Below are 57,671 nucleotides of genomic sequence, written 5' to 3'. Positions count from 1 at the left end.
GCATAGGCAACATTACCGTTACTGAGCCTTAGGGCTATGTAATAGACGAGAATGAGCATCAGCACTGATAGGACCATGCTTGGGACCCTCCAGCTGACTGGCTTATCACCCAGGAGCAGCATTGAAAGCACCATGAAGTACTTGCCAAACCACGGGTGCTCAATGTTTAGGTAGGTCACTATGCTCTGCTTATCCGGGTAATAGTACCCAAACCTAACTATGCAGGATGGGTTATCAAGTAGGTTCCTTAACTGGGTGTAGGTTACGTTGCTGTACCATGCCATTAAGTAGTCCTTGTAGTAAATGGATGGTGATGCGCTGGTTACGTTGCATGGTGGTGATGGGGCCACTGTCACGCCGTACCCAGCAATGTACCTGCCTAACCCAACCTCATTAATGAAGTTCCTTGCCGCCGATACGTACCAAATCTCATCACTGGTGTAGGAGTTGAGGTGGGGTTGTATTGCAACTAGGTAAAGCGTGAAGACCACCAACACAACAACCAGGGGCAGCCATCTCCATAGTGAGTTAAGCTTAGCCATGATGATGGGCTTAACCTGAGCCTTAATAATTATTTTTCCAATACCGCCAAGGTCCCATTGTTAACTGGGCTTAGGTTGTAGCTTAAAAACCTACCCAAGACCCTTAACCATGCCCAACGGTGAGAGAGTCCTCAGGTTTAGGCCATGGATAACTGAGGACGATGCTAAGGTTGTGGTTGATGCGCTGATGAGTGGTAACTTAGTTTCACCCTACGGCAAGTATGGTAAGTTGCTTGAGGGTGAATTAGCCAAGTACCTGAATGTTAAGTATGCGTTAGCAGTTTCGAGCGGAACTACCGCCCTTCACCTAGCCCTCAAGGCAATTGGTGTTGGACCTGGTGACGAGGTCATTGTACCAGCCTTCACGTTCCTGGCCACGGCATCCTCAGTACTCCATTCAAATGCAGTACCGGTGTTCGCAGACATCTCGCTGGAAACCCTTGGGCTCGATCCGGCCAGTGTTGAGGGTAAGATTACTGATAGGACCAAGGCAATAATAGTGGTTCACCTAGCCGGTATGCCTGCTGAAATGGATGGGTTAATTAAGGTTGCCAGGGAGCACAACCTATACCTAATCGAGGACACTGCGCAGGCCCTTGGCGCAATCTATAGGGGTGTTAAGGTTGGTGCCCTGGGTGACCTGGGTACATTCAGCTTCTACCCGACTAAGACCATAACGAGTAGTGAGGGTGGGGCAGTATCGACAAACTCGGATGAATTAGCCAGTAGGGTTAGGCTGCTTAGGAGTCATGGTGAAACCGGTAAGTACTATTATGAGGAGCTTGGCTACAATTACAGGATGGGTGAGTTGCAGGCTGCACTTGGCTACTCCCAACTCCTCAGGATTGAGGAGATTATTAGGAGGAAGGAGGCCTTCGCAAGGGTCCTCACGGAGGAGCTGAGTAGCCTTGATAATGACTTGTTAATTTTACCCAAGCCCAAGCCCTATGTTAGGCATGCATGGCACATATACCAAATCCTACTAACAGACAGGGTTGGGAAGCCTAGGGATAGGGTTGCTGAGGAGCTTAGGGCTAGGGGGCTTGAGGCAGTCACCGTGGCTTACCCGATACCACTTTATGAGACGCCTCTCTTCACTAAAATGATTGGGCATGGTAAGGGTTGCCCATGGTCATGCCCATTCTATGGTAGGAAAATTGAATACAAGCCATTACCCAACACTGAGGAGGCCACAAGGAGGGTTTTGGGCATATTGGTTTCACCCCACTTCACTGAGGATGATGCCTCATACGCCGCTAAGATAATTAAGGAAACCCTAACTAAGCAATGACCATTACACTGGCGCACGGCTGCATTGCAAGGGCCTAATGCTTAAATCCCTCAACCCCACTGGCCCCTATGAGCATTAGGTTTGAGGTTGTGGATGTTAAGTACCCACCCAACTCAAACGTGATAATAGGGTACTCCCACTTCATAATGACGGTTGAGGATCTTTACGAAGCCCTAGTCACATCAGTACCGGGGATTAAGTTTGGGTTAGCGTTCTGTGAGGCCAGTGGGAAGAGGCTTATTAGGCATGAGGGCAATGATGAGGAGCTCAGGAACGCTGCAATAGACCTATGCTCAAAAATAGCTGCAGGCCACGTCTTCGTCATATTCATAAGGAACGCCTACCCCATAAACGTCCTAAACGCCATTAAGAACGTAAGGGAGGTCACCAGGATACTGGCCGCCACCGGTAACCCACTCTCCATAATAGTGGCTGAGATAGCCCCAGAACGTAGGGGTGTGATTGGGGTCGTTGACGGGCACTCACCCCTAGGCGTCGAGGGGCCTGAGGACGCTAAGGAGCGTAAGGAGATTGTGAGGAAGTTCGGCTACAAGGTATCGCTTTAAGTAAACATGTCAACCTGCGATGAGGTTTACTGGGACTTGAGGAGCATCATTGAGGTGGTTTGCGGTCCATTATCAATGCTGAGGAGGGTTAAGGGAATTACGGCAATCGATGACGTGGCTGTTCACGTGGACGACGTGGATAAGGTACCTGAAGATATCGGTGTCTTTAAGGTGGGGGTTGTTGGGTTCTCGAATAGGGCAATCTACGTGGGTGGACTCCCACACATAAGCCTAGAGGACTACGTAGCCTCAATACCCCTGAATAGGGAGGAGTACACCAGGCTACTGAGTAACTTTAACCTAGGGAACCTAAACATACCACTAACCCTTAGGCTGGCGGAGGAGGCGGGGACACTGAAGGAGGTGGACAGGTTGCTTAGAGCGTATGGGATAAACCTACAACCGGAGTAGTTACCCACCTCCCCTATTGCGGAGAGTTAGCTGTTTCAGCGTGTTCGTAGAGATTATCATAGGGCAGCTAAGGTTTAACTAATGGACCAACCCTTAAAGGGTTCATACCAGCCCAAGGAACAAGGTTTAAACCAACTTAAGTTGTTCATGTAGTTTGTGAGGGAAGCCTTATAAGCCCTCAAAGTAATATGCCCACTCAAGCGGGGGTGCCCGAGCTTGGTCAAAGGGGGCGGGTTGAGGTCCCGTTGGCGTAGGCCTGCGTGGGTTCAAATCCCACCCCCCGCACCATGTACTTTTGTGCTCCAAATTGTTACCTACGTAGTGAGTTTATGGTGAGAATTACGTTGAATCATTAAGCTGACTTTTATACTATGGAGGATCTCCTAGGATTTCCATTAATTAAATCAGATGAGCGGCAGGTTCAATCTAGTTCCTGTCTTAACTTCACAATACTTATCGGGGTATCTTGATGCTACATATTGCCTAGCTTCCCTTCCTGAACAATGAGCTGGACAAACATACCTTGAGTAATTTGCGGTGATATCAAGTTGATGCTTTGATGGATTATGAAAACCACCAATGACTAGGTAAACCTCACCGTACAGCTCATGAACTCTCCTCGCAATGTTATCAATACCGGGATGTGAACACCCAACAATCAAAACCATACCATGGTTATTAAGCCTAATGGCAAGGGCATGCTCATTAACACCCATACCTCTCATAACGCCTGTTGTGCCTGCATCCCTTAGTATTTCCGTGGGCTTTACCGTTGTAATGGGTGTTAGACCCCAGCCCCTCAACACCTCGTCATCCTCAGGTACATAAACCATTAACCCCCTCTTAACCTCGCCCACATACTTAAAGCCACCGTAATGGTCTGCATGGTAGTGGCTGAGGAAAGCCACATTGACTTTACTCAAGTCGATACCTAAAGATGCTGCATTATTCTCAATAACCCTAGGCTCTGTATCTGCATCATAGAGTATTGACCACCTCTCAGTCTCTACGTAAACACTCCATCCCCAATCGCTTAATAGTGGTGGGTTGGGTTCATTATCATTGATGACTACTAACCTCACCCACTTAACCACAGCATCTAGGTGCCTATTAATGCTTTATAAGCATATACATACCGGTGATGCTGAGTTAGGATCGCATTGATTACGCATTGGCACCTAGTACTCAAATTTTAATGGTGGTATTGGATCACCATATAGTCTCCCTGCCTCAATTAGCCTTTGTCTCTGCTCCTCAAGTACCTCAAATAATTTTCTCGGCGTTGTTGACACCTCTGAGTATATCTTCCATACCCTCTCTATCTTATTAAGGAGCCTCCCAACCCTTATCGCGAATTGCCTATTGTAATCCTCAAGCCCATAATCCCTACCGAGAACATTATGGAATAGCCTCCTCAAGTCCTCGTACCTCGGCACATAACCTATCGGCGTTTTTACGGCACCAACCTCATTATGTATCCTCCTCTCCATCCACTGGAGCCAAACCCTCTTATCCTCCTTACTATTTAAGAATCTGCCCTGCTCATCCCTAAGGAAGTAATTAACACCAAATATCCTCGGCGGATTCTTCAAGTTTTCGCCAAACTTTAGGTAATTAGTTATATAAATGCCTAGGTCAACTGAAAGGAAGTCTAGGTTAGCCATTGGGTTAAACTCCCTTTCCCCAGTCTTACCTATTACTGCAGCTGTCCTCTCCGACTCTATGGATGCCGCTATGGTCACTACACCATGGTCCCAATTAAAGGATTCAAAGACAGGCACCCAAGTATCTGGATCCCTACCGCCAAATATTAAACCACCAACTACTACTCCATTGGGATCGTCATACCTAGGATCCAGGTTCCTGAAGGCCTTCAGTGATACCGTGAACCTGGCATTGGGGTGAGATGGCGGTATTGGATTACCCTTATCGTCAGTCTTACCTTTCCACCACTTACCCGTGTAGTTGATACCCCTCTCAGGCACGGGTTCCCCCTTACCATTCCAGTAAACGTCACCGTCCTCGGTAATTAGGACATTCGAGAATATGACCTCGCCGGGTTTCGTAAGGACCTCATAGATTAATGGGTCATCAATTAGGTTGATACCTTCGATTATGCCGAAAACCCCAGCCTCAGGATTCACGGCCCTGACCTCACCATTGATATTCCTTAAGAATGCCAAGTCATCACCTATTAATCTACCAAGCATTGCTGTGGAGGTCTTACCAGACATGGATGGGAATGCGCCTGTGAAGTACGTAGCTCTGCCTCCAGGGCCCTCAACACCTATTATGAACATGTGCTCGCTAAGCCAACCCTCCTCCATAGCCCTCTTAATCGTTAGCCTAAGCGCTAACTTCTTCAAACCTATGCTGTTGCCGCCATACTGCGTATTCACAGAGTATACTGTTTCACCAGGTAGGTCTATGTATATCCTCCTCTGCTTAATGTTCCTACTTTGCCCCATCTCATTTAATTCCCCCTGGGAGTGAATAAACCTTAGAAATCTAACCCTCTCACCTTGCCTAACAAACTCATCATAGGCAGGTCTATACAGAATGTTCTCGCTATGCATTACATAATAAGAGTCCGTTACTTGAACTGCCAATATACTGAAGGGTGAACCCTTTGGGCCAAGTGAGTAAAAGCCAACCAACATCTCCTTACCCTTCATTACACCGCTGAGTAATGAAAACATTTCCCTGAGACCTTCATCACGATCCTTTGTCCTTATGAACGGCAACCTTTGACTACCCGGTAGTAGTATTGCTGTGTCTTCACGGGCCCTTGCCTGATCAAAAGGGCTATCAAAATGGACAGTATGCCCAGGAGTTTTGAGAGGTATTTCCTCGCCTGTTTCTATAGCTCTCCTCCTAATGTACTCTAGATCCTCAGGACTACCTGTGGATATAAATACGGAGGAAGGCTTACAGAGATCTGTAACCCAGGCTATGAATTTATGGAGATCGTGGTTTCTTATCCTCATTAACCTTTGGTACATTTCATAGCTCATACTACTGTGGAGCACATAGTCAACATCGTCTATCTCATGATTCATTAGTTTATCACCCACTTTCACCATGGTTAATTACCCTACTTCGTTACCATTATCAATTATACTCATAAATAAATTCAGCAATCGTCGATTAAGTTAAAATAAGATGAATGTGATATATCAACATCCGCATGATGGATGCGACAATAATGTTTAACTCAGTATATCACTCATCTGCTTCAAGTTCTCATAATAAGTCATATTCATATACAGTTACTTTCATCATAATGTATGTTGAGTTCATTTTGCAAAGTCAGCATATTTTAATCATACGCCGACCATAGGGTCATTATCTCTCACGTAGTAGTGACGTATATACTCCCAGGAAGCTTAGGGCTGCGGCAACCATTAACGTTACCCTGAGTCCATCAATGAACGCTTGGTAAACAGTTACCTTAACCATCGGAACCCCTGTGAATAGGTATAGCACCGCGTACTTACCTAGGTACTTAGTTAATATGGAGCCTGCTATAGCGATGCTAAGTAACTGCCCAGTGAACCTCATGGTTCCTAAAACACCTGACGCAACACCATACTTATCCCTGCTCACCGAGCTCATCACTGAATTCGTGTTTGGTGCCGAGAATAAGCCGAAGCCTATACCCAGTGTGGATAGGGCAATTAATATGTTAGTTATACTTCTTATGTTGAGTGTGAGGAGTAGTATGAAGGATAAGCCAATTAGGCCCATGCCCAGTGCCGCTATTTCCCTTGAACCATACACATCAGATAACCTACCGCTCACCGGCGATAGGATAACCATGAAAATCGGTTCCAATACTAATATTAAACCGGCCTCGAAGGGGTTATAACCTAGGATCACTTGCAGGTAGAGTGAGAAGATGAATGGTACAAAGTAGGTACTTATGTAGTTCAACAGAGCAGTCACGTTACCGGCCATGAAGGAGACGTTACCAGTGAATAACCTTAAGTCAAGCATCGGGTACTTAACCCTACCCTCCAGCAGTATAAAGACTATTAACGAGACTACGCCTACCATGAGTAGGTAGGCGTAATTTAACCATCCATTTAATGAGGACAATATGAGGTACATTACTATTGAAATTAAGGCTAGGGAGAACGTGAGGGCGCCAATGGTATCCAGGGATTCACCACGCCTGGCAACCTCGATGCTCCTCATGGATGCGTAGGACACGGCTAAACCAATCAACGAGAGCATGGTGCTAATCAGCAGTATGTACCTCCAACCCAGGAATTGGGTGATAATGCCACCTAGGAATGGCGCCGATGTTAAACCAATGTAAACCGCCATGGCATTAATACCCAGTGCAAACCCCCTCTCACCCTCAGGGAAGACTTGGCTCACTATGGCGGTTGAACTTGGGGATAAGATGGCTGAGCCAAGGCCCATTATAAACGATGCAGCGATTAAAAGGTATATACTAGTTGATAGGGCACCCATTAATGAACCAATGGTGAATACCACAAGGCCAACCCTGAAGATACCCACCCTACCGTATATGTCGGCAATCCTACCCAGCAGAATCATTAGGGTCGGTAATGGTATTAGGTAAACCACTGGCATGTAGATTAAGGTGTACAGTGAGGCATGGAAAAACCTACCAAGCACAGGAATGATAAATGATAGAACAGTTGAGTTGTACGGGGTTTGAAAGGCTGCTAGGGAGGTTGTGAGCAGTATTAGGCGCTTAATACCCTTACTTAACGCCATAAACCCGGAACCAGCTTAACCCAAATAAGCATTAAGCTAAGGTTCCTTCTTCCGGTGATAGGTAATACCGGAAGGCTTAAAAATGAGGAATGGCGACATGAGCTAATGAATGATGGTTACGCACTTAAGGTTGAGAGGCTTACCGTTAGGTATGGTGATAAGGTTGCCGTTAAGGGTCTAAGCTTCATGGTTAATAATGGTGAGGTTTACTGCCTCTTAGGCCCCAATGGGGCTGGTAAGACGTCGACCATAAAGGCGATACTGGGCTTAGTTAAGTATGAGGGTTTAATAGACATACTAGGCCTAGGGCAACCCTCCCCAAGTGTCATGAATAACATTGGTGTGGTCATGGAGACACCGGTGGTTTTAGAGGCGTTAACACCCAGGGAGTTCCTGGAATTTCTAGGTTCTGTTAGGGGTATTTTCAATGCCAGGAGGGCTGAGGCGCTCATCGACGCCTTTGAATTGAGGGAATACCTAGACACGCCCATAGCCGCCCTCTCAGCTGGTAATAGGCAGAAGGTGGCTATAGTGGCGGCGCTGCTTCATGAACCAAGGCTACTACTTCTCGATGAACCATTCAACTTCCTTGACGTTAAGTCCGTTAGGGTGTTTAAGGAGATTATGCAGAGGCATATTGAGTCAGGGGGCTCTATATTATTCTCGACTCATATAATGGAGGTTGCCGAGAGAGTGTGCAATAGGATAGGCATACTGAATGAGGGTGATTTAATAACCGAAGGGACGCTGAGTGAGATTAAGGAGAGGGCTAAGGCCGGTACTCTTGAGGATGCATTCCTTAAGGCCATTCACGCCGATGAGGAGATTAAGGCGATACTCGAGGGTTTATGAACATGGTTAGTGCCCATAAATTAGCCTCCGTACTTTACAGAGAGTTGTCCTACCAGGGGTATACTGCATCTAGGATAAGTGGTTTAAGGCCGATGGACGTTAGGAGGGCTATTAGGGCTGCTAGGTACAATAAACTTGTCATAAGTGTGTTAATGGGTTTCTACATAGGTCTAATGGGGACTGTACCCTACGTGCTTAAGAAGCCAGGCCTAAGCCTAATTGAGACCTTAGTGACCTCATTCTTCATGGTGTTTGCATCATCAATAAACGTAGTTTTCTCACTGCAGAGCACAGACCATATTAAAGGACTACTGGCCACATTACCCCTGGAGCTTAGGTTGACTAGAAGGGCCTTAACACTATCCCTATACATGACCATGGACTTACCCATTTACGTCTCAATCACCGCATCCATGGCCCTATCCATAGTAATGGGTGGTGTACCCTATCCACTTATAGGTACACTTGAGGGAATACCCTTAGGCATCATTGCATCAATGGGCTTCATATTAATCGCTGAGAGGACCCTTAGGAATCCAATTAGTGGTAATGTTGTTAAGGCTTTAGCCCTAGCCCCAATAATACTCGCATCAATGGCGATGGGGTATGTTGTTAACGTGAACCCAAGTGAACTCAACCCAGCCTTATCACTTGCACCTGTGGTTGGTGGATTATTCATAACTGGGTTAGGTGCTCCACTTTATGTGACGATAATGTACATTACCCTTTTCTCAGCGCTGGCCTATGTAATGCTTCAAAGGGCTAGTAATAGGCTATTTGAGTCAACCGTACAGGTTCAAGCCATTAGGGTTAAGGCACCTGGAGTCTTTAGGATTAGGAATCCGTTAATGGCGCTGATCAGGGTTGATTTAACTCAGTCCTTCAGGTCGAGGATGGCTGCGCTATGGGCCCTTCCAATAGGTTACTGGTTAATCACAGTGTTAACAACAATTATAAGTGGTACTAAGTTAAACCCCATGTTAATGTTAACTTACACCATGGAGTTAAGCCTGCTAACCGCCTTCATACCCTACGCCTTATACATGAGCGAGTTGAGGGGTGCCGTGGTATTTAGGCTACTGCCAATATCACCAATCAGAAACCTGATTAGTAAACTAACTATGACCTTAATAGCATACTACATAGCCACCGCACCAATGATGATTATAGCGCTGTTTTACAAGCTGCCGCTAAGCCTTCAAGTACCCATATTACTGGCCTTTGGCCCACCAATAGCCGCCACGGCAGTCATGGCCATTTTATTTGAGGAATCCATAAGTGAAGGTGCTGTACCATCAACACTCACCATGTTTGTTTATGCCCTAATAGTAATGCTTGTTGAGGGTCTACCCACTGCCTCACTATTTGTGGCTCAGATGCTCATAGGTGGCTATGTAATACCAGCCCTCGTAATGCTCATAATATCAATGATCGAATTCGCAGTGGCGCTGGTAATACTAGCCAGGTTAAGTAGGCATTAAACCCTACGGCTAGTGTAACCCACCATCCAAGATGAGGTAACCAGTGAGCATTAAGCCGGCTTCAACGTTCAGAATACCCTGCTAATCCAACCTAGCCTGTACCCTAACTCTGATCATCTTGCCCAGCTGGTTTACCCTAATGAAGTAATTATTACCTTTAAAGGTATCTAATGCAGCATCCACTAACCATGTTAGGGTATCTGACCTCCTCCCCGCCCTTAAGGGTGGGGGTTCCCTGAGGTCTCAGGGGTTACACCCCTTTTTACGGGTGCTACTTTGTTGTGGTCTACGATGAAGGAGAGTGGCTTCTTTATGACTAAGGGTGTTTTGCCTGTTGCCTTCTTCATTATGTTTAAGGCTCCGTTTAGGTCTGAGTGGAGCTTGTGTCCTTTAGGGCAGTGGGCTACTCCTCTTGGTTGTCTCTTTACTTCGACGTTGTGGTAGGCGCAGTACCTTGAGGTGTTGTACTCGATGACTATAAACACCCTCATGCCGTACTCCTGTGCCTTCAACTCAATGGCCTCCATGAGTTTTCTGTAAGTCCACATGTTCACTGTGAACTTATTGCCCTTCTGCTGAGCGATATTGAATGGGTAACCCAGATATATTGTTGAGACTCCTAGTTCGTGGAGTTGCATCAATAAGTGAGAAGCAAAATTCCTGTATAGGTGCAACAACCTCCTCCTCAACTTCCCGTACAGTCTTCTCATTTCGTGGTTCAACTCATCGATTGCGTCACTCAGCAATTTACCCTTGAGTGCGTCCCTAAGGGATTGAATCCTCGAAATCAACCTCTGCATGTAGAAGTAATCCTCCTTTGCTCTTATGCCCTTGTAGAGTAACCAAGTGCCGTCATCAACAACCACGCTGGCTAGGTTGTTAATGCCTAAGTCGATGGATGCAGCCTTATTACCTTTAGGTGATTTAATTTGAATCAACCTCCTCTCACCCTTAACAATGTGCTTGCTTTTCCTTCCAGTCCTCGCCTCCTCAACACCAACCTCCACTGGTATGCATGCATACCATGCTCCTTTGGATTCATCGTAGTGTATCTCAAGCCTACCCTGCTTACCAAACCACCTAAGCCTACCTATGAACTTCACTTCAAGGTTAAAGTCCTTGAGGATAATAACACGTCTCTGCTCATCCACTACATACCTATCCTGCCTAACAACGAGTATTAACCTCCTCCTACCAGTTGCCTCATCCTTCCAGTAGCCGGGTGATGAAACACGCCTCATGAAGGGTGATAGTTTACCCTCCCTCTTCATGTTGAGGAGGGTGAAAAAAGAGTTCCAAGCCTCATTACTCTTCTGCATTACGGCTTAAGCATTAACACCAAGCAAACCCTTATACTTCCCATAGTACTTACCCCACGTTCCTCTGAAGTCCACACGCTGGTGATTAAAGAATTGTTGCCTCCTCTCATAATTAACCTCATTGTACAATCTAGCACAGGCGTCGGCAAGCCTCCTAAGCCTCCTCTCCTGGTAGCCATTCGGCAGAAGCCTAACAACGTTAGTCCTCACATTAGTGTACTTAACCTCGTAGACACCCTCCCCCGGCATTGCGGGGGAAGTCGGCCCCCGCTCCTCATCTTGGTGGTGTTCACCAGGGGGTGTCACCCACGAGGCACCAAACAAAGCACAAAACCAAGGCTAATAAACCTAACACCTGAGACCCACATAGTGGGGCAACCCCGCCATGAATGGCAAGGTTTGCCCACCCATTATCATGAACCTGTCATCCCCTATTAACCGTATGGCGAATCAGCCTACCTCATGTTAACTAAGTTCCGCATTCATTCAACGTGGTATTGGTTTTCAGCCAATACCCTTAACTCGGAGAGAAATTGATTTATTTAATTGGGTACCAAATAACGTTAAAAGCTAAACAACTCAGCCCTAACCCATGGATAATGACTATGTTATTCGAAGTTCACTTCAATGCGCCCAATACATAGCCCCAAATACATGGGCCTACATGGGTGTTAGGAGGGTTTTGGTTAATGAAAGGACCAGGTATCAGCATGTACTCATAGTTGAATTGGAGGACTTCGGTAAGGCGCTGTTCCTCGATGGCATACTCCAATCTGCGCAGCTGGATGAGTACATTTACCATGAATCCCTCGTACACCCAGCAATGGTAACCCACGGTAACCCAACCAGGGTGCTGATACTGGGTACAGGCGAGGGTGCAGCCTTAAGGGAGGTGGTTAAGTACAGTGGCGTTAATGAGGTGGTCACCGTTGATATAGACTACGAGTTGATTAAGTACGTTAAGGAGTACCTCAGGGAGTTCCACGCGGACTCCTTCAGGGATCCTAGGGTTAGGGAGGTTTACCAGGATGCCGTGGATTACGTCAAGGGGACTGTGTCAACTGGGGAGAGGTTCGACGTAGTCATCATGGATTTAACAGACCCCTATGGACCTGAGGTTGGGGCCAGGGTCTACTCCATGGATGTAATTAACGGTATCCACAGGCTACTTAGCGATAATGGCGTGTTTGTTGTGCAGGCTGGTTCAAGCTTCCTATTCCCGAAGGAGTACAACGCTGTCTACGACATGGTTAAGTTAACGTTCCCAATTGTAACCGAGTATCAGGTCTGGGTACCCTCATTCATGTACGCGGAGAGCTTCATAATGGCCTCAAAGAGGGTTAACCCGGCATCATTAACGAGCGATTACGTTGACGCGGTGCTTAGGGCTAATGGTGTTAAGACTAGGTTCTATAATGGTAAGGTTCACGTGGCCTTAATGACCCTAGGCTCATACAGGAGGTGACCATGTTTGCTTGAGGAAACGTTTTAAACATGGTTAACCTAATGAATACCAGTGATGAGAGCCCTCGTGACGGAGTGGTGAAGTATTCACGTACCGGCTGACTAAACGTCCATTCGAAATGATGCTTAACTAGGCGGTTGTCCTCTTTATGTAGCCCTGCTTAGGCATGTAGACTTCACCGTTACTCTTAAGTATGCTCAGTATCTTATCCACGGTAGCCCTATCCAAGCCCTCATTCTCAGCCTCCTTGTAAAGCTCCTCAACCTTAATGGGTTTGTTGTTGTTAATCTGCTCCAGTTTAGCTATTAGGCTCATTAATAGGGCAATCTTCTCCTGTTGACTCCTGGGTTTCCCAGTCATGATAACGTCAATGTCTATGTTACCGGTCTCCATGTCAATGCCGACACTCTGGAGGAACTTCATGAAGAGCCTGATGGCCCTTTCCGCATCCTCAGCGGTGGCTATGCTGCTCAGCCTCATCTTAGCCTCAGCCTCTGTTAACCTGATCAGGGCCTCAAGCTGTCTGGCGGTTATGGCTACTGGTGAACCAGCCTCCTGAACTGACCTAGCCCTCATCTGGGTGTAGAAGCCGACTATCCTATCCCTAGCCTCTGGGGTTAGCACGGGTTTAATGTACTTCCTGGCGTAGGCTATGTACTTCCTAAGTAGGTCAACCTTAATCATGTTTCTGAACCCCTGAGTAACCTCACCAGCGTGTAGCTTGGTCACATGCTCGGCCACTGCCTTATCCCTATCGGCATTGGGCTCATCCCTAATTATGAATATTAGGTCAAACCTTGAAAGTAACGTGACAGGTAAATCCACGTTCTCCGCGACAGTCCTGTTGGGTAGGTATCTGCCAAAAGCCGGGTTAGCTGCAGCCAAAACAGAGGCCCTGGCGTTCAAGGTGGCCAGTATGCCGGCCTTAGCTATTGAGACCGTCTGCTGCTCCATGGCCTCATGCATCGCCACCCTATCCTTGGCGTCCATCTTATCAATCTCATCAACCACGGCAACCCCCATATCAGCCAGCACCAGGGCACCTGCCTCAAGGTAAAACTCACCGGTTAAACCATCCCTAACCACTGCAGCCGTAAGCCCAGCGGCCGTTGAACCCTTACCCGTGGTGTAGACCGCCCTGGGGGCTATCCTAGCCACGTACTTGAGTAACTGCGATTTCGCAGTGCCTGGATCACCCACAAGCAGCACGTGGACATCCCCCCTTATCCTGGTTCCATCAGGCAGCTCCTTAGGTACACCACCGAAAAGTAGGCAGGCTATGGCTTCCTTAACATCGTCAAGTCCGTATATTGATGGGGCTATTGAGGCTATTATCCTATCCCTAACGTCAGGCTGCATGGCCAGCCTCCTGATCTCCTGCTCATCCTGGGGCGTGATCTCTATCTCAGCGAACTCCTTCTGTAGGCTCTCAACATAGTTGACGTTTATGAGCCTTGAGAATACTGGTAACTTACCCCTCCTGGGCTCGAATAGGTTTATTTCAAGCACGCCACTGAGCATAACCCTATCCCCAGGTTTAACCGTATCCACCAAGTCATCCGTTAAAACCGCCTCAATACTCCTGGGCAATTGCCCAGAGGGCGTCTCCTCAGGCTTCTCCTGGACAAGTATCTTCTGCCAGTCCGCTATGATGGACTCATCGGTTACGAACATCATTGAGTTTACTGCACCGCACTGGGGGCACTTCTTGGGTGGTTGTAGTGATGGGTACGTGTCCGTGGTTACCGTGACCTCGTAGCCGCATTGATTACACCTAAACTTAGCGACCCTAACGTAGTGCATTGGTGGTGTTTGCCTAAGCACAATACCCTCAATGGAGACGAACCTACCCAGGTGCTCACTCCTAAGCCTCCTTATGCTCATCCTGTCAATTGGGCTAAGCCTAAACCTGGCATAGAACTTAGCCACCTGACTGGCGTACTCAGGATCCTTCTCCCTAATCAACTCGCCGACAGCCTCGGAGGCACTGTCGATGACGATGCTTGGCTTTTCCATTAGGTAATCGGCAAGTTGCTTATCGTATAGGAGGAGGTCGTTGAAGTCTATTATAAGCGACCTCCTCCTATTTACTATGGCTAAGCTAAGTTCCTCATCGTACTTCTCAATCTGCTTCAAAAACCTAGTGAACCTATTAACCAGTTCATCCCTACCCAACTGGATTAATTCCTCACTGCCCACCCCCAATCACCCTACTGAACCATGGGTTAATGACCCTGGTCAACTCCTTGACGAGGATCTCCTCCTCAATGGTTAATTTATCCATGACCTCCTGAGGTAGGCCAGTTGGTGATACGCTAATCATGCTTAGTATCTTCCTTAGCCTAACGGAGACCAGGTCCCTTAAGGCAGTCATCAACTCCCTCGAATCCCCCTGTCCATTGCTTAATGCGCTTAACCTAGCCTTAACGTAGAAGAGCTTATCCAGCTTCGTTAACTCACTGGACTCCTTACCCTCAACCCAATGGGCCCTCTTAACATCATCCAGCGTCACCAGGTCCTGTTGAGTTAGGGATGCGTAGCCGCGTTTAATCAACGCCTCCGCCATTGGCACTGGGAGTGTCACCAAGTCCCCCGCTGCGTATCCGCCGAAGGTTGAGCCATTGACCTCTATCTTCGGTAAATCCCTGTTCACAATGACCTTAATTCCCTGGCCGGACACCATGGTTAAGACTAGCGACAACACTGATGACATGCTTAATTATACTCATGCCTGGAACCCTTATAAGTGAATTAGGTAAAATACTTCCTCATAGTTAACTTAAAGTATTCCCCCTCAGGTAATGGTGACCTCAACCTCGCTTTGAAGGCCACACTTCTGCAGATCCTTAAATTCGGCTATGCACATAACCTGCCTCATGGTTAAGTTACTGGACTTAATCAACTCGATTAATTCGCCACTAAGGTTATAGGCCCTGGCCACCTCCTTCAAATCCTCCTCCGTTACGTAGTCTGGTAGGTTGACAACACCCATGCTTAGTATTTCGAAGAGGGGTGGGTCATTTTTAGCTATGTAATCCACCACATCCGGGAGCATGGTTAATATTAACCTTAATCCACTTAACTTGGGCATAATATTCCTAAGCGCATGTATAGCCGTGGTGAAGGCCCCTATGTATTGGTCATCCTGGGATAAGGCACCCTCATCAATAACCAGGACCAGCCCCCTTAAACCCACCGCCAATGTTAGATTATGGAGCATGGTTAAGAAGTCTATTGGGTAATTGTAGGCGGCGGTTGTCAATTCGTTGGTGCCGAGTTTAATGAACCTTGACAAGGCGCTGTCAAGTTTCCTAGACTTACCCAGCTTCATCACACCCCTTATTGAGTCCTCATTATCCCTAACCGCGGTGCTGATTAATTGGCCAAGCCTCTTATCACCCAATTGAGCCGCATCCAGGTACATACAGAGCCAACTCGCCTTAAGCTCCTTACATAGGTTGAGGGCCATGTGGGTCTTCCCTGACCCAGCCCTACCCACCAGTGTTATCAACTGGTAGCCGTCAATCATCTCAAGCACCCTCCTCTTAACAGCCCTCCAGGAGGGGCCTAGGAGCGTACTGGCCCTCTCTGGGGTTGCGAGTAACCTACTCTGCATCATGAAACCACCTTGATCAGGCCATAGTACCCTGAACCAACCTTAATCCTATGCGAACCCCCATAGCTTAGCACGTACCTCCTTCCATTAGCCCTTAAGATCCTAATAAGCATTTGATCAAACTCAGTCTCACTAATCCCCAACTTACCACACACCTGCCTCGCCACGAGTCCAAGGTCTGCATAGCCTGTGGCTGGGTTAGCGTACTTGGTTATGGCATTGTTCAACTCCCTCACGAAATCATCAGTGGTAACCGTGGGGTTTATGATGAAGCTGTATATGCCCCTAACCTCAGGCGTATACTTGATAATAACCCTGTAGCCCCCTCCAACTCTCTCAAGTCTCAGTAAACCTTCCCCAGCAAGTTTAGTGATTACGGCATCTGGGTCGCTTATCCTCCTTGATAAGGCTTGCCTTAGCTCACTTAACCTAACCCCAATGCCATCTTCCAAATCCTCACCAAGCACTATGCCAGATGTTATCACAAGTCTCCTCTCATCAACATGCACGTTAATATAAGCCTTACCGCATTTTATTAATTTAACACTTAAACAGCGCCACACCTTAGGTAACTAGAGATGTTACGCCACTAGGCTGCCCTGCCTATTCTTCACTATTAAGTCCACTATGAAGGCCGCCGCCTCCTCAGCGTGTTGGAATGGCCTCTCCTGGACCCTATTGTGGAAGTCTAGGATGAAGACCGGGCACTCTGCCTCATTGGCAGCTGCGAAGGCGTAGTACCTATTTGCCATTTGATGTAGTTCAATTTCCTGAGGGGTCTCCTTCTCCCTAATCCTGAGCGCCTCATCCTTCATCCTCCTCTCTATTATGTCCATTGGGTTGAACTCCAAGACCACTATGGCGTCTGGCATCAGTCTCTCGATAATCCTACCGGGTAAGCCTGGATAGAAGCCGCCATGCATCCTAATGGCTGCATGGGTATCTATCAACACGTCACCCGGTATCTTGGCTATTTCCTCAGCGGCAATCTCCTGAACCCTCCTGTAGTCATTAAGTGGGAGCTTCCTCCTCATCTCATCCCTATGACTTATACCATACCGCCTCTTAGCCACATCAAGCATGTAGTCGCCGTAATTAACCACTGTTACATCGGGGAGCTTCTCCTTGACAATCCTAAGTATAGTTGTCTTACCCGCACCAGGAACCGCAACTACAATCAACCTCACGGGTAGGTCGCTCGATAAGGCTTTATAACTTTTAAGGGAATCGACACCATGGTAAAGCCACTGATTAACCGAGGGCAAAACCTTATAAACCCATTATTAATGATCAACGACAGGGCCCGTAGCTCAGCCTGGCCAGAGCGGCGGGCTCTTAACCCGTAGGTCGTGGGTTCGAATCCCACCGGGCCCGCCAGGTTTTTATTGGTGGTTGCTTACCGCATTGAGTAGTCTTAGTGAATTGAACATGTGTAATCGCCTAAAGGCGTCTTTCAACGCACTAAGAACAAAGCCGTATGCGTAATCAAACAATACGTGGACCTTGGATTCAACAAGCTTATTTACGGCTAGCCATTCACCCTTAGATACGCCACAGTGCACATTACTGAAGAGGACTACGTAAACCTCAACCCCACGTTAACTAAGTTAGCAAGTTGATTAACCAGGGTTGGTACGTTAACACATGGGTCTCCATGTAAACGCATCTACTCGCAGTGCCAAGTATCTTCAGAATATAGGTAGCATTCCCAGGTGCCACTACAAACCTCCACCTGGCTTAGGTTAACCCAAGGATGCTAACCTACGCATGGGCATTAACCACGGATGCCATTGCAGTGGCTAATAAGGTTAAGATGAGGATTCCCAGGGGGCTTGCTCATAAACCCTGGTTACTAATCTCACTTTTAAACCAACCTTAACTTAAGGTTGGTTTTAAGCAATAACCCTCCTTGTCTTTCCCGTGTGTGTTCCCTCCATGCCTTTGAATCTTTCCTCTAGGTGTACGTTGCCTCTTTCGTGGTATCCCATTGCCTCCCAGTACCCGTCCCTGTATTGTTTTGTGAATTCTATTGTGGTTAGCCACTTGGCGCTCTTCCAACCGTATAAATGCGGTATGAATGGTCTTGCCGGGTAGCCCGACTTCAAGTCCAGGGGCTTTCCATTCATCCTGAGGGCTACTATTGCATCCTCACTTAACGCATCCTCCGCAGGTACCACGCTCTCGTAGCCGTCTGCTGACCGGAAAATAACCCACTTGGCATCATTCCTCACACCGACCATGCTGGCTAGGTCCCTAATCCTAACACCCTCCCACTCCACATCCCTAACTGACCAACCGGTCACGCAGTGAAAGTCCCTAACATACTTAACGTTAATCATTGATATCAATTCACTATAAGTGAATTCAAGTGGCCTCTCCACCTCGCCAACAATACTCAACCTCCACCTCTCAATGTCGATCCTCGGTATGCCCAGGGCGGCGTAATATATGAACATACTTATGTAGCGTTGATTAGGCGCATCCATAATCTATGCTGCTTGGCTGGGGTTTTAAACCGGTTTAGCGTGTTAACGACAAACCATGTAACCCACCTTACTTACCTCCTTCATATGTTAATGGTGTTAAGCGATAAGTTTAAAATAATTGGCAAAAAATAATGTATTCATGTCGCTGTTTGGCGGTAAAAAGGAGCAGCAGAGTGCCATGCAGAGGATTGATCAGATTGCAGCAGGTATTGATAACCTTAACAGGCAGCAGCAGGCATTACTGGGTGAGTTAGGCAATATAAGGGGGATGGTGCAGGGCATTGGTGGTGAGGTTACAAGGCTCAGTAAGGCTATTCAAGACCTAGGTAACATAGTTAGGGACATAGTATCAGCCCAGGATAAGAGGATCAGTGATATTAATGAACTATACCAAAGGTTCTCCCAAACAACAGACAGCTACATCAACGCCATATCAGCGCTACTTGGTAGGGTTGAGCAGTTGAGTAAGGTTATGGAGGACACCGCGAATAGCCTAATCGCAAGGGTCAATGACCTTAGTAAGGGCCTTGAGGGCGGCCTAAACATGATGAGCGCCATCGATGGCAAGTTGAGTGATGTTTCCCAAAGGTCAAGCCAACTGCTTGATCAATTCTCCAAGATAGAGCAGGTGGCCACTAGGCTGCAGGCGGCCAGTGATGAGGCTATTAATAGGCAGAGGGAACTTGAGGCAAGGCTAATTGAACTTACTAACAAGGAGAGTGAACTTAAGGTTAGGGAGGAGAACCTTAAGAGGAGGGAGGAGGAGTTAAGTAAGGTTGAGGCGGCGTTAGAGGAGGAGAAGAGGAGGGTTGAGGCAGCCTCCAGGTTAATGAACGACCTATCAAACCTTTCAAGTGGAATGGGTAATGCGATGAATGAGTTAATCAGTAGGCTGGCTAACTACGAGAAGGCCCTTAAGGATATTCAGGAAAGGGAGGCCAAGCTTAGGGAACAGGAGATAAACCTGAAGAACCTTGAGGCAAGACTGCAGCTTGAGGCCGCTAGGATTGAGGCCAATGCAGAGAGACTTAAGGAGCTGGAGAGGAAGGAGGAGGAGATTAAGAATAGGCTACAGGAATTGGCTAATAGGGAGAGCCAGGTTAAGGCTAAGGAGGAGCAGGTCAATAAGCTGGCCGCTGAATGGGAGAGGAGAGCTAAGGAACTTAGTGAACTGGAGGCCAAGTTAAACAGCTATAGGGAGGAGTTGAGTAGGAAGGAGAAGGAACTGGAGATCGTTAAAAGTGAACTGGAGAACAGGAGAAAGGAACTGGAGGGTAAGTTAGAGCCACTTATTGTTAGGTTAACGGAGGAGGAGAGGAGGCTAGCTGAGTGGGAGAGGAGATTACTGGAGAGGGAGAGGGAGTTAATCAATTACCAGAGGACCCTGGTAGTTAGGGAGAGCATGCTAGTTGAACTTAAGGAGAAGCTTGATGAGGAGGCTGAACGCCTAAAGGCACAGAGGGCTGAGTTTGAGGAGATTAAGAGGAAGTATGAGGAGTTAGTTAGGCAGTGTCAAGGCCAGCAGAAATAGCAGTAGGGGGAATTGACCTATCGGTGGTTAGGAAGAGTGGGGTGGCTGTGGTTCGGAATGACCTATTGAGGGGTATGTTGGTCGCCACCGATGATGAAATAATCAGCACCTTGAGTGGTGTTGATGTGGTTGCCATCGATGCCCCATTGAGTGGACCCGGTAGGTATAGGGATTTGGATAGGGCTATGCTTAAACTGGGGCTTAGGGTTATGCCGGCCAACTGGTCCTGGATGATTAAGCTTAGTGAGAGGGCGGTTAGGATTAAGTCTAGGCTCGAGGACATGGGGGTTAAGGTTATTGAAACCCACCCGACGAGTGTGCTTAAGTGGATTGGGTTGAACCTAACCCAGTTATCGAGGGTAATGGGGATTAGGGTGCTTGACGTTGCTAACAATAGGGATGTTCATGATGCCGCTGTCTGCGCATTAGTTGCCTTAGCCTACACCATGGGTAAGGTTAGGAGGGTCACCGCCAGTGACGGTGAATTATATTTAATAGAGTTTTAGGGGTGTTCAAGCATTAACTCAACGTAACCTGTGCCAATAGGCACATACCTCCCTGATATTATACTCTCAACAACACCCCTGAACCTCTCACTCTCACCCTTATAGGCCGCCTCGATCAGGTTCTTAACCGTGACCTCGAAGGCCGCTCTAGCCAATGGGCTAACCTTCTGCCCAGCCACTCCATGCCTCCCAATTTGCCTAACCTTACCGTCCCACGTCATGACATCAGCCACCATCATAAGGTGCCTCACGTCAACATCAAGGCCTTGGGCATCTAGGACCTCCTTAAGCTCCCTTATTATCATCGACCTAGCGGCCTCAATGCCGAGGACCTCAGCAACCTCATGTATATCGTGGGATATTGTCCTCGTTGGGTCGACCTCATCCAGTAGTAGTACGGCCTCCAGGTTAGTGCCCTCAGTGTATATTACATACTCATCCGATTCCTTAACAACCAGAGCCTTCTTAATACCCCTTATCCCAGCCACCTTAGTCTGCAGGATCTTATCCCTAATCCTCTTCAATGCCGATATCTCCTGAACCTCAACGGTCACACTGATCGTGTTCCCCTCAACGGTGACCTTACCAGTCTTACCCTTAATCCTATCCAGGGCCTTCTTAACATCATTAATCGTTAACCCCCTGTAGTTTAATGCATCCTCATCCAGGGTTACCACTATCGTTGAGTTGAAGTAATCTATGTCAATACTCTTGGCCACGTTCTCAATGGTGATTGTCTGAATCCTCTTAGCAACCTCATGCGCCTTCTCCTCGTTATGCGCGTACTCAGGCTTTAGGTAAATGGTCATCCTCGGTACCTGGGGCTTCCTCCTGGCATCGATGATCTCAATTAGCCTAGGTAAACCGAGGGCCATGGAGAATTCCCTTAAGCCGGCGTAGTGGAATGTTCTTAGGATCATCTGCGTTGACGGCTCACCAACGCTTTGAGCGGTGACTATACCTATAGCCTCCCCTGGGTCAACCACGGACTTGTAGTACTCAGCCACCACAGCCTTCATGACCCTCTCAAGTTGCCTGCCCGAAACCCTGAGACTACTTAACCTGTTGAGTAGTTCATTAACCAGTTTAGCCGGTAAAACCCCCCTAAGGCTCTCGATCCTGGCCTTAACCTCCTCTTGACTTAGGAACTGCTCAGCCACTTGTCACCACCCTCCTAATTATGTCCTCTACGTTTAACTTGCCGTGGTCACTCTTGGAGACGTCTATGCCATCCTCACCATACTTGAATTGTATTATTGCGTCTTGAGAATCCCTAACAGTTCCATCGTAGGCGATGTAGATGTCTTGCATTGCATTAATGAGCCTCCTCTGGGCATAGCCACTCTGCGATGTCCTAACCGCCGTTTCAACTAACCCATCCCTACCACCCGCGGCATGGAAGAAGTACTCTATGGGTGATAAGCCATCCCTGAAGTTACCCTTAACAAACCCCCTAGCCTCAGGCCCCTTATCCCCAGGCGGGAAGTGCGAGAGCGTCCTATCCGTGAACCCACGCCTAAATCTCTCACCCCTTATTGTCTGCTGACCGAGGGCTGCTGTCATTTGAGCGGCGTTCAGTAGGCTACCCCTAGCACCCGACTTAGCCATTATGTAAACCTCAGACTCTTTACTCATGTAATCGTCAACTATCTTAGACGCCTCCTCCCTTATCTTAGACAGGGTCTCGGCCAGCTTATCCTCCAGGGTCTCCTCAACTGTCTTACCAGGCTCAGCCTCAAGGGCACCCTTATAGTATCTGTCCAGCAGTTCGTAGGCCTCCTTAATGTACATGTCCTTGATTTCATCAAGTCTCCTCATGGCTTCCTCAGGTAGGTTGAGTGAATCCAAGGCCATGGTGAACCCCCTCATGTCCATGAACCTCAGTATCAGCCTGAACATTGAGTCAATCCACCTCCTACCAAATTCGTTACCATACCTCTTAACTAGGACATGCAGCAGTGAATCAACCTGCTCTGCGCCAATAGACTTCTTATCCAGGACACCGGTGGCTAGGTACCCATTAACAACCACTATATATTCATCTGTATCGCACCTATATGGGTCCTTGCACGTTGACCTGAACGCCGTGGCCTGAGTGAAGTTGAAGTCCCTTGGTAGTAATGCCGATATGACTTGCTTCCCAGTCCAAAGCTCAATGGGGTGCATTATGGCTGGTTCATCGAGTTGAACATCATCTCTAACGGCGCCCATTAAGTATGAAACAGCATCCTTAGTGAGGACGTTACCTTTCCTGGCCAGTAGGTAACCACCGCTTATGTAGTCCTGCCTAGCTCCTATTATTGGTCCACCGTACCTAGGCGTTATTATGAAGTTTTGGACAAGCATGAGCATCTTAGCCTCAGCCCTAGCCTCTGGGGTTTGGGGTACGTGAAGGTTCATCTCATCGCCGTCGAAGTCTGCGTTATACGGCGGACACACGGCCAAGTGAAGCCTAAAGGTCCTTCCTGGAAGGACCTTAACCACGTGGCACATCATGGACATTTTATGTAGGCTGGGTTGCCTGTTAAACAATACGTAGTCTCCATCCATTAGGTGCCTCTCGACCTTCCAACCAGGCTGGATCTGCTGGGCAAGTTCACTCCTATCCCTCCTCACCTTAAGCTCAATCTTCTTACCATCAGGTGTAATAACCCTATTAGCCCCTGGCCAAGTCTCAGGCCCATTAATTATCAACTGCCTCATTAGGTCAATGTTCCACTCAGTGACCGGTTCAACGACCGTCAACTCCCTGGCTATGTCCATGGGTACGCCAACCTCGTTAATGCTTAGGTTAGGATCTGGGCTGATCACTGTCCTGGCCGAGAACTCAACCCTCTTGCCGGATAAACTACCCCTGAACCTGCCCTCCTTACCCTTAAGCCTCTGCGCAATCCCCTTAAGCGGCCTCTTACTCCTATGCCTAGCCTGGATTCCGCCTGGAAGCTCATTGTCGATGTAAGTGGCTACATTAGCCTGAAGTGAATCCCACAGGTCAAGTATTGAGGTTGTTGGTGAGCCGGATTCTATGGCGTTCCTAAGCTTCTCATTATACCTAAGTATAGTCGTTAAGGCATGGGTTAGGTCATCGGCGCTTGTTTGGCCGCTGGGCAACTGTATGGATGGCCTAACCTGAGGCGGTGGAACGGGTAAAACGGTTAGAACAGCCCACTCAGGCCTGGCTAATGATGGATTCCACCCAAGTAACTCAAGGTCATCGTCAGGTATCTTCTCAAGCCACTCCCTAACCCTGATGGGGTCAAGTCTAGTTAACTTACCGCCCTCTGACTCTATGTAGAACTTGAATGGTTTATCAAGTTTAATCTTAGGTTGCGGGGCACCGCAGTGTGGGCAGGTTGACCTGGCGGCAGCCCTCTTCTTAACCCTAGTTATCAATCTATCGGCAAGTACCCTCCAATGCCTCCTAAGTCTCTTAATCCTCTCTGAATACCTCTTATACTCCTCATCAGTTAGCTTCAATCTACCGCAGTTAGGGCATGTTGCCCTGAGTATGTCGTATATGGGCTTAACGAACTCAGGGTGGATAACGGGCCTTGTTAACTCAATCCTACCAAAATGCCCTGGGCACCTCCTCCAGTCATTACCGCAGGTCTCGCATCTGGCCTCTGGTTCATCAACCCCTAGCCTCCTATCCATTAACCCACCCTTAACCGGGTTACCTGCCTCATCGTAGGTTTCGGAGGTTGTCACCTCCATGACCGACATTTTTCGTATAACATCCGGTGAAAGGACACTAAACGTTATCTCCTTAATTACCTTAAGCGGAATATTATCCTCACCGCCAGTTTGGTTAGAATAAGACATTCTAAGATCCCTACGTCACCCGTCGGGTTTATAAAACTTTTCTGCTCAAACAGTGGTTTAGCCGTAAGGATTTAGGCTTATGTACGCCTCGCCTTGGTGCATCATGAAGCATATACACCGCATGCAGGGTCCTGAGCCGTATCCACGTCCCCAGAGCACCTGGGCATGGCACCGCTGTCTAGGCTTTAAGGCGGGTTAAGCCTGCTGACTGTTCAATATGGCCCTAGTTCTCGCTGCCTGCACCTTAATCCCCTTATCAACAGGCAGTGGCCTTACCGCCACCGACACCAATGCAACCTCCCTAGCCATCCTTACCACCCGTAGCATCTTAAGCTGCTTAATAGCCCTATATCGCTTATATTCCTGAATAGTACTAATTGACATACATCCACCAGTTAGGCCCCACCCTTATAAGCTTTTCTAATAGTCTCAATACAGCTTGAGTAATCCCCACCACATGATTTAACCATGTTGATCATCTTCACCGCTTGAAGTGTCTCAATGGCATCATGAGCCCTAATTAAGTCCACGTTGACGTAGGCTAGGTAGGCGTGGAGACTTAATGTACCCCATATGGACTCTTCCATGTTAACACCCAGTAGTTCCCTTATGAAGCCCTTCCTGGATACACCAACGCAAATTGGCCTACCTAGTTCCCTCCTTATCCTTAGTATGTTAGCCAGCACGTATATGTCCCTATAGGGCCAGTCATCATAGCGTTTCTTGGCTACCTGCCTATTGGGTTCAAGGTTCTGATCCCTGTCAAGGGGTGGGAAACCTATGCAGGGGTCGATTACCAAGTCGTAAACCCCCATTGACTCAGCTGTATTGATACTCCACCTAGCCTCGTTGATCACGGCATCCACGGGGTTAAGTGTGCTTTGTGTCCTTTCCCTTGCACAAAGTATCATCGTGAGGCCATGCTCCCTAGCCACCCCACCTAAACTTTTATCGTACCTTAACCCAGTTACATCGTTGATAATGTCTATGCCTAACCTAGCCACCTCCGAGGCCACCCTAGGCCTAAAGGTATCCACCGATATAATCACCTTATCCCCAAACTCCCTCCTTAGGATGCCCACAGCCCACTTAAGCCTACTGGTCTCAACATCCTCAGGCACCCAAGTCCTCTTAAAGGGTGCCGTGGACATACCGCCAACGTCAAATACCCTAACCCCAGCCTTAAGGGCCCTATTGACAAAGTTGACTAGTTCAGCTTCACTAGATTTAACACTACCCTGGTAAAATGACTCAGGGCTCACATTGATGACCGCCATCACCTCAGGTGGGTTTAGCCTAAGCCTCATTAAGACTAGGCCATGGCACTTCCTAAAAATACCTAATCCCAAGTTAACAGCGGTATTGAAGTGAGCGTGATATGGGCGGTTATGACCATCGGGAGGTTATGTATTGCATTCATTTAACCTAGAGTCACCTTAAAGTTAGGTTAAAAAACTACATGCAGATTGAAGACATGCCGGTGGTTGTCGCTGTTGGTTTGGGTTGGCATTGACGACACGGACACGTACGATAAGGGGTGTACAACCTACGTTATGTATAACATGCTTAAAGAGTTCATTAAGACGAGGAGTGAGGAGAGGGTTGTCGGCTACCCCAGGTTGATAAGGCTTAACCCCAATATACCATTTAAGACTAGGGGTAATGCAGCGGTCTCAGTGGGCCTTAACGTTGATGACATTAGGGAGGCGGTTGAATTAGCCGAGTGGGCTGTGAATGCCTACTCCAGTAGGGTTGGTAAGACTAGTCCGGGTATAGTGGTCTCCACCACTAATTCTGAGCACTGGATATACTGGAAGGCTATCAGTGACGTTATACCAATTGACGTGGCCCTTAGGTGGATGAGGAGGCTGGGCGTGGTTCATAGGGGTGGTAGGGGTGTCATAGGCGCCTTAGCCTCGGTAATGGCTGATCTATCAACAGACTCAACCTTTGAACTGTTGGCTTATGGGGAATCAACGCCCAAGCCCAACATACCCACTGGCATCGTTGAGACCCTTGATTCATCAACAGCCCCATTAACCTTCGAGAACATCGGGGATGGTTACACCTTAATACAACCCCACGGTAATGACCCAGTTGTGTTTGGGGTTAGGGGTGACTCACCCTACCACCTACTTCACTTCGCCACTGTATTAACCAGTGAGGTTGACGTTGAGCCAAGGTGGTTAATCTACCTGACTAACCAAGCCACGGAGCATCACATGAAGCACATAGCCAATAAGCCATATACACCAGGCTACATTGAAGGTAATGTGGGTAGTGTCACCGTCATCAGTGGTGGTAACCTTGAAATTAAGGCTTCGTCTGGGGTGGTGTTCTCGTATAGGCACTATGGCTTTAAGAGGCTTGATAAGGCCACGTACCTGCTGGCGTATGGTGGCTTAAGGCCTGGTCCCAAGGACCTTGACCTCTACATGGAGGGTGGGGTGGCCTTACTGGGTAAGGTTGATGTTAATAACCCTAAATGCCCCAGGTGCGGGGGCAATTTGGAATCAACGGGGAGAGTTGGGCTCCTTAGGTGCACTAGGTGCGGGTTAGTGACTGGGGTGCCTAGGCTGCTGGGCTATGTGGGTGAGGTTATTCTTGAGGAGCCCAGGGGTTCTGAGGTTAGGCATCTACATAAGCCCCTGGGTAGGGTTAGCCTTGAGGGGTTGGCCAACGTGTTCAATAGGCCATCATTATGGATAGTTTAAAAACCTGTTCATTGAGTGCTCACTGTGGCTGAAAGAACCAAGGTGATAACGTTCGACGTATACCAAACGGTGCTTGAGTATGGGGATGCGTTGATTAGGGAGATTGGCGAAGCCATAGGCAAGTACTACGGTGAAATAGGTTACACAGTGGACCCAAACGTGGTCACTGAGTACTACAGGATAATGGAGAGGGAGGTTAGGGCCAGCAGGATAATGAACCTACTCTACACCCCACCAATGGAGAATGTTAGGAGGCTGGCTAAGAGGATTAACCAAAGGTATGGTATACCCTTCTCCAGCAGGTTAGTCAACGATCTGCAGAACGTGATAGCGGACACGGTGATAAATTCCCAGAACATTAAGGTTATTGAGGGAGTTGAGGAGGCATTCAGCATACTTAAGGAGGAGGATTGGTTAGTGGGCATAGTGTCTAATGTAATCTTCTGGCCAGGTAGGGTTTCAAGGGCCCTATTAACCAGGTTTGGGCTATGGAGGTTCATAGACTACGGGGTATTCTCGGATGAGGTTGGTTACCCAAAGCCGCACCCAATAATATTCGAGACCCTGATCAACTCACTGGTTGGGGATAGGGTACCCGACGTCGCCGCGCATGTTGGTGATAATATCCAGGAGGATTTCGTGGGCGCATTAATGTACGGCATAGTGGGCGTCCTCTACGACCCAAATGGCTCCTACCTACCCACTAATTCAAGCCCATACGAAGCCATTAAGTGTAAAGCCTACATCATCAGGAGGACGAGGGACGTATTAACCCTAATCGACCTACTCGGTAAGTGCGGTTAAAAAAGTAGTCAAAGCTTAATAGCTAAGCTGAGTCAACCCACAAATGCTCATCTGGTTCGATGCATTAACGGCTAAGCAGGCTAGGATAGCCTCAATACTGGCATTGGAGGGTGCAGCCAGGGGGCATAGATTCCTCATAACATGTAGGAACTACGACTATGTGGTTAACGTGCTAAGCATGTATGGGCTAAGTGGGTATTGTGAGGGGGAACATGGTGGCGATGTTAGGAGTAAGTTGATTAATGGGCTTACTAGGAGCCTAAGGCTACTGGACTTAGTTAAGGACTTCGACGTACACGTATCGTTGACCTCACCGGAGGCCTTTAGGGTGGCCTTTGGGTTAGGTAAACCATCAATAGCGTTAACGGACACCGCGCACGCCTACCATGTCAATAAGTTAACGTTACCGCTCGCCAGTAGGGTCATTGCACCTATTGCCATACCTAGGAGGAAGATAATGGCCTACATACCCCATGGTGAGGGGAGCAAGGTTAAGTTCTTTAATGGGGTCTTTGAGGTTATGTGGGTCTACAGGTTTAAGCCTAATTGGGGTGAGGTTAGGCAACTTGGGTTGAGGGATGGTGAGGATTACGCCGTATTCAGGTTTGAGGAGAGTAAGGCAGCTTACTACACCTATGGCGAGCAGGCCAGCATTGCCATTAAGGCCATTAGCATGCTCCTCAGGGAGGGGTTGAAGGTGATTGTATTCCCCCGGTACCCTGATCAAAGGAGGCTGATTGAAGATAAATTCCAGGGTGAATTAAACAAGGGCCTTGTGATAATACCAAGTAAACCAGTTGATGGTTTACAATTAGCCCACTACTCAAGAATTGTGGTAACGGGGGGTTCAACATTCGCAGTGGAGGCAGCGCTACTCGGTGTCCCATCAGTGTCATACTTCCCAACAACTTACTACACGGATAGATTCATCATAAGGGCTGGTGCACCATTGGTTAGGGTTAAGCCGAGTAGGCTGCTGCAGGGCATACGCAAGGCATTAGGCATGAGAAAGGAAGGCGTTGTTAAGGGGCTTGAGGATCCCACTAGCCTAATACTTAATGAAGCTGAATCTTTAATCAATACCGGGGTTAATGGCTAATAGTTTTAAGTAATTACATTTATTATGAGTATTTAGATACCGATAATACCATAATCTATTACCCCTTAGTTTAAGCGTCTACAACGGCTTTACCATGAACCTATGAGGAAGGGTTTATTAACACTCAGTCCCTTGACCGCTTAAGAACCATTTATGGATTGCGCCTTTAAGGCGATCTCCGACTTAGATAAAGAGCTCAAGTTCAAAGACACGGAGGTATGTTTAACTAATGATGACAAAATAGTAATCAAGTATGATGGAAGGGAGGATCGCTTCGACCTAAGTGAGTTGAAGGGAGCCTACGTGGAAGATGGTGTGGGTATAGGTAAGTTAATCTTGGTTAAGAAGAGTGGTGAGGAGGTTGAGGCGGTTTACTTCACCAAGAGGCCTATTGATGACTTTAGGAAATTGGCCATTTTAATCAATGGCCGCCTAAGCGGTAATGGCCATTATGAGGGTTTATCGCTAGTTAGGGAGGAGAGGAGGAAGCCTAACGTTAGGAGTACTCTGCTTTGGTTACTTAACTTCATGAGACCGTATTGGCATAAGATGCTCATAGGTGTTATACTATCCATAAGCATCGCCATGCTTAACCTAGTCCCACCCTACCTACTTAAGATACTTATTGACAATGTGTTTTTAACGCAAACACACTCAATGAAGTTGTTCATTGACTTAACCTTAACATTAATAGGATCATACGTGGCTGTCACAGCTTTATCAATTGCACAGAACTACATACTCAACACGGTTGGCCAGAGGGTTGTAAATGACATAAGGTCTAAGGTCTTTAAGCATGCCATGAGACTCTCGGCCTCGTTCATAGATAGGATATCCACGGGTAGGATACTCTCAAGGCTAACAACGGATGCAGGTAATACGCAATGGTTAATGGTTTGGGGGCTACCTACGCTGATAGTTAACCTACTAACCCTGATCGGTATAGGCGTAATACTGTTCACCATGGATGTTAGACTGGCCTTATTCGTGCTACTACCCACACCAGTAATAGCCTATATGGTCTACAGGTACCGTAAGAAGTCGCATAGGATATACCACAGGAATTGGAGGAGGAGCGCAGATGTCACTAGTGCGTTATCGGATACAATACCCAACTACATGGTTATTAAATCCTTTGCCAAGGAGGATTACGAATCGGATAGGCTTGATGAACTGCTTAATAGGCTTTACGAATCCCAAGTCAAGGTTACTAAGATGAACATCAGTTATTGGCCATTCCTAGGTCTATTAACATCGCTGTCAACTGTCATGATGTGGTGGTTTGGGGGTGAGCAGGTTATTGCAGGTACAATACAGCTAGGTACATTAACGGCCTTCGTGGCCTACATGGCCCAGTTCTACGGGCCCATAAACAACCTAAGCAACATAATACCCTTCATACAGCAAGCCGTAACTTCAGGGGATAGGCTTAGGGAGATAATGGAGGCTGAACCCGATGTAAAGGAGCCTGAACACCCCAAGAAACCTGACCTGAAGGGTGATATACTGTTTAGTAATGTCTGGTTCAGTTACGACAAGTACACGCCCGTGTTGAAGAATATAAACCTCAGAATAAAGGTTGGCGAGAAGGTTGCCGTCGTGGGTAAGAGTGGTTCAGGCAAAACTACGTTATCTAAGCTGCTGCTCAGGATGTACGACGTGGACTCTGGGGAAATTAAAATTAATGGGGTTAATATTAAGGACATTGATCTACAGTACCTTAGGGAAAGGGTAGCATACGTCCCCCAGGAGGTGGCCTTATTTGACAACACCGTAGCCTACAACGTGGCCTACGGTAGCAGTAGGAGGATTGAACCCTGGGAGATCATCGCCGCCTGTAAGGCGGCTAGGATCCACGACGAGATCATGCAACTGCCACTAGCCTACGACACAAACCTAGGTGAGAGGGGTTCATCCCTTTCAGGTGGGCAGAGACAAAGGATATCCATAGCTAGGGCCATTATCAAGCAGCCAGACATCGTCATACTTGATGAGGCAACCTCAAACCTGGACGTGATTAATGAGGCCGAGGTCTACAGGGCAATAATGAACCTAGCCAAGGGTAGGACTACTATATTCGTAACCCACAGCTTCGTTGAGGTTATGAGCGCTGATAGGGTCATAGTCATGGCTAATGGTGAAATAATTGAGGAGGGGAAACCAACCGAGTTGATAGCTAGGAGGGGGGCGTTTTACCAAATGTTCAAGGATCAGTTGGAGTTATTCACAGGCGAGTTAAGGTTACTTAAAAGTGAGGATGATAAGGGTGCCTTAACGCTGGCCGATTACGTTAAGGACGCGGTGCTCGACCTCAGTAAGGCTAAGGTTAAGGTTAGGCCAGGTAGCAGGAGGAGCTTGGTGACGCTCATGGTTAATGGGGAAGTGTACAGTGACCTTAAACCCAAGTTACCGTTCCCAATATCCCAGCCCGAGTACGTCATACTCTACGATAGGGATGGTAGGGAGAGGTTCATGATAAGCAACTATAGGAAACTTGACCCAGAGTCCGTTAAGCTGCTTGAGGAGGCGATAAAGCTGAACAACTTTAAACCAATGACCTTAAGCATTAAGGGGATTGACGTCAAGGGTGATGAACTGGAGTGGCACCTGGTAACCAACTATGGTGAGGTTACGGTTAGGACAAGGGGTAGAAGAAACGTGATACTCATGGACAGCAGGCTAACGTTAATTGATGTGCATGATAACGTGTATGAGATTGACCTTAAGAAGCTGGATAAGGATAGCCTTAAGCTAGTGGCTGAAACCATCTAAGCCGCTGGCCATTCTCACCCTAGATTAACCCCAGTTCAGATTCTATGGAGACCAGTACTGAGTTAACGACATGGCTCGTCGTCAACGGTAACCCACCGGCTAGGCTAAAGACCTTGCTTGCAAGTGACCTGGCCTCACCACACACACTACCCCTAGGCATCCCACCCACCATCACCACAGCCCCGCCATGCTTAACTATTAGCTTGGCCAGTTCAGAAACCTTAATTGGTTCGCCATCCCTCTCGAGAAGTATGACCAACGGCTCACCCATCGACCTAACTAAGTCACCCAGTGGCGTATTAATGAGCCTAATTAACCATTTGCCACCTGGGGGTACTGAACCATATTTAAAGAGCTGCTCCATTAAACCGATGAAGTTAAGGTAATTTTGCGGTGGTCTCTCGCCCTGTGCAAACTCAATCACCTTCCCATCCACAGTATGCACGTAAATGTTCAACATACCCTTGATAGCCAGTATGCTATTTAATGAATCCAGGAGGAACTTGTGGACTATGTCAGGCCTACCCCTACCCTCCTTATTCTTAAGCCCACCCATGACCTTGAAGTGGAGTGACTTATCGAGGGGCATGTAGTTGGGGTCCCTACCAAGTCTCCTAGCAACCCTAACAACACTCTTATTTCCCCTCAGCTCTGGGGGTATTGGCTCCAATGCCGCGTTAATCAGTATGAGCCTTAGTGTTAGCATCACGGCGTAGCCTAACGGTGGCTGCCGTTAAGAGGTTTTAGCGTATTTAACCCATAACTTTCTATTCCCTTACAGGTGGGCGTGGGCGCATTTTTGCGATTTCACTGATGGCGTTGCTCTCCCTCAGTAAGTCCCTTATAGACACAACCCCCATAACCCTGCCTTCATCATCAACAACCACCACATGTCTAATGCGCCTCTCATTCATCAACTGGGCTATCTTAGTCACATCATCGTAGTACTTAACGGTGGCTATGTTGCCCATAGTCCCTACCTGCTCTACCATGGCCCTACTAATATCTACACCCTTAGCCATCGCCTTAATCACATCCCTCTCACTTATAACCCCCAGAACCCTCATGTCCTCGGGGGAGTTAACCACTACAACTAGCCCTACGTTATTTTCAGCCATTAGCCTAACCGCCTCTGAAACGGGGGAACCAACTTTAACTACTATCGGTTTTTTATTGGTTATTAACTCGGAGGCCTTCATATTAACCTAAATTATTTATGTGTTTATAAACTTAACTATTTACTGAAATCGGTAACCCTATTGGTTTACTATGTGATTTACTCAATTACCTGGCCAATATCCTTACCAATTATGTAGCCCCTAATGTTAAGGCCCCTTAGGCCCTTCAGTGAGTATATGAGCCCTTCTGCCTCATTCATGGAATCCCTCCTAACCACCACATCGAAGTCCTCCTTGGCCACTTCAATGAACTCTAGACCCCACTTATCTGCGTGATACTGCGTTATGAAGCCGTAGTCAGCCTCGCCGTTAAGTATGGCCTTGGCTACGTCATCGTGGGTCCAGGCAACTTTGCTGATTGCAGGTGGATTACTAACACCCATTTCCCTTAACCATGCCTCGCTTAGTATCCTGGTTCCTGAACCTGGGTTCCTCTTAATCATCACTAACCTACCCCTCTTAATTTTGCCAACAAGGTCCCTCAGGTTTAACTTACCTAGGCTATGCCTATACCCTATCCCAATCACCCTACCATAACCCCTCACCAAGGTGACCTCATCTAAGACGCCTAGGGATTTTAGAAAATTTAGGTTACTTCCATACGCTGAGGATAAGTGTATGCCGGCTACCTGAGCCCTATTAACCAGCAGCATTGATAAGCCATTCACTGAGCCAACCCAGGTGATGGATGCGTAATCACCTACTAAGTTAGAAAGTAGCTCATCATGGCTGCTGGCCACTATGAGCCTACCTTTAAATTCATCATCCTTAAAGGTTAGGAGAAGCTCCTCACCAAGTCTCGTTAACCTACTGTAGCCACCACGTGAACCACCCCTAACACCTTCAATTAACGCCTCTGATAAGGTGGCCTCGGTCTCCCTAATCAGCCTGAAGGCTGTTGAGTAGGGTATGTTCAATAGCTTGGCAGCCTTACTGAGTGAACCATACTTCTTAACTAGGCTAAGCAGTTCAATAACCTCAACCTTAATATCCACATCCCTAAACCTAACCGTTGCATTTGGCATTACTTAACTGCCTAGGTTACTGAATGGTAATAGGGTTTATAAAGCCAAGCCCATCCGGCTATTTATGATAATGTGCACCACCGTTAATGATGATTATAGGGTTGAGGTTTTCTCAAGGGCAACTAAGTTGGTGCTGGTGGATACCAGCAGGGGCGTGATTCACGTTGAGGATAACCCAGCCCTCCAAAGCGCTAACAAGAGACCCACGGTGGCTAGGAGGTGCGTGGAATTGGGGGCCGATGTTGTCATTGCACCGCATGGGTCGGTATGCTACCCATCCTACCGCATACTTAAGCAGCATAATGTTAAGATTTACGTAACTGAGCCTGGCCTAGACCTAAGCAGCATAAGTGCCATACCCTTGAGCCGCTGGGAGGTGTTCTACTCAAGTATAATTGCTGTGCTGGAGAGGCTGAGTGAGCGTTAACATGCCCACCGCCCTAATGATAATACCCCCCATCGCGGATGAGGGACTATTAAAAATTATAGTTAACCATGCTGAGCGTAACCTAGCCAAGGCTGGCTTCAACAATGTGGTTTTTTGTGGGCCGCTTAGGGGCATATACGGCTTCGGCTCGGCTGCATTAACTGTCTACATTGATCAATGGTATTCATCATCAAGGGGCATATTAACGAGGTGCGGTGAAACCTATCTAACGCCACCAATAATGTTAATTAGGGGTACTCAACCATACCTAAGCCCAGGAACCTACGTAAAGCTGCTTTGGGCGTTAAGGTCCTTTAATAGGCCCATAGTTGTGCCGGCTAGGGGTGGTAAGGGATTGAGCACACCTATACTAATGGCTAACGCTAAGTTGTTTAGGAGGCTAATTAAGTTAAATCGTAGGTTTAAGTTGGCCAGTGCCATGGTTAGGTTTCTCATTGAGAATAGGCGTGATGTACTAATGGTTGAGGTTAATGATGAATGCCTAGGCGTGAGGGTTACTCCATCTGCATGCCTGGGCGTGATAAAATGAATAACAAACCTAGCCCTTTAGGGTGGGGTTACCCCACGTAGTGGGTTCGTAGCAATAGATTATAAAATTATAAAACTCCGGCTTTCCCAATACCTCAGTAGCCCGCGTTAAAGGCGGGTAACCTCCAAGACCCCCCAGGGAACCCTTGCCCTCAAAGGGTGGGGAAGGGGTCAAACGGCAACAGCAGTAACCTTAGCTACGCGCCGAGAACTCCCTAATCATTTTAATCAACTCACCCTCATTAGGTGGTAACTTAATATCCGGTAGGTATTTGCTTATCTCATGCCAAATCATTGGGTTATCCTTAAATCTGTAATCCATGAAAACTATGAAGACTCTATCTTTATCCGACCTCAACCCTCTACCAATGGCCTGCTTAACCTTAACCAGGGCATTCCAAGTGTATACTGCATGCCATGCGTCATCGTAGTTAGCCCTAGACTTAACAACGTCAACGAGTCCATTCATGAAGTCGTTGGGCTCCGGGTAGGGTACACCAACTATGGCCACTACATCAATGTAATTAACATCATTAAGCCTGAATTCAATACCCTCCACAAGCTTGCCGCCGGCCACGGCTAGGATGAGCTTGTGGGGATTGACCTTCATTGATGCCAATACTTCATCAATGGTGGTTGTACCTATCTCCACCACAAGGTCCACGTCACGCCTAATGTACTTCCTAGTGGCCTTAAGCGTGTCGTAGGATGGGAAAACAGCCAGCACACTATGCCTAACAGCATCGTAAATGTCCATTAGGGTTTGGGCAATCCTACCGTACTGCTCCTCATCCCTCTCAGTGTACTTGGTGGTGACCTCCCCGTATATGGCTGCCTTAACGTTGGATGGCTTAATGTACTCCATTAGTCCTATTCTCAATTCGCTCACCTTGACGTTAACCCCAAGTAGGCTGGTGAATAACCTAGTGGGGGGCATGGTGCCGCTCATGGCTATGAAACCATGTGCATTGTTCATAACGACCGACGCCGCAACCGATGGATCCATCAACCTGCTCACCACTGCCCTACCTTCACTGCTCATTGATAGGAAGAGTGCCTTATCCTTCGGCATCTTTATTATTGACCTGTAGAAGTCTATTATGTCACTCAACGCTGAACCAGCAAGTAAAATGCCCCTACTCCTCTTAGCCATTAGCACCTCGTCGAGCGCCTCGTCTAGGTATTCAACGTCATTGAAGTACTCAAGCACCTTAGATGAATCAATCCTCTTTTCACTCTGCTCACCTAAATCTGCGAATAAATCTTTGAAGAGAGCCCTTAACGATGCTAAGGCCCTTAGGGCCCCGGCCTTAATGTTAATGTCCTCTACGAACTTCCTCACATCTGACGTAGCCGCCTTAACCATGGACTCGGTTAAGTACTGGGTGTTTAGGTCCAGTATGGCGTAGGGTAGGTTATGGGCCTCATCTATTATGAGGATTGACGACTTCAGGTCTAGGTTAACCACCTCTGGGGCGTTTAGGGAGAATAGGTAGTAGTACGACAACACAACAACCTTGGCGTTGCCTATAAGCATCCTAGACGCATCATAGGGGCATACGCCGAGTTTACACACGGACTTAACGTAATCCGCCGGTGACTCTAAGCCAGCCACCGTATCCATGAATAAGCTACCGTCAACCCCACTTTCCCTTAACTTAACGTGGTAGCTGCATTGCCCAGTCCTCTTTAGGTAGTTACACTCCATGAGGAAGTCCCTATACGGCAACCTGGAGGTTGAGGATATGCAACACATCCTCGCCCTATTCCTAATGAGGACGTACGGTATGAAAACCCCCTTAATCTTAAACAACCTGCTAATCTCCCTCATGGGGACTGCCGCCTGGTTATTAGTCCTAATCATGTAAACTATCTTCACGGGTTCACCCTCACTGTACGCTAAAGCCGCCGCCAGAGCGGCGGCAGTCTTACCAACCCCAGTGGGTGCCTCAACAATGATGCCCCTACCTTCACCTAGCTTATCGTATATGAAGTCCGCGATCCTAGCCTGCAGTGGCCTCCAATCCCCATACGGCAGATACCTACTCACCTTAGCGTTAACCATTAAGCTTGACGTTAACGGCAACCCAGATTTAAAAACCTATGGTGCATCATTAAAGCCCATTAACATGAAGTTAACCCACACCACCTCAACTTAATGCGCATTAGAGCCAAGCATCATTTAATCCACGTTCACTGCGCGAATGAAGATGAGCGGGGTTAGGCTGTTTAAGGGTGATGAATCATAAGCTTAATTAAGGTTGGGCCCAGGGCGCATGTAATGAGGGTAGTGGTTGTTGGTGGAGGCATCGCAGCAGTGTTCACGGCGCATTACCTAACCCTAATGGGCGTTGAGGCAGTTGTCATAGGTGACAGGCCCAAGTATCCATTAACCACTCTTGTCCTAACACAATCAATGCCTCATGTTGATGACGTACTCCTAGCCAAGGAGAGCCTTGAGGTTTATAGGCAGTTCACTAATCCCAGGGCCATAACATCAATAGACATAATGCCCAGGTGGGTTAGTCTAGATTCACTTAAGCTGGCTGGGGTCAGGTATAGGATTATTGAAGATGCCGAGTGGGTTAGGTTGAACAGTGATGAGTTCATAGTGGAGACCACGGACTACCTTATACCAGTTAGGCGTGTGGTGAATTACCTGAGGGGTAGGTTAAGGGTTATTGATGCTAGGGCACGGTTAAAGGTTGTAAATGGCTCACTGGTGGTTATTGCCAATGGCGTAAGGTACACGGGTGACGTTGTGGTGTTGGCTGCGGGGCCAGGTAACTCTGACCTAGCCTCACAGGTTGGTTTAAAACTACCCCTAAGGAGGTATCAATGCTATGCGTCGCTTATGACCGGGCCGGGTAGGATAATGAAACTGAGCATAGGTGACGACGTGCTTGGGTGGTATAGCAGGCCATTCATACCCGGGTTATTCATAGCCGGTGACGGATGTGGTAAACCTGGCGAGTGGGCGCCGTTGGACTATGGCTGGCGCATAGCCCGTTTAGTGTCGAGGAGGTTTGGCTGGGCGATACCCATCCTAACCAGGTCAGGGACCTGTGAGGTGTCGCCAAGCGGAGGCCCAGTGTACGGTGAGGTTAAGGATGGGCTCTACGTCCTTGGGGGCCTGGACGGCTACGGCTCAATGGTTGGCCCGGCATTGGCGAGGAGACTGGCTGAACTAGTGGTTACCGGTAAGGCGCCTATTGACGACTATAGAGTAGAGAAGTACCTAGAATTCAACAGTAACTGGGACCCATGCACCGTGGAGAGGCATAACTGGCTCACTGTGGTTAAACAATAACTTAAGCCATAGGCAACCACCCACTTAATGAAAGCTTACTGGTCCTCATGGAAGAACATGCGCATCGGTTAACAGTTAATGGTGTTAAATAACTCTAATTATCGATAGACCGAACAATATGAGTAGTATTGCATCTGTTGTTAAGCAGTATAGGCAGTAGGCGCCCTTCTTGATCTGTAGGTAAATGCCCCATGCACCGATGGCTAATCCAACTAGCGATAGGGCGGCCACGTATAGGTGTAGGTTAATGGCTATTAAAAACGCCATTAAGGCCAACGTAACCATGGCCCCAATGGCCATGAGAAGCCTAATCCTCCTAGGCACCAGGAAGCTGAATAACTCGCAGTTGAAAACCCCAGGTAGGCAGGCGTTTACCCTCCTGGAGTTCTCATACACGTAGTAAGCCATCAAAGCAGACCCGGCCACTGGAAGCGCAATCAGAGGGTTCATAGGCCCACGGGTAATGAGGGTTATTAAGGTTGAATGATGCTTGCTTAAAATGCAGTGTTAACCTATTTTATAATGTCATGTTAAGCCCACGACTTAGGTTAGTGGTATGTTTTTTAAACATGAACCGAATGATTGAGTTATGGAGCCAGGTGGCAGGAGGGTTATGGGTAGGAAGTACATGGTTATAATACTTAGGATTAGTGACGACGCTGAGATTAACCAGTATAACAAGGAGTTTGTGAAGAACCTCCTGAGCGAAAGTATTGCATGGTGGCACAGTTATCTGGGTGTTAATGATAATTTATCACTGGACAAGTGGGGTATATACCTAGTGGAGTGGGCTGACGAGGTTATGGTGGCTAGGATTCTTAACGCCCTCGGTAGGGGAAGGGACTACATTGAGGGTAAGATATGAGGACCCGTTAAAGCACCAAAGATGGTGCATTGGGGATTACTTTAAATACGCACATTAGTGGATGTAGTTACTCGCATCACTTAAGGCTCAATTAATAGTTATTTATTGGCTAAGCCTAATGCTAATTAACTCATCGTAAAGCCTCTCCAAGTCCCCTAAAACCCTTGGGCTTAGGTAACCGCCGTCAGCCGCTTCAACGTACTCCTCAAGCTCCTTAACCGACGTCACGGTGACTATCACTGTTGATACTGGGTAGGATAGGATGAATTTCAGGGCTAGTTGGCTCAGGGTTATGCCCAGTTGATCACTGATGGGCTTAACGTACTCATCAACTATGGCCTTGGCCTTAATTAACCAATCCCTCCTCCTCAAGCTCCTGTGGTCGCTGGGTGGGAAGCTTTGGGTGAAGTTATTCGTCAGCACGTTTGAGGCATGTGGAACCCTGGTTATTAATCCAACACCCCCTTCAACACCTGCACGTATCAATGCCCTACCGGGCTCCTGTTCCAGGGCGTTGAAGACGAACATTATTGACTCGTAACCCTCCTCAATGGCGGCTAGGCCTTCATTAAGTACGTTGACAACGGGCAAGTCTCGCCATTTATGGCGGGGTTGCCCCACTATGTGGGGATTTAGCGATAGCTTTATAAAGACTAGCTCCGCTAGGGTTTTAGTGCTTGGGGTGGTGCCCCCGAGAGGGGGTTTCCTACGTTAGATGAGCCGGTGGGGCGATACCCCACTGTTTCCACCACCCCAAGAACAAAACCATTAACCCCCAAAGAGGGGGCAACGCCCAAGACCCCAGCAGTGAAAACCCCGTCCCACTGGGACGGGAAGGGGGTCATTAACCTTACCCCCTCGTGTTGGTGAATGTTGTAACTAACCTTAGTGAAGACATTGACGTCATAACCCCTTAACTCCTCGCCCAAAACCCTCTCACTTAGGCCATTACCATATACGTCAGCCGTATCGAAGGTGTTCACCCCCAGGTCCAGTGCCCTCTTTATTATAGCCCTGGCATCATCAAGGGGCACATCACCGTACATGCCTCCTATGAACCAAGCCCCAAGCCCAATCTCAGACACGGTGAGGCCAGTTTTACCCAAGGCCCTATACCTCATTAAGTCTCACCGTACAGTTGAATTTAAATCGCTTCTGCGCTTCACCACAAGGGCATTCGAATAGGGAAAGGTTTATCTATGTTTATGATGCTGATCTGGGTGGTAGGCTATGAGATTGGTGGCATTAGGCATATTAATGGTGGCCATGCTTTCGTTAGTATCCTTAATTGGCCTAGGGGTTTACGTCCCCTCTTCACCTACGCCACCGGTTTACGTTACTAAATCCTACGCTGTGTCAATGAACCTCGCCCACTCAGAGCCATCCTTATCCTACGTGGAGTCCCTTAGGCTTAGTGAACCGTTAACCTACAGTGAACTGGTTAGTGAGGAGAATGCCACAGCCCCTTGGATTGGGGCCGCCAACCTAAGCTTCACCCTGGTGATAACCAACGCCACCCCAACATCCTACCCCATTGTGCTTAAGTCAACATCACTCAGTAATAGTACTGGGGGTGTTAGGTGGATCCTCAACGTAACCTACCCCCTTAACGGTGGGTTGCAGAACCCGCTTACGCTTAAGGCCAGGTGGTTCGTATTAATCACCACACACATTAATGGCCTCAACTACACCGTGTACGCCTTTGAAACAGGCTACGAGACCCTGGGTGAGGTTTTAGGCAACTTAACGGTGCCCGGGGGCTACCTGCTGATGTATAATGGCTACAGGTACAGCCTATGGCACCACTATCTCTACGAGGGCTCACTCCACTACGTCGTCCCCCTACCTGGCGTGGTTACGTTCTACACCTGGTTTGGTAATGACCTAAACACCAGTAGTAGGGTTATGCCGCTCCCTCCTGAGATTAATGAGCAGGGGGAGTTCCCATTATACCTAAGGTACTTCACTGTGGAATTGAATCAGTACGTTAATTATACCACCGCCTACTCCGCAACGGCTGGTGTCAATTACGTGTTGGGTAATGAAACTGACTACGGTTACGACATATTCAGTGTGCCTAGGTTAGCTCCACTGGGCCCCTTAACCTACTATACACCACTGATACTATACCCCAATGGTACTTTAATTAACCCATCATGCCTGCCATTAAGCTACGGGCTAAGTGTTGTGTTTCAATTTGAGAATCCAGCATACGGCACCTTCACACCAATCACACTCTTCAACGAGACCTCCCAAGCCACCGGCTTAACCTTAATCAACGGATCATTACTGCTTGGCGGCTTCTTAATCAGCTACGACTTCTATAACCTAACCAAAATACTGGCAACTCCACTTAATGGTCTACTAACCCAGGGGGTTAACTATGCTGGGTGCGAAATCCAGGTAGGTAACTTAGACGTACCCATTAAACTGTTTAATGGAAGTCTAGTTAAGGATAATGCCCAGGGTGGTTCAACTAAGGGGGTTACTGCTCATGTATTGTTCATGGCATGGCTATTAAGGTTATTTAAACTAATTAGATTGCTAGGGTTTTATTAAGCACTTAGATAGTTGAAGTAGAGCTTAAGGCGCGTTCTTACCTTGAGCTAGGTACGTGGGATAACAGGAGGTAAATGCTTATTAACGTCCTGCATGAACTTAACCCTGTGCCTAATGATGAAACCAGGATTGAGAGGGATAGGATTGAGAAGAGGAGGTTTAGGATAAAGGATATTGACCAGCTTAAGCTAGTTGATGATGTTTTCAACGAATACACCCTTAAGGCCCTTTACGAGTTAATGAACAGGAGGATTGTACTTGAGGTTTATGGTCCAATTGCACAGGGTAAGGAGGCTAAGGTAATATGGGGTAAGGACTATGATGGTAGGGACATTGCGCTTAAGGTTTACTACACACTAGCCAACAGGTTCATTAATAGGGACCCCTACATAATGGGTGATAGGAGGTTTACCCGTAAGCCAAGTAACCCATTTAAGTTTGCCAGTATGTGGTGTAGGAAGGAGTTTAGGAACATGAAGAGGGCCTATGATGCCATGGTCACGGTACCTAAGCCAATAGCCTTCTACAGCAACATACTTGTCATGGAGTTCATAGGCGATGAAGGTGTACCCGCACCAACCCTAAAGGATGCGCCCCCGGAGGATGCGCAGGCGGCTTACATTGACGTGGTTCTTAACGTGGAGAAGGCCTTCATAGCCGGTAGGCTCATTCACGCAGATTTAAGCGAATACAACATCCTGAATTGGAACAATAAACTGTTCATAATAGACTGGGGGTCAGCTGTTGACGCCTCACACCCAAACCTAGTAGAGTTGCTGACCAGGGATATTAGGACCATAAACAGGTTTTTTGATAGGCTGGGTGCATTGACCATAGATGAGGGGGAGTTGGTTAATGCGTTGATTAGGAGGAGTAGGGGAAGGTATGAGTTCATTGATGGCAGGTTAATGATTGATGGTGAGGACTTGTTAAGTTACCTTAAATTTAATGTGTGAAGTGATGATCCACACGCGTTGCTTTTTCATCATTTCACTTAGCATATTGATAAATACTTAAATCGATGTATATTCACGGCATTGAAGTAAACGTATTACTGCCGCTAATGATTAAGTACAATATTTTGTTTAAAATCTCTTTAAAGGGAGTAATGTTTAAAAAGATTAAGTTAAGTGAGGGGCGATGGCTAGGAAGTACGTGCTAACGTTTGAGGAGGCAAACCCAGATGATGTTAAGCTCCTTGGGGGTAAGGCAACAAGCCTCGTATTAATGACTAGGTTGGGCCTACCGGTACCTCCAGGCTTCACGATAACCACAGTGGCCTGTAGGGAGTATTATAGGGTTGGTGAGAAGCTGCCGGAGGGGCTAATGGATGAGGTTATTGAGGGTGTAAGGTACCTTGAGGCTAAGACAGGTAGGAAATTCGGCGGTGAGGATAACCCACTACTGGTCAGTGTCAGGTCTGGTGCAGCGGTTTCAATGCCAGGCATGATGGATACGGTGCTTAACGTCGGTTTGAACGATAGGACCCTGCAGGGCTTCATAAGGTTCATAGGGAGCGAGCACGCCGCATACGATGCATACAGGAGATTCCTGGCGATGTTCGGAAGGATAGTGCTTGGGATACCTGAGGAGGAGTTTAACAAGCCGCTTGACGAGATTAAGAGGAAGTACGGCGTCAAGGAGGACCCTGAAATACCACTACAGGGCCTTAAGGAGCTTGTTGAGATTTATAAGCAAGTTTACCTAAGGAGGGTGGGTAAGATTATTGATGATCCATGGGAGCAGTTAAGGCTATCAATAGAGGCGGTCTTTAAGTCATGGAACTCACCGAGGGCTAGGTTCTACAGGGAGGCGAATAAGATAACCCCCGACATAGCTGACTGCACGGCTGCATCAGTGGTCACCATGGTCTTCGGCAATGCTGATTGGAGGTCAGCCACAGGCGTAGTCTTCTCAAGGAACCCAGCCACAGGTGAGGATGAACTTTACGGGGAGTACCTACCCTATGCCCAGGGTGAGGATGTTGTAGCCGGTATTAGGACGCCTAAGCCGATTTCAGAGCTTAAGAAGGAGATGCCTGAGGTTTATGAGCAGCTCTACAATGGGGTTAAGCTCATTGAGAGGACTAAGAAGGCTGTACAGGACGTGGAGTTCACTATTGAGAAGGGTAAGCTCTGGTTCCTGCAAACCAGGAACGCCAAGATGAACCCACTGGCCATGATTAAGGTTGCCGTTGATATGGTTAAGCAGGGTTGGATGACCAAGGAGGAGGCTGTCATGACCATTAAACCCCAGCACATACTGCAGGTCCTTTACCCAAGGATTGATGAGGCCAAGGCGCCTAAGCCAATAGCCAAGGGCATAGCCGCATCACCAGGTGCCGTGAGTGGGCAGGCGGTCTTTGACCCAGATTCAGCCGTGGAGTGGGCTAAGGCAGGTAAGAGGGTTATTCTGGTTAGGGAGGAGACTAAGCCAGATGATGTGCATGGATTCTATGCCTCAGTGGGCATACTGACCAGTAGGGGTGGTGCAACAAGCCACGCCGCAGTGGTGGCTAGGGCAATAGGTAGGCCAGCCGTGGTGGGGGCGGAGGGCCTTAAGATAGACTACTCCACGAGGACTGCTAGGGCAGGTGATGCAGTTATTAAGGAGGGTGACTGGGTCACCATAGATGGCTTCACCGGCAACGTCTACATCGGCCAGGTCCCAACCATCGAGCCGAAGCTGCCACCCGAATTCTACGAGCTACTTAACATGGCTGACTCAGTGTCCGTGTTCGGGGTTAAGGCTAATGCGGATACACCCGAGGACGCATCCATAGCCAGGAGGTTTGGGGCTAAGGGAATCGGCCTACTTAGGACTGAGAGGATGTTTAGGGCGCCTGGTAGGCTTGAGTTATTCAGGAGCGTGATACTGTCCGCCAACGCAGATGAGAGGAGAGATGCCTTAAACAAGCTGGCAGAGTTAATGAGGAGGGACTTCGAGGAGATATTCGAAATAATGGAGGGTTACCCAGTCACCGTTAGGCTTTTCGACCCACCGCTTCACGAATTCCTACCTAACATAGAGGAGCTCGTGGCTGATGTAACCAAGGCGAGGGCCCTGGGTAGACCTGACGTTGAGAAAGAGTCCCTACTGGCCAGGGTTAAGGCTTTAATGGAGGCTAACCCGATGATGGGTCATAGGGGTGTTAGGCTAGGCATAACCTTCCCAGACATTTACGCAGCCCAGGTTAGAGCTATACTTGAGGCTGCCCTTGAACTCAAGAAGAGGGGTAAGAGCATACAGGTCCAGATAATGATACCTCAGGTTTCCGAGTACAAGGAGCTTGAATACATCATAAACAACGTCGTTAAGCCAACCGCCGAGGACGTGTTTAAGAGGTATGGTGACCGTGTGGAGTTTAAGGTTGGCACAATGATGGAGACCGTTAGGGCCTGCCTAACGGCCGATAGGATAGCCAAGGTCGTGGACTTCATGAGCTTCGGCACTAATGACCTAACGCAGGCGGTCTTCAGCTTCAGTAGGGATGACGTGGAGAACAAGTTCATGAGCCAGTACCTCGGCCTAGGCATACTACCCTATGATCCATTCGTAACTATTGATCGTGACGGTGTAGCTAAGTTGATGAAGATAGCTGTGGATTTAGCTAGGAGCGTTAAGCCGGATATTGAGGTCGGTATATGCGGTGAGCATGGTGGTGACGCAGACTCCATTAGGATACTCGCAGAGGTGGTTGGCAGAGGCTTGGACTACTTCAGTGCATCACCGTACAGAGTCCCAGTGGCTAGGCTTGTTGCCGCCCAGGAATCGCTTAAGATACTCGGCAGGGCGCCTAAGGTCGCTGAATACTAGGGATGTATTAAAAATCCTAAGTACTCTTAAACCCAGTGCCTTTTTCCTTAATTTCAATTATAGGATGCTTAAGATAATTAATAATACCCATGAACACGGAGCTGCCCCGTATAGCCGCCGCCGTGGCCTCAGCCTCACTTATGTAACTCATAAACAAGTTAACCGCATCCCCAAGTGGGTTGCTGGAGCCCTCCACCTTCAATGCGTCAATTATGTTAACATCAACGCTTCTTAGGCCGCTTGGATTATCCTTATCAAGATTAAGGTAATCTATTATATCATCTCTTATTTGGTAGGCAACCCCAAGCTTCTCCCCAAGTAGCCTAAGTAGGCTAGTGACGTCATCATTAACATTAGCCACGTAGCCACCTAGGGCTATTGCGGCGGCTATTAGGGACGCGGTCTTATTCTCAATTATCCTCATGTAAATGTCCATATTGATCTTGCCGTTTAACTTGTATTCAAGCTCATAGGACTGGCCTATGGCTAACCTTAAGGCCGCGTTGGTGAGCTCCATGGTCACCTTCATGGTCCTGGACTTAAGTGAGTACTCTATAGCCTTAGCTATAAGCAGGTCGCTTGCTAATATGGTGTATTCTGTGCCGTACCTCTTAAATGGTGTTTCAGATCCCCTCCTAACCAGGTGACCGTCTATTATATCATCCTGGAGTAGGGTGGCCATGTGTATTAGCTCTACTGCTATGGCTGGGTTAACGGCATCGTTAACATTACCACCCAACGTATACGTGGTTATTAGGGTTAGTAGGGGCCTAATCATCTTACCTTTATTACGTATGTAGTGCATTGCGGACTCCCTAAGGTTAGACGACATATTAACACCCCTAAGCAAGCCATCAAGTTCATTAATGACTAATCCCAATGCATCAGTAACCTCCCTAGGCAATGCTGCTTCAAGGGCCATATCTAACCATTGAATGCGTGATGTATGTTTTTATATTTTTCCGCGGTTATCGGTGTTTAATATGCCCTATACGTTGATTTGTAGTTCCTGTACAGGTACCTTACATCATCAAGCGTGTAATCCTTAAGTATTGGCCTAATCGACCTAAAGTTATCAACAAGGTTGGGGTCTATCTCAGCCACCACGACATCCTCCTCATAGTACTTAGCCTTAGCAATAACCTCACCCAGTGGGTCAACGATGAAGCTTCCACCAAAGAAGCCTAAGCCATCGTACTGGCCCACCGTGTTAACGTAGACAACGTAGGACACGTTCTCCATGGCCCTAGCCCTAATAAAGGTTTCAAAGTGGGTCCTAGACATATCCGGTGCAGCGCTTATGTAGAACTGGACCTTAGCCCCCTTAAGCATGAGAGACCTGGATATTTCCGGGTAGAAGGCGTCGTAGCATATTGCTAAGCCAACCTTAACACCATTTATTGAGAAAACCGGCGCATCACCCTTACCCACCCCAAAGTACCTGGCCTCATCAAAAACCCCGTAACTTGGTAGATGCCTCTTCCTGTAGAGTGAAATTAAGCCCCCCTCACCCACGGCTATGGCTGAGTTATACACAACGCCAGAGTCCTTGTCCCTTTCAGACATGCCCGTTATTATGGTGCACCTACCCTCCCTAGCTATGTTAACCAACTCATTAACGATTTTGCCATCGAACGGTTCAGCTAACTGTAGGTGAAGGTCCCTGGACATGTAGCCATGTATGTACAGTTCAGGGGTCACCAAGACCTCGTTACCATCACCCCTGCAATTCCTCCTAGCATAATCCCTAAGCCTACCTATGTTGTACTCTGGGTCACCTAATTTACTCGCGTATTGAAGCATGTGGATCCTCAGCATAATGAGCATCTTACCAGGGAAGTTAATAAGCGTTATTAGGACTGCTAATAGGCCATTTTAACCCTGACCACCCCCTCCTCCACCACCGGCGCTAGCGGCCGTCTTCTTACGTTGAACGCCGGCAACTGGCCCAAGCCTACCCGTTGTCCTCGTCCTCTGCCCCCTAACCTTTAAACCTAGGTTGTGCCTAATGCCCCTCCATGAGAGTATGCGCTTCTCTCTCTCAATGTCGTTCCTAGCTGCCAGTATCAGGTCAGCGCCTATCAGGTGAACATTCCTACCTGTCTCAGGGTCCTTAGGCCTATTAACGAACCAACCTGGGGCAACCTGGTGTAGGTTTCTAATACTCCAGTCAAGTTTCCTAACCATATCCTCACTTAACTCACCCAACCTAACCAGTGGGTTAATGCCCAGGTTCCTGCATATCGCCACAGCGGTCGATACACCGATACCCTTAATTCTAGCTAAGGCGTAGGCAACAGCCTTAGACCCATCAAGGTCAGTATCCCCTATACGTACTATCTGCCTACCCTGACCAGTCTCAGCCATTAATGAACTAAACCAACCACCCTTTATAAGCATATCTCAATTTAAGGAACCCCACAAAAGTGGATCCAAACCATGTTAACCGGGTTGGATAATACCATGAACATTATCTTCACCAGCTACATAAATACGTCATTACTGTGTAATGCATGCATAAATTTATGAAAAGAAACTTGAAGTAGCATTTGCAAATGGTGCGGGGGGTGGGATTTGAACCCACGCAGGCCTACGCCAACGGATCTTAAGTCCGCCCCCTTTGACCAGGCTCGGGCACCCCCGCTTAACTATTCCACTGCATGATTAACTTTTAAGCGTTTCTCTATGTTTAAATATTATTGTTAATCAACGGGATCGCGCCATCCCCTCCCTACTTGAACATAATGAGTATCACTAGGCCAATTAGCTTAATTAAGTCCCCCATTATTGATATGTAGGGGTCCTTAACCAGTATTATAGGTAATCCAACCGTGAACACCACGGCTCCCCAGAAGAACACGTGTGTTGCAGCTTTAATCAACCTACCTTCAATGCCTAGGAGCGTTAGGTATAGGGATACGCCTGCTATTGGTTCTAGGAAGTAACCCAGCACTATTAGATCCGCCCCGAGGAATGAATGAATAGTGAGGAGTACTAGGCCGATTAGGGTTATTGCTAATGCTGCTGGTGCCGCATAAACCATCAGCGTCCTTACCCTTAACCTGGCTGAGGCATAGAATACGTAGGCCACTATGCCCATTAACCATAGAACCCACATTATGGCCAACGCCCATTGCGCAAATATTGCCTGTAGACCCATTAACGCTACGCCGAAGAGGACAACCAGAATTAGTACGGCGGCAGCCACACTAACCACGTTACCCAACTTAACGTAACCCCATATATCAACATTACTCATGAACATGCACAGAATTTATAACCCTTAAATAGTATCGCCCTCACTTACCAGCCCCTTAGTTTACGTTTCGGTAAGTGTTATTAGGTGGCGGCTTGTTGAACCCAGTAGTGATGATGGGTATCAAACCTGATGATTGATGACCTCACGACGAGCTGATGGCAAAGCTAAAGGTTGCGTAGATTCCATTGAAATGCTTTTAAATAACCCCCATTACGCATTATTAATGGTTGAGGAGACCTTCATAACCTCCGTGGTTGGTAGTTTCCCAAGGCCCAGGTGGCTTATTGAGGCCTTTGAGGCGTTCAGTAGGGGTAAGATGGATAAGGATGAGTATGAGGAGTACGTTAACGATGCAGTGAAGTTGACGGTTAAGGAGGAGGAGTTGGCCGGCATAGACGTGTTGACTGATGGGGAGCAGAGGAGGACAAGCTTCGTCGCCTTCGTCGGCCAGAAGATACCGGGCTTCAAGGTAATGCACATATCCGAGATAAACCCGCAGGGCATTGAAATAATGAAGCGCTACAAGGCCCAGTTAACCTACTATAGGCCCGTTGCGGTGGGGCCTATTGAGGATAAGCCGTTCACCGTGGATGAGGCTTCATTCACCCTGAGTATAACCAATAGGAGGGTTAAGGTAACCATACCAAGCCCTTACCTGATAATGTGGGAGGCTTGGCACGCCAAGTACTCTAAGGATTACTACAAGGAACCTGAGGAGTTGGCTGAACAGTACCTTAAACTGGTTAGGAATGAGATAGTTAGGTTAAGGGAACTGGGCGTCCACTTTGTCCAACTGGATGAACCAATGCTCGGCGACTTGATTGAGGCTACGGAGAATGAACCAGATAGATACAGGAAGGTCCTCCAGGAGCTTAATGGGCAGAGGTATAGGGGTTTTAGGAACGAACTCAGCTTGGCTAAGGACTTAATAAACGAGACAATTAAGGGTATTGACGGCGTTAGGATAGGGATGCACATGGACAGGTGGCCTAACCCCGATTCCCCATTCTACGGTATTGGTTACGAGAGGCTAGCCCCCGATGTAGTTGACATTAAGGTTAAGCAGTACGTGCTGGAGTACGCAAGCCCAGGTAGTGGTGACCCAGCCAAGTTCGCCCAACTTCTACCCCAGGATAGGGAGATTGGGCTAGGTGTAATTGAGGTTAGGGGGAGTAGGGTTGAGGAGCCCAGTGAGGTTGTGGCTAGGGCTGAGAGGCTTGCCAGGGTCCTCGACCCATCTAGGATATGGCTAAACCCAGACTGCGGATTCGGAGTTGGCATGTTTAGGAAGTACAGCAGGAAGATAGCCTTCGCCAAGCTACGCTCCATGGTTGAGGCAGCCAAGCAATTGAGAAGGAAGTACTCTTAAAGTAATTTAAAACCAGTGGCTTTGGTTTAAAGGTTAAGGTTTATTTAGAGCAGCTTAACAAACCCGCTGAGGGAGCCATGTCGTACTACTTCGGCGGACCCTTAGAGATTCCCCTAGAGAGGGCTAGAATTCTAATTAATAATGACGTTAAGGATGCCATTGAGGGTAGGTTGAAGGTTAAGGTTGAGGTGAAGGATGATTCAGTGGTGCTAACCCCAACTAATGAGTCCAAACCTGACTCAGTCATAAAGGCCAGACAGATAATACAAGCATTATCACTGGGATTCCCCAGGGAGGATGCCTTGGAGTTGCTTAGTGATGACAAGTACCTTGAAACCATTGACCTAGGGGACTATGTGGGTAAGGATAAGGAGAACCACATGAGTAGGATTAGGGCACTGATAATCGGCGAGAATGGTAGGGTTAAGAGGAACCTGGAGGAGTTAACGGAAACTAGGATAGCCGTTAAGGATAGGGTTGTGGGTATAATCGGTGACTACGATAATGCTAGAGCAGCCAGGGAGGCCGTGGTGATGCTGATTAACGGTAAGCAGCCCTCAACCATTTATAGGTGGCTTCAGAGGTGGAGGAGGGAATTGAACCTAAGGCGGGTTGAGGGGGGATTTACCGGGTACACTTAGTGGTTGCTGAATTGGCTTGATATTGTCGTTGCAATGCTACTTAGGGGGGATTTACCGGGTACACTTAGTTTAACCGAGAAACCCCGAATCATTTAAAAGCCTTATCCAAGGCTAGTAAGTATGGTGGAGGTTAAGGGGAAGGTTAAGGTTGAGGTTAAGTCACCAGACCTATCATCAATACTTAAGGTTGGGCCTGATGGAACACCTTTATTCCCAACCTACATAAATGGCCAATGGTACACCGGTGATTCCTGGATTGACGTTAAGTCGCCAATAGACCTATCCATAATAGCCAAGGTACCACGTTTACCGGGCAACATTACGGAGCAGGCCATTGAAACCACGTATAGGGAGGGTAGGTGGGCTATTCGTGACATGCCTGGTCAAAGAAGGCTTGAGGTATTTCATAAGGCTGCGGATTTGCTTGATAAGTTCAGGGATGACTTCGTCAACATCCTTGTGGCTAATGCAGGTAAAACTAGGTCAGCGGCCAATGGTGAAGTTAACTCGGCCATTGAGAGACTCAGGAGACTTGACCTTGATGTTAGGGGTTTACAGGGTGATTACGTGCCAGGTGACTGGAGTGTTGATGCTCTTGAGAGTGAGGCTATTGTTAAGAGGGAGCCGGTGGGCGTCGTCTTAGCCATAGTCCCATTTAACTACCCACTCTTCGACACGGTCAATAAGATAGCCTACTCAGCCATAGCTGGCAACGCCGTGTTGATTAAACCCGCCTCAGCTGACCCATTGCCAACTATACTCTTCGCCAGGGTACTTGAGCTGGCGGGCTTCCCACCTAAGGCATTGGCTGTGTTAACGATACCAGGCAGGGATATGGGTAAGGTGGTTTCGGATAGGAGGATAGGGGTTATTTCACTCACGGGTAGCACGGAGACTGGTGTTGAGGTTATCAGGGAGGCTGGAATCAAACAATTCGTAATGGAATTGGGAGGCGGTGACCCAGCCATAGTGCTCAACGATGCTGACCCTAAGTGGGCTGCGCAGAGAATCGCAATAGGCATATACAGTTATGCCGGCCAAAGGTGCGATGCCGTTAAATTCATATTCGCCGAACCTGGTGTTTATGACCAACTTAAGGCAAGCCTAATAGAGGAGCTCTCCAAGGTTAAGGTTGGTGACCCAAGGGACCCTGAGACAGTAATGGGGCCGTTGATTGATGAGGCCACCGCTGATGAGGTGGTTAAGGCAACGCAAGATGCAGTCTCCAAGGGGGGTAGGGTTCTTTATGGTGGTAGGAAACTGGGGCCAACTTACATTGAACCAACCCTGATTGAGGTGGACTCAGGTAGGGTTAAGGACCTTTACCTCTACAACAAGGAGGTTTTCGCCGCAATAACAGTGTTGGTTAAGGTTAAGGACCTTGATGAGGCAATTGAGCTTGCCAATGGTAGGAGGTATGGGCTTGACGCAGCCATATTCAGCAATGACGTTAGTAAGATTAGGAAGGCTGCTAGGCTGCTTGAGGTTGGGGCCGTTTACGTCAACGACTACCCAAGGCACGGCATAGGGTACTACCCATTCGGTGGTAGGAAGGATTCGGGCATAGGGAGGGAGGGCCTAGGCTATACCCTTGAGTATGTCACCGCCTACAAGGCCATTGTTTACAATTACAGGGGTAAGGGTGTTTGGAGGTACTCGTAATGCGTTAACTCGTTAAACAGCGTTACGTTAACTCATATTGATTCAACGACGCCTAACCCGTTTAGTGGCTAAACCCCTAGCCATACCATACACGAACACTGACCAGGCGGCAACAATAATTATACCAACAGCCACGAGGAGCCATGGGTTACCGAGGACGCGTGCAATAGCACCCAGTATGGCCATGCCAATTAACAGGAGAGCCCATGAGACAACGGTTAGGTATAGTGCCGACTTAACCATTAGACCCACCTAAACAAGTAAAGTACAATGAATAATAATATAGTTAAGGCGGTGACCATGTTAAATAACATGTAGAATCCCCTCACCACCTTACCTTCGTCGCCAGGCTCATCAATCACTATCATCTTCATTAGTGTTAATGTTGAGCCTTCATCAAGGTTCGGGTATATTACGTAGTTGTTCATGTATGTTGATGGCTTAAGCTTCTCCCTAGACTTAATGCCCCTGGAGCTGACCACTATTAGTAGGCCGTTGACCACATAGGGTACCATAACCAGTAGTATTAATGTACCTAACCCACTGTACAGTATTAAACCAGAGACTAATGCACCAAGCGCATATGTGCCGCCATTACCGTTGAATAACTTGGCCGGGTACTTGTTAAGCGCGAACAAAACCACTGATGGTACTAGTAGCGTCAGTGTCATTTGAAGTAATGCAACGTTACTGGTTATTATTGAGTAGGCTAGGGGTATTATTGATGTTAATATCATTGAGTATGGTACAACTCCATTAACCACATCCATCATGTTTATTGCGTTTGAGAACACTCCATAAACGGCAATTGTCAGTATTGCCACGACTATTGGGTTTGAGAAGTGTCCTATTATCGGGAAGTAGAGGTAGTCGAAGTTACCCATAATAACCAACACCGCCAATGGGTAAAGCACAGAGGCACCAACTCTAAGTAGTTCATGGACATTTGTGAAGTCGTCCACTAGGCCTATTACGCCTAGGACTATGGGCGTTGTATAGAATACTATACCATAGGTTGGGTTGATACCTAAGCCCCCTAACCCCGTTAAGGCCAATGAAACGGTTACATATGCCAGTATGACTAAGCCACCTAGCTTAGGTATGAGGGGCCTGTTGGGTTTATGAACATCAGGCGCTAAGGCACACTTACACTTCAAGATAACGTAGGCTGCTATTATCGATGCCAAGGTTGATGATGCAACCACTATTGGCAACTCCATGGGTAAACACCCATATTCCTACTCCTAAATTTAATCTCGGAGGCTATGTAGTTGAACAGTATTGGTATTGTTATTGTCGCATCAGCAACGACAAACGTCGACATGGCGCTCGGCTTAACCTTACCCCAGCTAATAGCCTCCTTAGGCCTGGCACCGCTTAGAGACCCATCCCACTCCGTTGCCGTGGTTAAGTAAACTACGTAGTCTAGGCCGCCCTTAAACTGACTCCACCATATGACATGGTGCTTACTAATACCCCCACCAATCACCACCGCGCCCAGTCTCTTACTTGAGTAAACTATGTTCATTAACTCCTCTTCATCCCTAAGCACATTAACGTTAACCCTCCTACCCCCACTCCTAGCCCTCTGAACCTCATTGAACGTTAATATTGCCGTACCGAAGGCACCGTCCACAAAACCAGGTATGTAAATTGGTACACATGACTTCCTGGCGGCCTTTATTAACGAGGAGTCGTCCAGCTCATCAGCCATTAACCACAGGAGCTCCCTCACACCAATCTCATCCTTGTTAACCCGGCTTAGGGTTGCGTGGACCGCCTTCTCAACCAATGGTCCATAGTGCTCCCTCCTGACGAACACGTTACCTATCCTATGGATCCCCTTATCCAGGAGCTCGGAATCATCAACATCGAATGAACCCTTAAAGTAAACTCCCCCAAGGGACTTAGCCACATCATGATCCACCGTACCCGCCGTGGTTATGACAACATCCGCCAACCCCCTCTCAATAATCCCCCTTAAAATCCCCCTAAGCCCCGTGGATACTAAATTAGCCGTGAAGGAGAGTATTACCGTTACGTCTGGGTCACTGTACATCGACTTAAGTATATTCGCTGCATCATAAAGGTTCCTGGCCATGAAGCCGCCAATTAGGTTATACGACTCAATAAGGTCCTTAATCGACTCGGCACCCAATTCAGCGTCAGTAACCTTCTCCTCATGGATCATGATGCGTGTACTTGATGTGGGTGTTTTAACTTTTACTCCAGGTTTTGATCTTTAGCCTTAATGCGATCTCTAGGGTACCTATTTGACGACCTTAACCTCCTTAACAACCCCCAGCTTCTCTAATTCATTAATAATCTCCCTAACCCTCCTCATGGTTAAGCCCGTCTTCTCAGCTATCTCCTCTATTGACCTACGCCCATCAAGCAGCTTAGCCACATCAGAGTACTCACTGGGTATGTTAACCTGGACTTGGTTAGGTATTGGTATTTCAGCACCAGGTATCTTGTATAGGTATATCTTGTGGCTCCTCCACTCTTCATAGACGTCCTCGGCCAGTAGGGGTTTCCAACCTGGAACCTCGAAATCATGGCTAACAACCCTGGTCCCTGGCCTTAACTCCCTTTCAAGTTTAGGTCTGAGCATTTGGTTAACGCTGGTTAGCAGGTACATGGTTATCACATCGGCATCGCCTATCGGAACCTCGAAGAAGTTGCCGTGAATAACCTTAACCACGTTCTCCAGGTTGAGTTCCTTAACCCTTCTGAGGGTTTGCTCATAAAGGTCATTCCTTATCTCGACGCACACGGCCCTGGCGCCAAACTCCTTAGCAGCCATTATCACTATCCTACCGTCACCACAACCAAGGTCGTAAACAACCTCGCCGGGCTTTACACCACTGACCTGAAGCATCCTCCTTACAACGACCTCTGGGGTTGGTACATATGGTACATCGTACGGCATGTTAGGCATTAGTAAGGGGGAGTTTTAAAACATAGCTCACATAGTCTTATGGACAAATTAGAAGCCTAGCGCTTAAATGTTGAAATAGCATTTTTATTGACTAATTATCATAAATAGTAGCGTATGTTTTTAATATTTTCCCTAGTTAGTAAAATAAAGCCTTACTTACTGCTTTCCGAATCATGAAGGTTATTCTCTATCGTATCCTCAATAATCCTCTGAACCTCCATGCTTCTCCTGTAGGCTGATTCAACAACACCCATTAATAGGCCTTTAAGGCCCCTCTCCTCAGCGTATTTAATGCCGCTTATGGTTACGCCACCTGGGGTAGCTACATCACTAACTATCTCCCAGGGCTTTCTAGAGTTGAGTAACTTAGCCCCAGACTCTATGACATCTATTGAGAGTGACCAGGCCAGGTCTGATGGTAAACCCACGAGTATGCCAGCCTCCCAAAGGGCCTCGGCAATCATGGCTACGTAGGCAGGCCCTGAGCCACTTAAGGCGGTTATGGCATTCATATACTCCTCATCAACAAGGTAACACTTACCAACGGTGTTGAATAAGTTGCAGGTAAACTCAACATCTAAGTCCGTAGCCCTGGGACCCCTTGAAACAGCGGTTACCCCTGAACCCTCCAGTATTGATATGTTGGGCATGGCCCTAATAACCCTAGCCCTGGTCAACTTACCCAGTACCCTGGTTGATAGGCCTGCAACCACTGATATAAGTAGCTTAGAATCGTTAAGCAGCGCCCCAATATCCTTAACCACATCGATGACTTGCCTAGGCTTAACCGCCAGGATAACAACCTCAGCACCTTTGACAATCTCCCTATTGCTGAGGGTTACCTGAATCTCCGGTAACTCCTCTTGAACCTTCCTTAACCTACGTTCACTTTTAACCGACCCAGCCACTTCATTACCCTGAATCCCCATCTTTAGCAGTGCCTTAACCATTGCCGTACCTATTTTACCCAAGCCGATTACTGCATACTTGGCAATAAAACCACCCCAATCAACCCTAGTAGCTACTTACTTTAAAGCATTACACTATGGAGTCTAATGGGTGATCTAATGGAGGCTATTAGTGAGGATCCAGGGCTAGTGGCTGAATTATAGGCCTCTAATTACCCTACTGAGCATCCTTGACATTTCATCGTACTTCCTAAGTACTTCAACACTTAATGATGGCTGAACTCTCTGGAAGGCTACTTGAAAGTGCCTCATGGTTACTGCAACGTCTGAGGGCATTTTAGTTGATGTAACGGCCTCCCTAAGCGCCATCATGGAAGCCTCCCTAACGATGGCTGCTATATCAGCCCCAGTGTAGAGCGACACGTATAGTTTAAATTCCCTGAGCGACTCAAGGCCATTACCCTGTGATTGGCTACCACCAGCGTTCTCAAACACATCAGCAAGTGCCTTAACTATGTTGGCCATAGCCCTTAACCCACTGTTACCCTTAAAGTCACCACCAGTTAGCATTGCCTTGACGTGGTTAAGTGCCTCAGTTAATTTTGCAACCTCATCCCTATTAACATCACTATGACCCTCTATCTCACTCAACGCCGACTCCACCGCATCACTGACCTTGCTCTTAAATTCCTGAACCCTAATGTTGAGTTGCGTAAGCGCCTTCTCGGCTGATAAAACCCTAATTGCCTCGGCTAACTCCTGGACATTAACATCACTAGACAGCTTAACTCTCCTTGTGTGCACCTTCAGTATCTCAAGCACAGCATCCCTGTCGGGTGGTGGTACGTATATTATTCTGTCGAACCTCCCAGGCCTTAACAGCGCTGGGTCAAGTATATCAGGCCTGTTAGTTGCCGCTATCACGACAACGTTACGCAAGGGGGCTATACCATCCATCTCTGCGAGTATTTGGTTAACTATCCTGTCGGTTGCCCCACTATCTATCCTATACCCTCTTGCTGGTGCTATTGCGTCTATTTCGTCGAAGAATACTACGCATGGTGCTGCCATTCTTGCTTTTTTGAATATTTCCCTTATTGCCTTTTCTGATTCACCGAACCACTTGCTTAGTATTT

At 47.8% G+C, this 57,671-nt stretch carries 55 protein-coding genes and 3 tRNA genes (1 of these 58 running past the window's edge); 24 read left to right on the top strand and 34 right to left on the bottom strand.

The window, feature by feature from the left end; translation table 11 throughout:
• A protein-coding gene (locus tag AAX04_RS01405) for a glycosyltransferase family 39 protein (RefSeq protein ID WP_066793031.1) crosses the window boundary here: on the bottom strand, window positions 1-542 show its start. 808 nt of this gene lie to the left of the window's left edge; the window shows 542 of its 1,350 coding nt (coding positions 1-542); it begins with the start codon at window positions 540-542; its stop codon lies off the left edge, out of view.
• Between the two features lie 109 nt (window positions 543-651).
• Between AAX04_RS01405 and AAX04_RS01400 the strand changes: the two genes are divergently transcribed.
• From AAX04_RS01400 to AAX04_RS01385, 4 genes are all read left to right on the top strand, one after another.
• A complete protein-coding gene (locus AAX04_RS01400) occupies window positions 652-1,833 on the top strand; it encodes a DegT/DnrJ/EryC1/StrS aminotransferase family protein (protein WP_066793028.1) in 1,182 nt (393 codons plus the stop codon).
• 68 nt (window positions 1,834-1,901) lie between these two features.
• Window positions 1,902-2,399, top strand: a complete 498-nt coding sequence (locus AAX04_RS01395) for an adenosine-specific kinase (RefSeq protein ID WP_066793026.1) — start codon at window positions 1,902-1,904, stop codon at window positions 2,397-2,399.
• A gap of 6 nt (window positions 2,400-2,405) precedes the next feature.
• The gene (locus AAX04_RS01390) at window positions 2,406-2,810 is read left to right on the top strand and encodes a hypothetical protein (protein ID WP_066793024.1); all 405 of its coding nucleotides are present in this window, start codon (window positions 2,406-2,408) and stop codon (window positions 2,808-2,810) included.
• A gap of 200 nt (window positions 2,811-3,010) precedes the next feature.
• Window positions 3,011-3,098 (top strand) — tRNA-Leu (locus AAX04_RS01385).
• Window positions 3,099-3,214: 116 nt separating this feature from the next.
• Here the strand turns inward: AAX04_RS01385 and AAX04_RS01380 are convergent.
• The 3 genes from AAX04_RS01380 to AAX04_RS01370 form a co-directional block, all read right to left on the bottom strand.
• Window positions 3,215-3,904: an MBL fold metallo-hydrolase gene (locus AAX04_RS01380; RefSeq protein ID WP_066793021.1), complete on the bottom strand. Its 690-nt coding sequence runs from the start codon at window positions 3,902-3,904 to the stop codon at window positions 3,215-3,217.
• A gap of 84 nt (window positions 3,905-3,988) precedes the next feature.
• The gene (locus AAX04_RS01375; protein ID WP_066793097.1) at window positions 3,989-5,869 is read right to left on the bottom strand and encodes a phosphoenolpyruvate carboxykinase (GTP); all 1,881 of its coding nucleotides are present in this window, start codon (window positions 5,867-5,869) and stop codon (window positions 3,989-3,991) included.
• Between the two features lie 286 nt (window positions 5,870-6,155).
• Window positions 6,156-7,559 carry an MFS transporter gene (locus tag AAX04_RS01370; RefSeq protein ID WP_066793017.1) on the bottom strand — a complete coding sequence of 468 codons (1,404 nt, stop codon included), beginning with the start codon at window positions 7,557-7,559 and terminating at the stop codon, window positions 6,156-6,158.
• 105 nt (window positions 7,560-7,664) lie between these two features.
• Between AAX04_RS01370 and AAX04_RS01365 the strand changes: the two genes are divergently transcribed.
• Together AAX04_RS01365 and AAX04_RS01360 are read left to right on the top strand one after the other, a co-directional pair.
• Window positions 7,665-8,411, top strand: coding sequence for an ABC transporter ATP-binding protein (locus AAX04_RS01365; RefSeq protein WP_066793015.1), 747 nt, complete (start codon window positions 7,665-7,667; stop codon window positions 8,409-8,411).
• Window positions 8,408-9,892: a hypothetical protein gene (locus AAX04_RS01360; protein WP_156519637.1), complete on the top strand. Its 1,485-nt coding sequence runs from the start codon at window positions 8,408-8,410 to the stop codon at window positions 9,890-9,892. Before AAX04_RS01365 ends, AAX04_RS01360 begins: the two co-directional genes overlap by 4 nt.
• A 218-nt stretch (window positions 9,893-10,110) precedes the next feature.
• Here AAX04_RS01360 and AAX04_RS01355 read toward each other — a convergent pair whose 3' ends face one another.
• Window positions 10,111-11,211 carry a transposase gene (locus tag AAX04_RS01355; RefSeq protein ID WP_238377752.1) on the bottom strand — a complete coding sequence of 367 codons (1,101 nt, stop codon included), beginning with the start codon at window positions 11,209-11,211 and terminating at the stop codon, window positions 10,111-10,113.
• A 6-nt stretch (window positions 11,212-11,217) separates the two neighbouring features.
• Window positions 11,218-11,460, bottom strand: a complete 243-nt coding sequence (locus AAX04_RS12320; protein WP_238377751.1) for a hypothetical protein — start codon at window positions 11,458-11,460, stop codon at window positions 11,218-11,220.
• Window positions 11,461-11,803: 343 nt separating this feature from the next.
• Between AAX04_RS12320 and AAX04_RS01350 the strand changes: the two genes are divergently transcribed.
• Window positions 11,804-12,676 carry a hypothetical protein gene (locus tag AAX04_RS01350; RefSeq protein ID WP_066793011.1) on the top strand — a complete coding sequence of 291 codons (873 nt, stop codon included), beginning with the start codon at window positions 11,804-11,806 and terminating at the stop codon, window positions 12,674-12,676.
• Window positions 12,677-12,805: 129 nt separating this feature from the next.
• Here AAX04_RS01350 and mcm read toward each other — a convergent pair whose 3' ends face one another.
• The 5 genes from mcm to AAX04_RS01325 form a co-directional block, all read right to left on the bottom strand.
• Window positions 12,806-14,875, bottom strand: coding sequence for a minichromosome maintenance protein MCM (mcm, locus tag AAX04_RS01345; protein ID WP_066793009.1), 2,070 nt, complete (start codon window positions 14,873-14,875; stop codon window positions 12,806-12,808).
• Window positions 14,865-15,389, bottom strand: a complete 525-nt coding sequence (locus tag AAX04_RS01340; protein ID WP_066793007.1) for a hypothetical protein — start codon at window positions 15,387-15,389, stop codon at window positions 14,865-14,867. The genes mcm and AAX04_RS01340 overlap by 11 nt, the downstream gene beginning before the upstream one ends.
• 81 nt (window positions 15,390-15,470) lie before the next feature.
• Window positions 15,471-16,292 carry a hypothetical protein gene (locus AAX04_RS01335; RefSeq protein WP_066793006.1) on the bottom strand — a complete coding sequence of 274 codons (822 nt, stop codon included), beginning with the start codon at window positions 16,290-16,292 and terminating at the stop codon, window positions 15,471-15,473.
• Complete coding sequence (locus tag AAX04_RS01330) at window positions 16,292-16,801, bottom strand: hypothetical protein (RefSeq protein WP_066793005.1); 510 nt, start codon at window positions 16,799-16,801, stop codon at window positions 16,292-16,294. The genes AAX04_RS01335 and AAX04_RS01330 overlap by 1 nt, the downstream gene beginning before the upstream one ends.
• Window positions 16,802-16,873: 72 nt before the next feature.
• Window positions 16,874-17,479: an adenylate kinase gene (locus tag AAX04_RS01325; RefSeq protein WP_066793004.1), complete on the bottom strand. Its 606-nt coding sequence runs from the start codon at window positions 17,477-17,479 to the stop codon at window positions 16,874-16,876.
• 112 nt (window positions 17,480-17,591) lie between these two features.
• Here AAX04_RS01325 and AAX04_RS01320 point away from each other — a divergent pair.
• A tRNA-Lys gene (locus tag AAX04_RS01320) sits at window positions 17,592-17,669 on the top strand.
• Between the two features lie 515 nt (window positions 17,670-18,184).
• On the opposite strand, the gene AAX04_RS01315 is transcribed toward AAX04_RS01320, so the two are convergent.
• Window positions 18,185-18,778 carry a sulfite oxidase-like oxidoreductase gene (locus AAX04_RS01315; RefSeq protein ID WP_066793002.1) on the bottom strand — a complete coding sequence of 198 codons (594 nt, stop codon included), beginning with the start codon at window positions 18,776-18,778 and terminating at the stop codon, window positions 18,185-18,187.
• A gap of 139 nt (window positions 18,779-18,917) precedes the next feature.
• Here AAX04_RS01315 and AAX04_RS01310 point away from each other — a divergent pair, with 139 nt between their 5' ends.
• Window positions 18,918-20,309, top strand: a complete 1,392-nt coding sequence (locus AAX04_RS01310; protein WP_066792999.1) for a hypothetical protein — start codon at window positions 18,918-18,920, stop codon at window positions 20,307-20,309.
• Window positions 20,288-20,815 (top strand): DUF429 domain-containing protein, encoded by a 528-nt coding sequence (locus tag AAX04_RS01305; protein WP_084761132.1) that lies wholly within the window; start codon window positions 20,288-20,290, stop codon window positions 20,813-20,815. The genes AAX04_RS01310 and AAX04_RS01305 overlap by 22 nt, the downstream gene beginning before the upstream one ends.
• Here AAX04_RS01305 and rpoA2 read toward each other — a convergent pair.
• From rpoA2 to AAX04_RS01285, 4 genes are all read right to left on the bottom strand, one after another.
• On the bottom strand, window positions 20,812-21,975 hold the full coding sequence (rpoA2, locus tag AAX04_RS01300) for a DNA-directed RNA polymerase subunit A'' (RefSeq protein WP_066792997.1): 1,164 nt from the start codon (window positions 21,973-21,975) through the stop codon (window positions 20,812-20,814). The genes AAX04_RS01305 and rpoA2 overlap by 4 nt on opposite strands.
• Window positions 21,968-24,637 carry a DNA-directed RNA polymerase subunit A' gene (gene rpoA1, locus AAX04_RS01295; protein ID WP_066792996.1) on the bottom strand — a complete coding sequence of 890 codons (2,670 nt, stop codon included), beginning with the start codon at window positions 24,635-24,637 and terminating at the stop codon, window positions 21,968-21,970. The genes rpoA2 and rpoA1 overlap by 8 nt, the downstream gene beginning before the upstream one ends.
• A 195-nt stretch (window positions 24,638-24,832) precedes the next feature.
• On the bottom strand, window positions 24,833-25,021 hold the full coding sequence (locus tag AAX04_RS01290; RefSeq protein ID WP_066792994.1) for a hypothetical protein: 189 nt from the start codon (window positions 25,019-25,021) through the stop codon (window positions 24,833-24,835).
• 11 nt (window positions 25,022-25,032) lie between these two features.
• Window positions 25,033-25,944 (bottom strand): dihydropteroate synthase, encoded by a 912-nt coding sequence (locus tag AAX04_RS01285; protein ID WP_066792992.1) that lies wholly within the window; start codon window positions 25,942-25,944, stop codon window positions 25,033-25,035.
• Between the two features lie 186 nt (window positions 25,945-26,130).
• Here AAX04_RS01285 and AAX04_RS01280 point away from each other — a divergent pair, with 186 nt between their 5' ends.
• From AAX04_RS01280 to AAX04_RS01265, 4 genes are all read left to right on the top strand, one after another.
• On the top strand, window positions 26,131-27,351 hold the full coding sequence (locus AAX04_RS01280; protein WP_156519636.1) for a DUF1743 domain-containing protein: 1,221 nt from the start codon (window positions 26,131-26,133) through the stop codon (window positions 27,349-27,351).
• A gap of 24 nt (window positions 27,352-27,375) precedes the next feature.
• Entirely contained in the window at window positions 27,376-28,155 is a 780-nt protein-coding gene (locus AAX04_RS01275; RefSeq protein WP_066792990.1) for an HAD family hydrolase, read from the top strand.
• A 43-nt stretch (window positions 28,156-28,198) separates the two neighbouring features.
• A complete protein-coding gene (locus AAX04_RS01270) occupies window positions 28,199-29,254 on the top strand; it encodes a DUF354 domain-containing protein (protein ID WP_066792988.1) in 1,056 nt (351 codons plus the stop codon).
• Window positions 29,255-29,407: 153 nt separating this feature from the next.
• Window positions 29,408-32,026 carry a DUF1854 domain-containing protein gene (locus AAX04_RS01265; RefSeq protein WP_066792986.1) on the top strand — a complete coding sequence of 873 codons (2,619 nt, stop codon included), beginning with the start codon at window positions 29,408-29,410 and terminating at the stop codon, window positions 32,024-32,026.
• Window positions 32,027-32,045: 19 nt separating this feature from the next.
• On the opposite strand, the gene AAX04_RS01260 is transcribed toward AAX04_RS01265, so the two are convergent.
• The 3 genes from AAX04_RS01260 to AAX04_RS01250 all read right to left on the bottom strand — a co-directional run bounded on the left by AAX04_RS01260 (window position 32,046) and on the right by AAX04_RS01250 (window position 34,229).
• Complete coding sequence (locus AAX04_RS01260) at window positions 32,046-32,732, bottom strand: hypothetical protein (protein WP_066793091.1); 687 nt, start codon at window positions 32,730-32,732, stop codon at window positions 32,046-32,048.
• Window positions 32,733-32,793: 61 nt separating this feature from the next.
• Window positions 32,794-33,225 carry a CBS domain-containing protein gene (locus AAX04_RS01255; protein WP_066792984.1) on the bottom strand — a complete coding sequence of 144 codons (432 nt, stop codon included), beginning with the start codon at window positions 33,223-33,225 and terminating at the stop codon, window positions 32,794-32,796.
• A 77-nt stretch (window positions 33,226-33,302) separates the two neighbouring features.
• Window positions 33,303-34,229 (bottom strand): substrate-binding domain-containing protein, encoded by a 927-nt coding sequence (locus tag AAX04_RS01250; protein ID WP_066792982.1) that lies wholly within the window; start codon window positions 34,227-34,229, stop codon window positions 33,303-33,305.
• A 64-nt stretch (window positions 34,230-34,293) separates the two neighbouring features.
• Between AAX04_RS01250 and AAX04_RS01245 the strand changes: the two genes are divergently transcribed.
• Window positions 34,294-34,656: a NifB/NifX family molybdenum-iron cluster-binding protein gene (locus tag AAX04_RS01245; RefSeq protein ID WP_066792981.1), complete on the top strand. Its 363-nt coding sequence runs from the start codon at window positions 34,294-34,296 to the stop codon at window positions 34,654-34,656.
• Window positions 34,646-35,206, top strand: a complete 561-nt coding sequence (locus AAX04_RS01240; protein WP_066792980.1) for a hypothetical protein — start codon at window positions 34,646-34,648, stop codon at window positions 35,204-35,206. Before AAX04_RS01245 ends, AAX04_RS01240 begins: the two co-directional genes overlap by 11 nt.
• Window positions 35,207-35,398: 192 nt before the next feature.
• On the opposite strand, the gene AAX04_RS01235 is transcribed toward AAX04_RS01240, so the two are convergent.
• Window positions 35,399-37,270 (bottom strand): helicase C-terminal domain-containing protein, encoded by a 1,872-nt coding sequence (locus AAX04_RS01235; protein WP_066792979.1) that lies wholly within the window; start codon window positions 37,268-37,270, stop codon window positions 35,399-35,401.
• A 216-nt stretch (window positions 37,271-37,486) separates the two neighbouring features.
• Here AAX04_RS01235 and AAX04_RS01230 point away from each other — a divergent pair, with 216 nt between their 5' ends.
• Window positions 37,487-38,515 carry an FAD-binding oxidoreductase gene (locus AAX04_RS01230; RefSeq protein ID WP_066792978.1) on the top strand — a complete coding sequence of 343 codons (1,029 nt, stop codon included), beginning with the start codon at window positions 37,487-37,489 and terminating at the stop codon, window positions 38,513-38,515.
• Between the two features lie 84 nt (window positions 38,516-38,599).
• On the opposite strand, the gene AAX04_RS01225 is transcribed toward AAX04_RS01230, so the two are convergent.
• Window positions 38,600-38,965, bottom strand: coding sequence for a hypothetical protein (locus AAX04_RS01225; protein ID WP_066792976.1), 366 nt, complete (start codon window positions 38,963-38,965; stop codon window positions 38,600-38,602).
• Window positions 38,966-39,104: 139 nt separating this feature from the next.
• Here AAX04_RS01225 and AAX04_RS01220 point away from each other — a divergent pair, with 139 nt between their 5' ends.
• A complete protein-coding gene (locus AAX04_RS01220; RefSeq protein WP_066792974.1) occupies window positions 39,105-39,380 on the top strand; it encodes a hypothetical protein in 276 nt (91 codons plus the stop codon).
• 102 nt (window positions 39,381-39,482) lie between these two features.
• Here the strand turns inward: AAX04_RS01220 and AAX04_RS01215 are convergent, their stop codons facing one another.
• Window positions 39,483-40,001, bottom strand: a complete 519-nt coding sequence (locus tag AAX04_RS01215) for an aldo/keto reductase (protein ID WP_238377750.1) — start codon at window positions 39,999-40,001, stop codon at window positions 39,483-39,485.
• A gap of 41 nt (window positions 40,002-40,042) precedes the next feature.
• Window positions 40,043-40,501, bottom strand: coding sequence for an aldo/keto reductase (locus AAX04_RS01210; protein ID WP_066792972.1), 459 nt, complete (start codon window positions 40,499-40,501; stop codon window positions 40,043-40,045).
• Between the two features lie 109 nt (window positions 40,502-40,610).
• Between AAX04_RS01210 and AAX04_RS01205 the strand changes: the two genes are divergently transcribed.
• The 3 genes from AAX04_RS01205 (at window position 40,611) to ppdK (ending at window position 45,755) form a co-directional block, all read left to right on the top strand.
• Entirely contained in the window at window positions 40,611-41,939 is a 1,329-nt protein-coding gene (locus AAX04_RS01205) for a hypothetical protein (protein ID WP_066792970.1), read from the top strand.
• Window positions 41,940-42,046: 107 nt separating this feature from the next.
• Window positions 42,047-42,895 (top strand): serine protein kinase RIO, encoded by an 849-nt coding sequence (locus AAX04_RS01200; protein ID WP_084761129.1) that lies wholly within the window; start codon window positions 42,047-42,049, stop codon window positions 42,893-42,895.
• A 184-nt stretch (window positions 42,896-43,079) separates the two neighbouring features.
• Window positions 43,080-45,755, top strand: a complete 2,676-nt coding sequence (ppdK, locus tag AAX04_RS01195) for a pyruvate, phosphate dikinase (RefSeq protein ID WP_066792968.1) — start codon at window positions 43,080-43,082, stop codon at window positions 45,753-45,755.
• 16 nt (window positions 45,756-45,771) lie between these two features.
• Here the strand turns inward: ppdK and AAX04_RS01190 are convergent, their stop codons facing one another.
• The 5 genes from AAX04_RS01190 to AAX04_RS01170 form a co-directional block, all read right to left on the bottom strand.
• Window positions 45,772-46,677, bottom strand: a complete 906-nt coding sequence (locus AAX04_RS01190; RefSeq protein WP_066792966.1) for a polyprenyl synthetase family protein — start codon at window positions 46,675-46,677, stop codon at window positions 45,772-45,774.
• Window positions 46,678-46,733: 56 nt separating this feature from the next.
• A complete protein-coding gene (locus tag AAX04_RS01185; protein ID WP_066792964.1) occupies window positions 46,734-47,573 on the bottom strand; it encodes a carbon-nitrogen hydrolase family protein in 840 nt (279 codons plus the stop codon).
• A 57-nt stretch (window positions 47,574-47,630) separates the two neighbouring features.
• The gene (locus AAX04_RS01180; protein WP_066793087.1) at window positions 47,631-48,122 is read right to left on the bottom strand and encodes a 30S ribosomal protein S13; all 492 of its coding nucleotides are present in this window, start codon (window positions 48,120-48,122) and stop codon (window positions 47,631-47,633) included.
• A 189-nt stretch (window positions 48,123-48,311) separates the two neighbouring features.
• A tRNA-Leu gene (locus AAX04_RS01175) sits at window positions 48,312-48,399 on the bottom strand.
• A gap of 87 nt (window positions 48,400-48,486) precedes the next feature.
• A complete protein-coding gene (locus AAX04_RS01170) occupies window positions 48,487-49,014 on the bottom strand; it encodes a hypothetical protein (RefSeq protein WP_066792962.1) in 528 nt (175 codons plus the stop codon).
• 223 nt (window positions 49,015-49,237) lie between these two features.
• On the opposite strand from AAX04_RS01170, the gene AAX04_RS01165 reads away from it, so the two are divergent.
• The 3 genes from AAX04_RS01165 (at window position 49,238) to gapN (ending at window position 52,686) form a co-directional block, all read left to right on the top strand.
• Window positions 49,238-50,383, top strand: coding sequence for a cobalamin-independent methionine synthase II family protein (locus AAX04_RS01165; RefSeq protein ID WP_066792960.1), 1,146 nt, complete (start codon window positions 49,238-49,240; stop codon window positions 50,381-50,383).
• 77 nt (window positions 50,384-50,460) lie between these two features.
• Window positions 50,461-51,024 (top strand): KH domain-containing protein, encoded by a 564-nt coding sequence (locus AAX04_RS01160; RefSeq protein WP_066792958.1) that lies wholly within the window; start codon window positions 50,461-50,463, stop codon window positions 51,022-51,024.
• A 120-nt stretch (window positions 51,025-51,144) separates the two neighbouring features.
• The gene (gene gapN, locus AAX04_RS01155; RefSeq protein ID WP_066792956.1) at window positions 51,145-52,686 is read left to right on the top strand and encodes an NADP-dependent glyceraldehyde-3-phosphate dehydrogenase; all 1,542 of its coding nucleotides are present in this window, start codon (window positions 51,145-51,147) and stop codon (window positions 52,684-52,686) included.
• Between the two features lie 42 nt (window positions 52,687-52,728).
• On the opposite strand, the gene AAX04_RS01150 is transcribed toward gapN, so the two are convergent.
• From AAX04_RS01150 to AAX04_RS01125, 6 genes are all read right to left on the bottom strand, one after another.
• A complete protein-coding gene (locus tag AAX04_RS01150) occupies window positions 52,729-52,929 on the bottom strand; it encodes a hypothetical protein (protein ID WP_156519635.1) in 201 nt (66 codons plus the stop codon).
• A complete protein-coding gene (locus AAX04_RS01145) occupies window positions 52,929-53,906 on the bottom strand; it encodes a hypothetical protein (protein WP_066792952.1) in 978 nt (325 codons plus the stop codon). Before AAX04_RS01145 ends, AAX04_RS01150 begins: the two co-directional genes overlap by 1 nt.
• Window positions 53,891-54,877 carry a deoxyhypusine synthase gene (locus tag AAX04_RS01140; protein ID WP_066792950.1) on the bottom strand — a complete coding sequence of 329 codons (987 nt, stop codon included), beginning with the start codon at window positions 54,875-54,877 and terminating at the stop codon, window positions 53,891-53,893. The genes AAX04_RS01145 and AAX04_RS01140 overlap by 16 nt, the downstream gene beginning before the upstream one ends.
• A gap of 78 nt (window positions 54,878-54,955) precedes the next feature.
• Entirely contained in the window at window positions 54,956-55,618 is a 663-nt protein-coding gene (locus AAX04_RS01135; RefSeq protein WP_066792948.1) for a methyltransferase domain-containing protein, read from the bottom strand.
• Between the two features lie 161 nt (window positions 55,619-55,779).
• On the bottom strand, window positions 55,780-56,622 hold the full coding sequence (gene proC / locus AAX04_RS01130) for a pyrroline-5-carboxylate reductase (RefSeq protein WP_084761127.1): 843 nt from the start codon (window positions 56,620-56,622) through the stop codon (window positions 55,780-55,782).
• A gap of 111 nt (window positions 56,623-56,733) precedes the next feature.
• Window positions 56,734-57,671: AAA family ATPase (locus AAX04_RS01125; protein ID WP_156519634.1), on the bottom strand; the 938-nt coding region annotated here is incomplete at its 5' end.

The organism is Caldivirga sp. MU80 (assembly GCF_001663375.1).
In the GTDB taxonomy this organism is placed as follows: Archaea; Thermoproteota; Thermoprotei; order Thermoproteales; family Thermocladiaceae; genus Caldivirga.
The sequence above is the reverse complement of the archived record's forward strand: the minus strand, read 5'-3'. Positions and strand labels throughout refer to the sequence as shown.

What these genes read in the sequence shown, in the direction of transcription:
- AAX04_RS01290 (WP_066792994.1), bottom strand. Translation starts at nt 25,021, where the DNA reads ATGTCAATTAGTACTATTCAGGAATATAAGCGATATAGGGCTATTAAG.
- AAX04_RS01265 (WP_066792986.1), top strand. Translation starts at nt 29,408, where the DNA reads ATGGATTGCGCCTTTAAGGCGATCTCCGACTTAGATAAAGAGCTCAAG.
- AAX04_RS01315 (WP_066793002.1), bottom strand. Translation starts at nt 18,778, where the DNA reads ATGGATGCGCCTAATCAACGCTACATAAGTATGTTCATATATTACGCC.
- AAX04_RS01340 (WP_066793007.1), bottom strand. Translation starts at nt 15,389, where the DNA reads ATGTCATCAGTGTTGTCGCTAGTCTTAACCATGGTGTCCGGCCAGGGA.
- AAX04_RS01165 (WP_066792960.1), top strand. Translation starts at nt 49,238, where the DNA reads ATGGTTGAGGAGACCTTCATAACCTCCGTGGTTGGTAGTTTCCCAAGG.
- AAX04_RS01255 (WP_066792984.1), bottom strand. Translation starts at nt 33,225, where the DNA reads ATGAAGGCCTCCGAGTTAATAACCAATAAAAAACCGATAGTAGTTAAA.
- AAX04_RS01360 (WP_156519637.1), top strand. Translation starts at nt 8,408, where the DNA reads ATGAACATGGTTAGTGCCCATAAATTAGCCTCCGTACTTTACAGAGAG.
- rpoA1 (WP_066792996.1), bottom strand. Translation starts at nt 24,637, where the DNA reads ATGTCTTATTCTAACCAAACTGGCGGTGAGGATAATATTCCGCTTAAG.
- AAX04_RS01160 (WP_066792958.1), top strand. Translation starts at nt 50,461, where the DNA reads ATGTCGTACTACTTCGGCGGACCCTTAGAGATTCCCCTAGAGAGGGCT.
- AAX04_RS01310 (WP_066792999.1), top strand. Translation starts at nt 18,918, where the DNA reads ATGTCGCTGTTTGGCGGTAAAAAGGAGCAGCAGAGTGCCATGCAGAGG.
- AAX04_RS01135 (WP_066792948.1), bottom strand. Translation starts at nt 55,618, where the DNA reads ATGCCGTACGATGTACCATATGTACCAACCCCAGAGGTCGTTGTAAGG.
- AAX04_RS01150 (WP_156519635.1), bottom strand. Translation starts at nt 52,929, where the DNA reads ATGGTTAAGTCGGCACTATACCTAACCGTTGTCTCATGGGCTCTCCTG.
- AAX04_RS01180 (WP_066793087.1), bottom strand. Translation starts at nt 48,122, where the DNA reads ATGGCTGAGACTGGTCAGGGTAGGCAGATAGTACGTATAGGGGATACT.
- AAX04_RS01190 (WP_066792966.1), bottom strand. Translation starts at nt 46,677, where the DNA reads ATGGCCCTTGAAGCAGCATTGCCTAGGGAGGTTACTGATGCATTGGGA.
- AAX04_RS01370 (WP_066793017.1), bottom strand. Translation starts at nt 7,559, where the DNA reads ATGGCGTTAAGTAAGGGTATTAAGCGCCTAATACTGCTCACAACCTCC.
- AAX04_RS01250 (WP_066792982.1), bottom strand. Translation starts at nt 34,229, where the DNA reads ATGCCAAATGCAACGGTTAGGTTTAGGGATGTGGATATTAAGGTTGAG.
- AAX04_RS01235 (WP_066792979.1), bottom strand. Translation starts at nt 37,270, where the DNA reads ATGGTTAACGCTAAGGTGAGTAGGTATCTGCCGTATGGGGATTGGAGG.
- AAX04_RS01260 (WP_066793091.1), bottom strand. Translation starts at nt 32,732, where the DNA reads ATGCTAACACTAAGGCTCATACTGATTAACGCGGCATTGGAGCCAATA.
- AAX04_RS01365 (WP_066793015.1), top strand. Translation starts at nt 7,665, where the DNA reads ATGAATGATGGTTACGCACTTAAGGTTGAGAGGCTTACCGTTAGGTAT.
- AAX04_RS01185 (WP_066792964.1), bottom strand. Translation starts at nt 47,573, where the DNA reads ATGCTGAGGATCCACATGCTTCAATACGCGAGTAAATTAGGTGACCCA.
- AAX04_RS01400 (WP_066793028.1), top strand. Translation starts at nt 652, where the DNA reads ATGCCCAACGGTGAGAGAGTCCTCAGGTTTAGGCCATGGATAACTGAG.
- AAX04_RS01245 (WP_066792981.1), top strand. Translation starts at nt 34,294, where the DNA reads ATGATAATGTGCACCACCGTTAATGATGATTATAGGGTTGAGGTTTTC.
- AAX04_RS01285 (WP_066792992.1), bottom strand. Translation starts at nt 25,944, where the DNA reads ATGAGGCTTAGGCTAAACCCACCTGAGGTGATGGCGGTCATCAATGTG.
- AAX04_RS01145 (WP_066792952.1), bottom strand. Translation starts at nt 53,906, where the DNA reads ATGGAGTTGCCAATAGTGGTTGCATCATCAACCTTGGCATCGATAATA.
- AAX04_RS01375 (WP_066793097.1), bottom strand. Translation starts at nt 5,869, where the DNA reads ATGAATCATGAGATAGACGATGTTGACTATGTGCTCCACAGTAGTATG.
- AAX04_RS01335 (WP_066793006.1), bottom strand. Translation starts at nt 16,292, where the DNA reads ATGCAGAGTAGGTTACTCGCAACCCCAGAGAGGGCCAGTACGCTCCTA.
- AAX04_RS01225 (WP_066792976.1), bottom strand. Translation starts at nt 38,965, where the DNA reads ATGAACCCTCTGATTGCGCTTCCAGTGGCCGGGTCTGCTTTGATGGCT.
- AAX04_RS01210 (WP_066792972.1), bottom strand. Translation starts at nt 40,501, where the DNA reads ATGAGGTATAGGGCCTTGGGTAAAACTGGCCTCACCGTGTCTGAGATT.
- AAX04_RS01355 (WP_238377752.1), bottom strand. Translation starts at nt 11,211, where the DNA reads ATGCAGAAGAGTAATGAGGCTTGGAACTCTTTTTTCACCCTCCTCAAC.
- AAX04_RS01205 (WP_066792970.1), top strand. Translation starts at nt 40,611, where the DNA reads ATGAGATTGGTGGCATTAGGCATATTAATGGTGGCCATGCTTTCGTTA.
- AAX04_RS01390 (WP_066793024.1), top strand. Translation starts at nt 2,406, where the DNA reads ATGTCAACCTGCGATGAGGTTTACTGGGACTTGAGGAGCATCATTGAG.
- gapN (WP_066792956.1), top strand. Translation starts at nt 51,145, where the DNA reads ATGGTGGAGGTTAAGGGGAAGGTTAAGGTTGAGGTTAAGTCACCAGAC.
- AAX04_RS01140 (WP_066792950.1), bottom strand. Translation starts at nt 54,877, where the DNA reads ATGATCCATGAGGAGAAGGTTACTGACGCTGAATTGGGTGCCGAGTCG.
- AAX04_RS01170 (WP_066792962.1), bottom strand. Translation starts at nt 49,014, where the DNA reads ATGAGTAATGTTGATATATGGGGTTACGTTAAGTTGGGTAACGTGGTT.
- AAX04_RS01350 (WP_066793011.1), top strand. Translation starts at nt 11,804, where the DNA reads ATGGATAATGACTATGTTATTCGAAGTTCACTTCAATGCGCCCAATAC.
- AAX04_RS01230 (WP_066792978.1), top strand. Translation starts at nt 37,487, where the DNA reads ATGAGGGTAGTGGTTGTTGGTGGAGGCATCGCAGCAGTGTTCACGGCG.
- AAX04_RS12320 (WP_238377751.1), bottom strand. Translation starts at nt 11,460, where the DNA reads ATGCCGGGGGAGGGTGTCTACGAGGTTAAGTACACTAATGTGAGGACT.
- ppdK (WP_066792968.1), top strand. Translation starts at nt 43,080, where the DNA reads ATGGCTAGGAAGTACGTGCTAACGTTTGAGGAGGCAAACCCAGATGAT.
- AAX04_RS01395 (WP_066793026.1), top strand. Translation starts at nt 1,902, where the DNA reads ATGAGCATTAGGTTTGAGGTTGTGGATGTTAAGTACCCACCCAACTCA.
- AAX04_RS01270 (WP_066792988.1), top strand. Translation starts at nt 28,199, where the DNA reads ATGCTCATCTGGTTCGATGCATTAACGGCTAAGCAGGCTAGGATAGCC.
- AAX04_RS01220 (WP_066792974.1), top strand. Translation starts at nt 39,105, where the DNA reads ATGGAGCCAGGTGGCAGGAGGGTTATGGGTAGGAAGTACATGGTTATA.